We start from the raw sequence: 57,671 nt of genomic DNA on the forward strand, positions 1-57,671 counted from the left end.
TACAAAATTATTTTATTTTTTCATAATTAGCTCATTTTTTCCGCGTTAATTTCCCTGACTACACCAAAGTATGATAATATTTTCGGATATTTGCACCTTCGTATAACATTATGGTTACACCAAAACAATCCCGCTGGAAACGCCTGAACAAAAAGCTTCATGATAAATACCGCCTGGTAATCATGAATGATTCCACTTTTGAACGTAAAGTGTCTTTCCGGTTAACCAGAATGAATGTTTTCGTTGTGGTAGGCACTGCGGTAATATTACTTATCATTGCCACAACCTTTATCATTGCCTATACGCCTTTGCGAGAATACATCCCCGGCTATGGCGATGTCCGTGTGCAAAGAGATATTTACAAACTTCTTCTCAAGACTGATTCCATAGAGCAGGAAATCGCCCGCAGAAATCTTTATCTTGAAAATTTAAAATATATTATTGCAGGCAAAGATTTTCCAAATCCGGATTTGAAAAAGCCCTCCGATAGTGCGGGAAACCAATATATGGCGCTTGATTTTTCAATTACCCCGGAAGATTCTGAATTAAGAAAATATTTTGAAGCTGAAGATAAATATAATCTCACATTTAACGAAGATAAAGCGGCCAAAAATTCCATAAGCAGTTTTTTCTTTTTCACGCCCGTCAAAGGTATAATAATTAACGGTTTCAATCCGGCAAAACGCCATTTTGGAGTGGACATTCTTGCGCAAAAAAATGATGCTGTAAAGTCAACGCTAGACGGTACGGTGATATTTACAGGATGGATGCTTGAAACCGGTTATGTTATATCAATACAGCACAGCAACAATATCATTTCTGTTTACAAACACAATTCGGTACTGTTAAAAAAACCTGGTGATTATGTTAAAGCTGGAGAACCCATTGCCATTGTGGGAAATTCCGGGGAATTTACATCCGGGCCACATTTACATTTCGAACTATGGCATGGTGGCAGCCCCGCAAACCCGATAAATTATATGTCTTTTGAATAATAGCAAAACGTGAAAAAGAAAATTGCCATATTAGGCTCAACCGGCTCTATCGGAACGCAGGCTCTTGATATCATACGTTCGTTTCCGGAGCATTTTTCTACAGAAATTCTTTGTGCGGGCTCTAATGCCACACTATTAATACAGCAGGCCATTGAGTTTTCGCCAAATGCAGTGGTAATTGCTGATGAAACAAAATATCCTGAAGTTAAATCATCTCTCGAAAAATACGACATCAAAGTATTTTCAGGCGATAATTCCATTGAGCAAATCGTTGAATCTGAAAATATTGACTTGGTGTTGGCCGCCATGGTGGGTTTCAGCGGACTCAGACCGACCCTCAATGCCATACGGCACAAAAAAAACATCGCCCTGGCGAATAAGGAAACTTTGGTGGTGGCCGGTGATATCATTACGAAAACCGCTTACGAAAACGGGGTAAGTATTTTCCCGGTAGATTCAGAACATTCAGCAATATTTCAATGCCTTGCCGGAGAAGTAAATAATAAAATTGAAAAACTCATTTTAACAGCTTCCGGCGGACCATTTCGGGGGAAAAAACTCCATGAATTAAAAAACATTACTCCCGAAGATGCTTTATCACATCCTGTATGGCAAATGGGAAAGAAAGTTACTATTGACTCTGCAACACTTATGAACAAAGGGCTCGAAGTAATTGAAGCTCACTGGCTTTTTAACACAAACCCCGGACAAATTGAAGTGTTAATTCACCCGCAGTCTATAATTCATTCAATGGTACAGTTTGCTGACGGCTCCATTAAAGCACAGCTGAGTATACCTGATATGCGTCTTCCCATCTCCTATGCTTTTGGATACCCACAACGCCTGCAAACTGAAATTTCTCGTATTGATTGGAATATCATAAAAAATTTTACTTTTGAAAAACCTGACACACAAACTTTCCGAAATCTATCATTGGCTTATAATGCGTTGGAAAAAGGCGGTAATACCGCATGCATTATGAATGCCGCTAATGAAATTGCCGTCAACGCTTTTTTAAATAAACAAATCCGTTTTACGGACATCCCTGAAATAATAGAAACAGCCATGCAAAGGGGATATTATATTTCTGCCCCCACGCTGGAAGATTATTTCAATAGTGACAACGAAACAAGAAAAAATACAGAAGAATTAATTAAAAAAATAAATAAATGAGTGGTTTAATTATGGTGGCCCAACTGATACTTGGGCTTTCAATATTGGTTTTTATTCACGAGCTTGGGCATTTTCTTGCTGCCCGTGCTTTTGGCATCCGTGTGGAAAAGTTTTACCTGTTTTTCGATGCGTGGAATTTCAAATTTTTCAAGTTTAAAAAAGGCGATACGGAATATGGTATAGGCTGGCTTCCGTTGGGAGGATATGTTAAAATAGCCGGAATGGTTGATGAATCAATGGATAAAGAACAAATGAAACAACCAGCACAGCCATGGGAGTTTCGTTCCAAGCCCGCATGGCAAAGGCTCATTGTTATGATAGCCGGTGTGGTCATGAACTTGATTCTTGGTATGATAATTTTTACAGGTGTCATTTTACATTATGAAAAAGAGTACCTGCCGAATGAACAGGTTACAAACGGCATATATGCTTATCCTGCGGGAAGGGAAATTGGTTTTCAAACCGGAGATAAAATGCTGGCTATTAACGGCAAAAAAATTGAAAGATTTAAAGATGCTGTTTCTGCCAATGTTTTAATGGGCTCGGTAATTACCATTGATCGTAACGGGAACACTATGGAAATCACTGTACCCGATACTATGTACAAAAATTACAATAAAAAAACACGCGACTTTTTTATTGAAGCTCATAATTTTGAGTTTGCCATTGACAGTGTTCTTGATTCCATTCCTAATAAAGACGGAACCATCAGGGCCAGTTCTGCTTCTATAGCCGGCCTGCAAAAAGGAGACAAGGCGCTTATAATTGATTCAATACCAATTAATTGTTATGGCCAGTTTAGGGAACTTGTTTGGGACAGAAAGGGAGATTCTTTACAAATGCAGGTGTTAAGAAACACGGATACCTTATCCCTTTCGCTTTTTGTTGATTCAAGCGGGTATATAGGGATAACCAGCAAAATACCTTATAAAACCAAAGCATACGGTTTCGGTTCCGGTATTAAATACGGGGTAAGTGATGCGATGGGAAACCTTTGGGCTAACATTCGCGGCCTGGGTAAAATTTTTGCCGGAAAAGAAAGCGCCAGCGAATCCATACAAGGGCCCATCGGGATCATGAAAATTTATGGCGAAATCTGGGATTGGCACAGGTTCTGGCTTATTACCGGGTTAATCTCTGTTGTACTGGCATTTATGAATATTTTACCCATCCCAGCATTGGATGGCGGCCATGTAATATTTACCACATGGGAATTAATTTCACGCCGCAAAGTGCCTCAAAAAGTGCTGGAACGCGCACAGGTTGTGGGAATGGCAATTTTAATAGCTCTGATGGTGTTTGCTGTTTTTAACGATGTGTGGAAACATTTCATACGTTAGCCGGAACATGAATGACGTCAACGAAAAACTCAGCGGGCTAAAAACAATTTTACATAAAACACAGGAATATTGCGCATATCAAGAGCGCTGTAAACAGGATGTGCTAAATAAATTGTATTCGTGGGGCGTTGATAATACCAGAGCAAATAAAATAATTGAGGTATTAATAAATGACAATTTTATTAACGAAAGCCGTTTTGTATCTTCTTTTATCCGCGGAAAGTTTTATCACAACAAGTGGGGAAAAATTAAAATCACTTATGAGCTGCGTTTACGAAAAATCGACGAAACACTTATACAAAAAGGAATTAACGAAATCCCCGATACAGAATATTTTGCAGTAATTAAAACTTTGATACACAAGAAATCAAAAGAAATTAAAGAAAAAGATAAATTTCTAAAAAACCAGAAAATCGCCCGTTACCTTATTGCCCGCGGATTTGAACCGAATATTGTTTTTAGTTTGCTACATAACAAATGAAACATTTCTTATTAAGCATTACTGTATTAAAAAACTTCCTTTATTCTAAAATGCTTCGCAAAATATTGTTGTATGTGGCTGGAAGTATTTTATTACTGTTGGTTTTATTTTTTATTTTTCGCAATGTTGTTTTACACGCCGTGGTAGATAAAAAATGCAAACAATTTGAAGAAAAATATCAGGCGGAACTTATTATCGGAAAAGCAAAATTTACAGGATTCACGGGAGTTACTATCCGTGATATAAAAATTGTTCCTTACAATCGTAGTGTATTATTTGCAAGCAAAAAGGTTTACGCGCACTTTAGGTTGTTTCCTTTGATTATTGGGAATATTCATATAAATAAATTTACACTTGAAAACACATTAATTAACATTATCAGAAAAGGCAAAGTCAATAATTACGATTTTCTCTTTACCGGAACAAAAGACACTATACAACAACAAAGCGATAGTTCTTTTAATTATGCGGCAAGGTTTAATAAAATTTTCTCAGCTGTTTTTTCAAACATTCCCGACAAGATTGAAATCCGGAATTTTTTGGTTCGCATAACCGCCGATACCATAAGAGTTTCGTCTTTTTTACCGGCTTTCAGGATTGAGAACCGTCGCTTTCTTTCATCTGTATTCACATCAGAGGAAGGGAAAAACAGAATTTGTTTTGTCCGCGGCGAAATTAATAAAGCTTACAAACGCATGAATTTTATGGTATATTCCTTCCCTGGAGATAAAGTTCGTGTTCCTTACATACAATCAAAATATAATTTTCGTTGCGATTTTGATACGCTTTATGCAGGAGTTTTTGTGGATGGTAATAACTCAAAAATCAGTATTACTGCCGAAAACCTGATAAGCGGACTGGTTTTAAATCACAAGAAAATCGCACAACATGATGTGAAATTTAAAAAAATTTCTTTTAAACTTTGTATTAACTCTTTCAAAGATTTCCTGGAACTTGACAGCAGTTCTGTAATTGCATATCACCGGTTTTATTTTAATCCTTATATCCGAATTTCTCACAAACCTGTCGTTAAGGCATTGCTTAAAATCAATAAAGAATTTGTAGCTCAGGATTTATTCGAATCTTTGCCTTCCGGAATTTTTGAAAACTTTGAAGGAATTAAAACAACGGGAAAGCTCCGTTTATATGTTTATTTCGACCTTGATATGCGCCAGCCCGACTCGCTGAAGTTTGAGGCCTCTTTAACGGGAAAATATTTCAGGGTTATAAAATATGGCGCTACTGATTTTCGTAAAATAAACGGCACTTTCAGCCATACGGCCTATGTAAATGGCATGCCTGCCCGTACTTTCGATGTTGGCCCGGAAAATCCCTCCTATACTCCCCTCGAAGCCATATCTCCCTACTTGAAAGACGCCGTGCTGATATCCGAGAACGGCGGCTTTTTCTACGGTGACGGATTTAACGCTGCGGCATTCCGCGAATCCATCATTGCAAATATTCATGCCAGGCGTTTTGTGCGTGGAGGAAGCACTATAGATATGCAGCTAGTAAAAAATGTTTTTTTAAGCAAAAACAAAACCATTTCACGTAAAGCAGAAGAAATATTGATAGCGTGGCTTATCAATAATAATCACCTCTGCACAAAAGAGAAGATGTACGAGGTTTACCTGAACCTTATAGAATGGGGACCTGGAATTTACGGCATTTCAGAAGCATCAGATTATTATTTTCAAAAGAAACCTTCGCAACTTAGTGTTTCCGAAAGCATTTTTCTGGCTAGTATTATACCCAAACCTCGTTGGTTCAAGTCTTCTTTTGATGAAAATGGAAAACTTTTACAAAGGAACCAGGCATACTTCGATCTGATTGCCACAAAACTTATAGCCAAAGGTAGCGCCACGCCTCAGGATACGCTGGATATGATAAAAAAGGTTGAGATCAAAGGTGTAGCAAAAGCTTATATGGCTGGGGATACGGCCTGTTATAATACGGACACACTATTCTTCCCTATGATTTATAATTAAAATATCAACCACAGGATCAAGAAACTTTTTCGTAAAGAAGAATCTTTGCCTTAATAAATTTTAATAAATAATTATATCAAACGGCAGGCGCGCCTGAACACCTTTTTGTTTTTGCAGGTTTTTCAGGTATTCGTAATAAATATAATTTTCACCCAGTACCTCTTTCACCTTTACCTCGGAGTTTTCACCAAACATCTCTTCCAGTATCTGTGTAAACGGGTCCTTAAATTTGGGATAGCTCACCAATTTGTAATCCTCCATTTTTGCCAGCTTTGCGGCTTCTTTTATGGCATCTTCCAGGCTGCCAAGTTCATCCACCAGCCCGATGCGTTTTGCGTCCACACCGCTCCAAACCCTGCCCTGCCCAATGGTGTCAACATCTTCTGGTTTCATCTTGCGACCTTCGGCCACATGCCCCACAAACACCTTGTATATATTTTCTATCTGATTGGTCAGAACTTTTGTTTCATAGGGTTTTAGCGAGCGGCTTGTAGTAATGTAATCCGAATATTCGTTTGTTTTTACCACATCAAAAGTTATTCCGAGTTTGTTTTTAAAGAAATTCTCCATATTAGGGACTACTCCGAAAACACCAATGGAACCTGTTAAGGTGTTGGGTTGTGCATATATTTTTCCTGCGCCACAAGCGATATAATATCCTCCCGAGGCGGCCACATCGCCCATAGAAACCACCACCGGCTTTACTTTCTGTGTCAGCACCACTTCGCGCCATATCACTTCAGATGCCAGCGCGCTTCCCCCCGGAGAGTTAATCCTAAGAACCATGGCTTTTATAGCACTGTCGGTCCTAACATCGCGGATAGCCTGCGAGAGGCAATCCGAACCAATGTTTTTCTCATCGCCCTCGCCGGTACCAATAGACCCGATTGCGTACACAACCGCTATTTTCTTTTTACCTATAGCAAGTTTATCTTTGCTCTTCATTCCTTTAAAATATTTAGGCCCGGTAATAAAACTTATCTTGTCGTTTTCATTCAGCCCAAGTTTTGTTCGAATATACGAATGCAATTCGTCGCGGTAAAACAGGCTATCCGCCAGCTTGTATTTTACAGCGTCGGCGGCCGTCTGAATTTTCAGGCTGTCGGCTATCTGATTGAGCTCTTCCACAGTAAGCTTGCGTTGTGCTGCGATACCATCGACCATTTGCTGCCAAAGCACATCAAGCATTTTTTGATATTGTTCGCGGTTCGCGGCACTCATCTTATCCAGAATAAAAGGTTCTACAGCACTTTTGAACTTACCATGGCGGATAATCTGAGCCTGCACATCAAGCTTTTCCAGTGTGCCTTTAAAAAACATCAATTCTGCCGCCAATCCCTTGAACATCAGTTCCCCTTCGGGATTTAAGAAAATTTTATCAGCAACAGAGGCCAGATAATAAGCCCGCTGTGTATAATAATCTCCGTAGCTTACAATAAATTTCCCCGATTTTTTGAATTCCTGCAACATGATGCGTACCTCTTCAATAGTAGCTATACCTGAAGGAATATCGGTCATGTCTAAAAGTATCCCTTTTATATTATCGTCTGCGGCGGCTGTTTTTAGCATTTTTGATAAATTATCAAGCCCCTGGCTTTTTTGTGGTTTCATGCTGCCAAAATCAAAATCGCCGAACGGGTTATTTGAAGTCCTGTCGGGTATTGGTTTGTCAAGTTTCAGTGTAATTACAGAATTCTCCTTAATCGTTACAGGTTTCGATTTTGTTAGTGCCGCCATAGATGCAACCATGGCAATAAAAATGACAAACATGATAATTGACAAAAGCAGGTATCCTGCCATTGACGCAAACATAAATTTAAAAAACTGTTTCATAGCTGTATAAAATTAATTATGTTTAATTTATTTTCTTTGGTAAAAATAATATAAAAAACATGTATTTTGACAAGTATATTAAATAAAAGTTACAATTTGTAGGCTAATTTTTTAAAAAAACATATTTTTGATTAACATTTTTTGTTATGATTTGTTTTTCACTTGGAAGTAATTCCGGCGACAGGTTTGCATATCTTCGATCTGCAGTTGACAGACTGATTAAGGCTTTTGGCAGGCCTGCATCCGTGTCGTCGGTTTATGAAACGGAACCATGGGGGGTAAAAGGGCACAACAATTATCTGAATGCCGTAATATGCTTTGAAACAGAAATGACAGCCAGGAATATTCACAAACGTATTGCTGTCATTGAAAATATTTTTGGCAGAGTACGTATGCCGGGTAAGATTCATCCCAGAACTATTGATATTGACATACTCTTTTATAACGATGAAATTATTCATACTCCAACACTGACTATTCCGCATCCGCGTTTACACCTTCGCAAATTTGTGCTCATGCCTTTATCGGAAATATTGAATGATTTTATTCATCCCGAAACGGGTATCTCGGTCAGGGAAATGCTGGAAAAATGTGAAGACAAATGTTGTGTTGTTAAAACAGATTTTAATTTATTTTTGCACTGATGTATGATTTTATAGCCATAGAAGGAAATATCGGGGCGGGTAAAACTTCTTTGTCAACGAAAATTGCAAAACAGTTCAATGCAAGGCTTATTCTTGAGCAATTTGAAGATAATGCTTTTTTACCTAAGTTTTACCGCAACCCGAAAAAGTTTGCATTTCCTTTGGAACTTTCTTTTCTGGCATCTCGTTATCAACAGCTTAAAGACAAACTTTCACAACAGGAAATATTTTCGTCTTTCACCGTATCAGATTACTTTATTTACAAATCGCTGATATTTGCACGTAAGACCTTACAGGAAGATGAACTGGCGCTTTATACCAGGCTATTCGACATTATCAACGCATCACTCCCTAAGCCCGATCTGCTTGCATACCTTTATATGGAAGTTCCCCGTCTGAAAGACAATATTATTTCGCGGGGCCGTTCATACGAAAAAGACATCAAGCACGAATATCTTGAAAGAATACAATCTGGGTATTTTGATTTTATTCGCCAGCAGTCCGGCCAGAGAATACTTATCATTGATGTAAACAATGTAGATTTTGTTCATAGTGAAAGTGATTATCAAAAAACAGTAGATGCCATCATGCGGGATTATCCGTTAGGCGTACATCGAATTTCGCTTTAGATAACAAAAAAGTTCAAAAAAAAACTCCGGCATAAGTCGGAGTTTTTTTATTAGTTTGTTTGTGTATTATTTAATTGCATCCAGAAATGCAGGTTCTTTATGATATTTCAAAAACTCCCTGTCTTCCATGGCTTCTTTTCTGTATTTTGAATTCTTTTGTACAGCTTTGGTGAGGTGTTCATACATAACAGAAGTGTTTTTTGTACGGGCTGCGTTGATGGCTGCCAGATAATGAACGGCACCAGTCTGTGGTTTTGTACATTCTAATGTTTGTAGTGCGGCAGTATTATTACCTGAAAGCATTTGGGCTAGGGCCACATTATATTTGCATTTTTTAGTGCCATAGCTTGAAAGAGCCGCAGCATAATCTCCCTGTTTTGATTTCAATACTGCGTTGTTATAACTTACGTCGATACCTTTTTGTTGCGCTTTGTTAAAATAATCCTGCGCAGCTTCGTTTTCATTTTTCCAGCTTGATAAAACTCCAAGATTATAAAGTATCTGGCCATCATTCGGATTAAGCTGATTTGCTTTTTCCAGATATGTTTGTGCTTCATCAAGCTTATCGAGTTTCAAGGCACACATACCGGCATTGTTAAATGCTTTCCAGTCGTTGGGGTAAATAGTTGTGGCAGATTTGTAAATAGTATATTGTGTTTCAACATTATCAGTTAATGTGGCTGAGTACAAAAGTTCCTTGTTGTCAAGTTTTTCTGGTGTTGTTGTCGAAAGCATAATGATTTCTTCTTTGGATTTTTTTGGTTCATAACAGCTGATTGTAAACTCTGCCCTTCTGAGAACAGAAAGCATATTTTCCACTTCAGCATAAATAACAGTCATGTCCTTTATTGATTTTTCTCTTTCAGCTTTCGTAGCCTGACTTTGAATAACATTTGAAATAGTTTGCTTCTGCGGAATGTTAGAAGTGTTGAGAGCCTTCATGAAACCATCAAAATCTTCACCTTTTGAATTAACAGTAACCGGGAGTTGAGGTACTTCAATTTTCAGGGCCTTTTTTCCTTTTTCTGGTATTTCCGGGGCTACAGAATTATTTATCAGTTGTTTATCTTTAAGAACAATTTTTTTTATCTGTTCTTCGAACCATGTTTTGGCTGTTTTTCCTCTTTCGTCTGAAAGCTTCTTATTCAATGTCAATTCGCCTTCGGGAGATGCCCACGCGTTAATGTCTATGCTTTTTATTTTCCAATTTTGAACTAAAAATGCAAATAATGCATCTCTAATTGCAGCATTAGCCAAATCTTTATTTAATGAGAGAGACATATTCAGATTGGATTTGTTATATTCATAATAAAGATTGCCTTTTTTGGTAATAATGGTTTCCAGCTCATAGCCGTGTGCTGCTACCTCTAAATCTTCTTCGTGTTCAATACGGCTTGATGTATTTATAACGCCATCGGCAAGTTTATTGGTTCCTAAGGGGACATCAACCTTTTTGCCTTTTGTTGCCAAAGGTCCAATATATAATTCCGACATTTTCATATTATCGGTAAAATTAACCACGTCGGTATATGAAAAGCTGCCACCTTCTTTATATTTAATAACCTGCCCTTGACCTTTATTTTTTTCACCCTTGAGTGTAATGGATTTTAATGTTGCCAATGTTACGCCATCCATGCTTTTAATAACCGGGGTAATAGTCACCGAGGCTTTTTTGTTGAAATATTTTGGTGGAATGGTTCCGTTAACACCAACAGAAATTTTACCTCCATGAGATTCAAGGACTTCTGGTGTTACAGTGTAATTCACTGTGGGGTATTTTTTAATCATTTTGTTAAGTCCGCAACCCGTGAACATTACTACTGCAAGAACTAGTGCTGCAATTACTTTAATGTTAAAGTGTTTCATAAATTGTATTTTTAAATGTTAATGGTTTATTATACTTTTTTTATTATTTCGGTACAAATATAAAAAAAGATATTAAAGACCTTGCGTTTTTTTGTATTTTTTTGAGTTTAAATCTTTTTTTACTACTTTTTTATTTTTTTGTTACAAATTCCCATAAAACTATTCCAGCGCATACAGCAATATTAAACGAATGCTTGGTTCCAAATTGTGGAATATCTATACAGGCATCGCTCATTTTGACAATTTCCTCGTCAACACCATTAATTTCATTGCCAAAAACCAAAGCATATTTACGTGTTTTTTCCGGATTAAACCTATTCAAACTTATACTGTTGTTTGTTTGTTCGACAACGATGATGACAAATCCTTCTTCCTTTAAAAAATTAATAGCATTTAAAGTGTTCTGAAAATATTCCCATATAACTGATTCAGTAGCTCCGAGGGCTGTTTTTTGTATTTCGCGGTGAGGTGGTGTGGCGGTAATACCGCATAACATCAGTTTTTCAACTCTGAAAGCATCGCAGGTACGAAAAACAGAGCCTATGTTATTCATACTCCTGACATTATCCAAAATTACCACTATTGGAAACTTCTCAGAAAACTTAAATTCTTCGACACTTAATCTGCCTAATTCGGAGTTCTGTATTTTTCTCATCTAATACAATGTATTTCAACATTAAAAAACCCCATGTATAATAACATGAGGTTTTAAAATCATAATGTTTTGGGTTTCTTAATGGTTAAAAGTATATGAAATTCCTATTCCTATCACTTCTTTGAATTGTGTGCGAGGGCCTATAGTTTGTGATAATGGTGTGCTTTTTATCATAACATCATCATCATAGAGTAACTGTGTATTCAGGGTGGCAGAAAACCATTTGTTGACCTTGAAGCCCATCAGTACATTCCAGTTAACATCAATATTCCCGAAATCTTTCAGGTAATCCGAAAACAACTCCAAAGAAGTGTTCAGTGTTATGTTTTTAAATATTTCTTTATTGAAGACTGCGCGAATATAAGGGCCGAATTCTCCTTTCATGTGCTTGAACTTTGATGTATCAATTCCAAATGCTCCGGCGTTGGCCAAAGTTGGATTTGAAACAAATGTAAACCTGCCAGCTGCAGGTGACAAATACAACTGAAAATATTCGGCCGGAACATAGTTCATGCCGATACCGGCTACGAGGTACCCCGGAGATAAAAACTTAGATATTTCCACACTATCGTTAGGATAGTTATAACCATTGGCAAACTGAGTGCGGAAATTTACCAGTAAAGTTACATCCCAGTGTTTTGATACTGCGTAACCATAAGAAGTGGTATATTCAATTTTATCGTCGGTTTTTGTGAAAGCTGCTTCTTTGCCTGTTCCTAAAAACTGAAAACCGTAGGCGAGGTCAAGATTGTTTTTCCATGAATGCTTTTTCTTTTTGTAATCTGCTTTAAAATTTGCAAGAGCTCCGAGCCCAATCGAATTTTGACCGCCGGCAGCCCAGTTTGAAAATGCAGCTTGTGTGAAATTCAATGCGGCAGTTCCCAATATAGTCCACGCTTTTATTGAATCCCCCGCACTTCTGTCCATTGGATTGGCTACTTTTTTAATATCTTCCTGGGCATAAAGCAAAGCCCCAGATAAGAAAAATACAATAATTAATAATTTTTTCATGAAGTATTATTTTAAAAATCAGTTATTTATTTTTTAGAATATCACGAATCTCTGTGAGCAATGTTTCCTCTTTTGTGGGTGCCGGGGGTGCTGCAGGGGCTTCCTCTTTCTTTCTCTTCATTCTGTTGATGCCCTTAATTATCATAAAAATAGTAATAGCAATGATAAGAAAATCAATTACTGTCTGAATAAAATTGCCGTAGGCAAACACAGGAGCTCCTGCTTCTTTAGCCTTGGCGAGACTTTCATAGGCAACACCATCCATAGCATAATACAAGTCGGTAAAATTAACATTACCCAAAAGCTTTCCGAGAGGCGGCATAATGATGTCGTTCACGAGCGAACTGACAATTTTTCCAAAAGCAGCACCGATGATAATTCCAACGGCCATGTCAATCATATTGCCTTTTACGGCAAATTCTTTGAATTCTTTTACAATGCTCATAATTTTAAGGTTTTAAATTAGGTTTGCAAAATTAAAAAAATGTAAAATGAATTATTATATAAATTTATGTCAACATACTTTTTAACGATTTCTTTTTAAAAAGGTTTCTCTGATTATAAGGTATTTAAAACAAAAAGCCCCACCAAAAATTGGCAGGGCTTTTACAAAATATATCGTTTATGCGGCTTTTTCTGTAGCTTCTTTTTTGGCTATTTCTACAATCTCAAAAGATGTGGTGCGTATTTCCACAGTATTGTGTTTGGTGTCGTTTTTATCGGTGTATTGACGGGTTACAATTTTTCCGGTAACTTTAACAAAAGTGCCTTTTTTAATTTTGTCCAGCGCCAGTTCGGCAACCTTGTCCCACATCACAATATTATGCCATGTGGTTTCGCACACCCATTCTTCTTTGCTGTTTTTGTAATTGGAGCTTGTTGCCAATGAAAAACGCAGCATCTGCGCACCGTTTGTCAGAGTTTCTACTTCGGGATTCATGCCTGCAAATCCGCTTAATTCTACTTTGTTAATTTATCTTTCCATAATAATTAGTATTTAAGGTTAAACATGTTTCGTTACAATGAACGATTGATGATGCAAAGTAATATCTGCCCGAAATACTTATTCGGTTATTAAATATTTGTATTCGGATACAGTCGTTTGTAAACGGATAATTCATTATAAATAAATAGAAATTGTGGAAGCAGAGACTAAGAAGAACTATTTTTTTGTTCTTACTTGATTAATTGGTTTGAATCTTTTTTGTGCAACATCTGCACATTGACTTTGTTTATATAACCAGACGATTTTTGGTTTATTTATAATTACGTTAAAACCTCGCAATAAACTTTTATTGTAATAATTTTCATGCTCACAAGCATATTGCCTTGCCGAATTTTTGCTACTTTTGCACGTTTCTTACTACAAGCAATACTGTTATGCAAAACAAATACAAAGAATACAAACAGCTAAGTCTGACACAAATTGCTTCCGACATAGACCTGTACTGGGAAAAAAATGATATTTTTCATAAGAGCGTGGAAAACCGCAGAGGAAAAACTCCTTTTGTGTTTTATGAAGGGCCACCTTCTGCCAACGGGCAGCCGGGTATTCATCACGTGATGGCACGGACTATAAAAGATATTTTCTGCCGGTATAAAACCTTAAAGGGCTATTTGGTTGAACGTAAGGCGGGGTGGGATACTCACGGCCTGCCCATTGAAATTGCCGTTGAAAAAACGCTGGGAATCACTAAAGAAGATATTGGAAAGTCAATCACTGTTGAGGAATATAACAACCAATGCCGCAAAGAGGTAATGAAATACAAAGACCAGTGGGATGAACTAACAATAAAAATGGGCTATTGGGTTGATTTGGAAAATCCTTACATTACGTTTGATAACAAATATATCGAATCTGTCTGGTTTTTACTGAGTAAGCTTTACGAAAAAGGATTTTTATATAAAGGGTACGCCATACAGCCGTATTCACCAGCAGCCGGAACCGGATTAAGTTCACATGAATTAAACCTCCCGGGATGCTATAAAGACGTAAAAGACAATACGGTGGTAGCACAGTTTAAAGTCGTTGCAAACGAACATCCCGTGGTTGCTGTTTTGCAAAAAAACCTTCACGGAGAACTTTTTATTCTTGCCTGGACCACAACTCCGTGGACACTTCCTTCAAATACAGCGTTAGCTGTTGGCACTGATATTGAATACAATGTTGTTGAAAGTTACAATCAGTACACACACCTGCCCATTACCGTTATTCTGGCAAAAGAGCTGAAAGAGAAATATTTCCCGGAAAAAAATGCTGAATTGGTTATTGAAGATTACAAAGAAGGAGATAAAAATATTCCTTATAAAATTCGGGCAAGCTTTAAAGGTAAAGAACTTTCGGGTATACGCTATGAGCAACTCCTCCCCTACGCCCAGCCCAACGATGGCGATGCTTTTAAGGTGGTGGTCGGCGATTTTGTAACAACCGAAGACGGCACCGGAATTGTTCACATTGCCCCCAGCTTTGGCGCCGATGACTTTCGGACTGCAAAACAATACGGACTCGGTTCGCTGACCTTGGTTGACAAGCAGGGAAAATTTACAGAAGAAATGGGCGAATTTGCCGGAAGGTACGTTAAGCCGGAATATGACACTAACCCGGTAAACAAGGAAGAAAATAATGTTGATATTGACATCATAATCAAACTGAAAAAAGAAAACAGAGCGTTTAAATCGGAAAAATACGAACACTCCTATCCTCATTGCTGGAGAACCGATAAGCCCATATTATACTATCCTCTCGACTCTTGGTTTATCAAAACCACTGCTTGCAAAGACCGCATGATTGAACTGAACAAAACCATCAACTGGAAACCCGAAAGCACCGGCAGCGGTAGGTTTGGCAACTGGCTCGAAAATCTGGTGGACTGGAACCTTTCCCGCTCACGTTACTGGGGCGTCCCCTTGCCTATCTGGACCAGCGAAGACCGTAGCGAACAATTATGCATCGGTTCTGCAGAACAACTGAAAAAGGAAATTGAAAAATCGGTGACAGCAGGGTTTATGAAGGATTGCAATTATGATAAGTTTGTTCCGGGAGATTTTTCTACTGAAAACTACAACACCATTGACCTGCATCGCCCTTATGTTGATGAAATAATTCTTGTTTCTACCTCAGGTAAAAAAATGTTCCGCGAACCCGACCTGATTGATGTATGGTTTGATTCGGGCTCTATGCCTTATGCACAATGCCATTATCCATTTGAAAATCAGGAGTTTTTTAAAAACAATTATCCAGCTGATTTTATAGCCGAGGGAGTTGACCAGACACGTGGCTGGTTTTTTACCTTGCATGCTATTGCTACCACGCTTTTTGATTCGGTAGCTTATAAAAATGTGGTTTCCAACGGATTGGTGCTTGACAAAAACGGCAATAAAATGTCGAAACGCTTAGGTAATGCCGTTGACCCTTTTGAGGCCATCCATAAATACGGCCCTGATGCAACTCGCTGGTATATGATTACCAACTCGCAACCATGGGACAACCTGAAATTTGACTGGACGATAAAAAAAGATGCCTGTGGCGAAATAACTGAACAATATTCCGACAGCATTATAGAAGTGCAGCGGAAGTTTTTCAGCACACTTTATAACACCTATGCTTTTTTCGCTTTGTATGCAAATATTGATGGTTTCAAATATGCAGAAGACGAAATAGCGCTGGAAAAACGTCCCGAAATTGACTGGTGGATATTGTCAGAGTTGAACACATTGATTCTTAATGTTGACGAATGTTATAACGATTATGAACCCACGCGTGCTGGCCGGCTGATTCAGGAGTTTACTGAGGAATATCTGAGCAATTGGTATGTACGCCTTTGCCGCCGCCGTTTTTGGAAAGGCGAATACACCGAAGATAAAATAGCGGCATATCAAACATTATATACCTGTCTTGAAACTATTGCACAACTGGCCTCCCCTATTGCGCCGTTTTTTATGGAGCGTCTGTTTATTGATCTAAACAGCGTTACACAACGCAAATCTACAATTTCAGTTCATCTGGCCGATTTCCCCGAAGCAAACAAGGCCTTTATTGATAAAGCGCTGGAGGAAAGAATGCAACTGGCTCAAAAGGTGTCATCCATGGTGTTGTCGCTGCGCAAAAAGCATAACATCCGTGTTCGCCAGCCCCTGGGCAGGATAATGATTCCCGTGCCGGATAAAAACTTTGAAAAACAACTGCATTTGGTGCAGAACCTGATATTGTCAGAAGTCAACGTCAAAGAAATTGAATATCTTGACCCCACAGTAGGCAAGCTTGTTAAGAAGATTAAACCCGATTATAAGGCATGCGGGCCTAAGTTTGGCAAATTTATGAAGCAGATTGCCACCGCACTGGCTGGATTTACACAGGAACAGATAAATGAATTTGAAAATGCCAAAACCTATTCGCTGCAATTTGAGAACGAAACTGTTACTCTTGAAATCAGCGATGTGGAAATTATCACAGAAGATATTCCCGGCTGGGCAGTTGCTACCTACGACAACTTAACTGTGGCTCTTGATATCAGCATCAGCGAAACTTTAAAAGAAGAGGGTCTTGCCAGAGAACTGGTTAACCGGATTCAGAACCTGAGAAAAGACCTGAAGTTTGAGGTTACTGACAAAATCAGGGTTGAAATTGAAAGGCGCAATGGTTTGTTGTCCGCCGTAAAAAATAATTTTTCATATATTTGCAACGAAATTCTGGCCGTTTCTATAGATTTGAAAGACAATGTTTCAGAAAAGAAACAACTTGTGGAACTTACAGATGAAATCAGTACTTTTGTTGCTATAGAAAAGGCTTAATTTTTAACCACATTAAAAACACACCTATGAAAACAAAAGCGAAAGCGGTAGTTGCTAAAAAAAAGGTTGTTAAAAAAACTGTTGCTAAGAAAGCTGTAAAAAAAGCAGCACCTAAAGCAACAGAAAAAAAAGCAGAAAAAAAACCGCTTGCTAAGGCGGGAAATAAAAAAACCACTGTAAAAAAGGCCGTCACCAAAAAGCCGGTAATAAAAAAACCTGTGACAAAGAAAAAATTAATAGTTAAAAAAACTAACCCGGTCAAAAAAGCGGTCCCTGTTAAGAAGACAGTGAAAAAAATTGTGGTAAAAAAGGCCGTTGCTAAAAAACCTGTTATTAAAGTAGTTAGTGCTAAAAAAGCCTCTGTAAAAAAACCAACAGTTAAAAAAGTAGTTGTAAAAAAATTAAAACCAAAAGTTGCAACAATAAAAAAGGAAATTAAAAAAACCTTAATCACCAAGAAAAACAAAATTCAAAACAAAAAATTGGGGGGCAAAAAACCCGCTTTAAAAAAAGAAGTTGTTAAAAAAACAACTTTGATTAAGAAAACTTCGGATAAAAAAGTTGTTGTTAAAAAAGCGGCTCCCAAAAAGCCTGTAAGTTCAAAAAAAACAACAGGCAAAAAAGAAAAAACTGTTGCAAGGCCTGTAATCGGTAAAAAGATTAAGAAAGAAGTTCCCATAATTAAGACAAAAAAACCAGCCGCTTCAGTAAAAAACAAAAAAGAGGCAGACGCACCCAAAAAAGAAGTTAAATTGTCTGTTAAACATGAAGATACGCCACAAAAAACAAGATATTCTGATGCAGAGCTTCAAGAATTTAAAGAAATCATTCTAAAAAAACTTGAGGAAGCGAGACGTGATTATGAGATACTTTCTGAAGCGTTTTCTAATAATTCCGGCCAAGACATCAATGACACATCCCCAACATTCAAAATACTGGAGGAAGGCTCACAAGTACTTTCAAAAGAAGAAAACAGTCAGCTAGCCATGCGTCAGGCAAAATTTATTAAAAATCTTGAAAATGCTTTGGTGCGTATTGAAAATAAAACTTATGGAATTTGCAGAGTTACCGGCAAGCTTATTTCAAAGGAACGACTTAGAATCGTACCCCATGCTACTCTTAGTATGGAAGCAAAACTCCAACAGGGCAAACTAAGGTGAAAATCGGTAATTTTCAAAAAAAACTACTATTATCGTTATCTGTAGTTTTTGTTTTACTATTTATTGACCAGTTTCTAAAAATTTGGATTAAAACACATTTTTTTCTCGGAGAAACAATTTATGTTTTTGGGCTCAACTGGTTTCAAATTCATTTTGTTGAAAATTATGGCATGGCTTTCGGTATGGAGTTTGCCGGCAATTATGGTAAAATTTTTCTTAGCATATTCCGCCTCATTGCCATAGGTGGTATTTGTTGGTATCTCTATACTCTTATTAAAAAAAATGCAAGCATATTTTTTATTGTCACAATATCGTTAATACTTGCAGGTGCTGCAGGCAACTTATTCGATAGCGCCTTTTATGGCTTAATATTTAGCGAAAGTACTCCCTTTGATAAAGCAGTTATGTTTTCTCAAAATGGTGGATATGCTGATTTTCTATATGGAAGAGTCGTTGATATGTTTTATTTCCCTTTATTCACTATTAAGCTCCCAAACTGGTTTCCATTTTGGGGCGGACAGCCTTTTACTTTTTTTGAACCGGTTTGGAATATTGCCGACGGGGCTATTACTGTTGGGGTTTTTATCCTTATTATTTTTCAAAAACGACTTTTTAAGTCAATTCCGCAAAATAGAAAAGAAAAAAACACAACAGAACCTGCGAAATGATTTTATAGAAATCAATTTTTAGCAACCACAGGGAAGATACAAGTCGTCCCGGGGATTGATTAGCATTACGGGAAGCTTATACTTATTGTTAATTATTTTCTTCTCTTTAAGGCCAAATAATAAATCGTCAATTGCAATTTCTTTAGTTGCCATAACAACCAACATTTCGCCTTTATTATAAAAAGCATAATCTACGGCATATTTATCAATATCACATTTAATATCCGGTTCGTTTTTTATTTCATATACAACACCAAGGTTGTCATAAAGTTTTTTTACCAAAGCCATATTGCTTCTAAGTGCTGCGGCAAAATATGAGTCATTATAATGTCGGGTTAGTATGGTAATCTTTGTGTTGTTTAATGTGCTGATATGTCCAGCCCAGGCAGATTTTTCTTTGGATTCTCGATTAAAATCAAGAGTTAAAATGATATTGTTAAAAAAACTTTTATTGTTAAGCTCATCATGGACTGTTATTATGGGAATGCGTAAATTGCGATAATCTGTTGAAATGTCTCCCGGTGTAAAATAATGATAGGGCTTTTTTTTCGCATTTATGCCGAATACAACAGCAATTGCGTTGATTTGCTCATAAATTTTATTAATAACTTTATCTACTTCCTCTTTAAAAAAATAAACATTTGTTTGAATATTATGGGTTTCAATAATATTCATTGCAATAATTGTAAGTTTTTTTCTTACAACCTCTTCGGATAGTTTTTCTCCGGAATAAAACTTTGAAATTTTTTTATTTATGGTATGAAACAGGCATATCTCGCACTTAAACAGGCCGGCAAGCTCCGTGGCACACAATAAGGCGTTATCTGTTGCTTTCGAAAAATCATAAGGGACCAATATTTGTTGTTTCTGCTTGTTTTCTTCCGTCATAATGAGACAAAAATAAGAAAATGATTTTTCTTTGTACAAAAAGAATTCATTATAAAATGAAACAGCCCCTTGCGGGGCTATTTCATGAATTACGGGACTTTGAGGTTTTGTAAAGGGTTGGTACAAAGACCTCAAATAATTTAGGGTTTAACAATATAATGACGTATGAACTTAACAAAGGGTTGCCTTATATTATTTTTTTTAAAAAGATTTAATAAAATCCACTATTAATTTAAATAATTCGTTATATTTTGTCAGCGGCAGCCCTTCCGCTTTATCTGTCGGAGTATGGTATTCTTTATATTCATTGCCAAGGGTGTAAATAAAAAAGCTTTTTACACCTTTTTTGTAAAAAAAATAATGGTCGCTATTGGCGGCTTCCCCTCTTTCACTTACGGTTTTCAGATATCCGTGCTGTTCGTTGATTGATTTCAGTCGTTCAAATTCTTTTTTTATAACGCTGCCATTCACAACCTTAATGCCATTGCTACCAGTACCAATCATGTCAAGATTTAACATAAACTTTATATTTGATAATGGAAATAATGGATTTTTTGTATAATACTCCGAACCTAGTAATCCGGCCTCTTCTCCGGTAAAAAACATAAAAGCAATAGAGTATTTTCCTATATGAGCTGTATCTGCAAAAAACCTGGCAAGGTCGAGCACCATAGCTGTACCGCTGGCATTATCGTTCGCCCCGGGGAAATATGTTTTGTTTCCCATCATTCCCAAATGGTCAAAATGTGCCCCAACAATAATAAATGTGTCCGGATAAACTTTTCCGGGAAAATAACCCACCACATTTTGAATAGAGTAAGTTTCCTCAAACTTAGCATGAACCTTAATCTCTGCTTTTTTTATTTTTTTAGGCAGCGCTTTGTTACTGATGTTTATTATGGCCTGATGGTTTTGTTTTTGTGCCCTCGAAACACGCCAAATATTTTTATTATAATTTATTCTCATAACTACTTCGGCCTCAAGAAGTTTTTCGCTGTCATTTTTTTCAAACCCGGTATCAATAATTATTAATTTTTCCTTAAACTCTTTATTGTAAAAATTCTGAACGGTTCTTTGAGAACATAAGGTTTTGTTATTAAGAAAAGAATAAGCAACATAAGATGTGTCAACATTTGGAGCGTCTGGATCAACAGTATAATCCACACCAGGCATTAAAAGCTTGTCGTTGATCTTTAATTCTAAATCTCCGGGCAGTGTATTTATTGAAATCGTAAAAGGTTGAAAATAATCATCCCCAAAATGTTGGGTATTTAATTTTTTTAATTGTCTGGCAATGTAGTCGGCGGCTTTTTTTTCCCCATCATTAACATAACCCCTGCCATACATATCCTGCATGCATAGTGTGTCAATTATGCTTCTTACATAAATTATATCCTGTGAATAAACACTTCGAAATGAAAAAATAAAAACACAGAAAATTAAAAAAAAATTTTTCATCTTATAAAAATTTTCTGATAACGAGTTCTTCCAGTTTTTGATAGGTTTCAGAACCCTCTTCCCACCCCAAATTTGTTTTTATTTCTTCCAGGTAAACAGTAGTATCTTCAATACTTGTAAAAGAATTAATAGTGTCAATAGTTTTGTTATATAGTTGTAAATCTCCTCTAAACAACTCGTTAATAAATAAAAATTTATCGTTAATCCCTATGGCGCTCTTTAAATTCTGAATGGAAACTTTTCCTATTTTTTCTGCCACAGTTTTGTCTGTTTTTTCAGAAAATAATTTCTCGTTTAACGATGGTGAAGATTCTTTGTATTTGTCTGCCAGTGTTTCTTTATCCGACATGGAAAACAAATCTTCGCCTTTTCTTTTATCGGTCTTTGTTTTTTTATTTACTTCGTGGCGATGTGAAATGTTGCCTCTTTCTGTTGAATAATTTTTTGAATCTTCAGAAATATCCTTATCCGGCAATACTTTTTTCTCTTGAATGATTATTTCTTGGATGTTTTTTTTGTTGCTATCTTGTTTTATAATAACATTTCCTGATTCAATCTCTGGTGATATTTTTTTTTCAAATTCTGTGGGTTTTTTGTTCAATTTATCCAGGTCAACATAACGGTCATATAAATTTCTGATGTTTGCCAAAACAATATCCAGTTCTATCTGTGGAATTTTTTTTTCGTGCTGGCATATTGTTGTGTGTTGCTCTGCAAGAGCTTCAAGAATCAGCCTTATTTCATCTTTAATAAGATTTTTAGTCATATTTTATTTTTTTAAACAGTTAATTTTAATTTTGTATCAATTATGAGGTATAAAATTATAAAAAGTTGAACAATCCGGTAATGTTTGGAGAAAAAAACAACGAAACACATAAAAAAGGATACATTGAGGTTATTTGTGGCTCTATGTTTTCGGGCAAAACCGAAGAATTAATACGTCGTCTTAAACGAGCCAAATACGCAAAACAAATTGTAGAAATTTTTAAACCGGAAATTGACACAAGATATGATATTGAGCGTATAGTATCTCATAATGACAATTCTATTAATTCTACTCCCGTCCAGTCATCATCTCAAATATTATTATTATCAACAGATGTTGATGTTGTGGGTATTGATGAGGCTCAGTTTTTTGACCACGAAATTGTCAATGTCTGCAACATACTTGCCGAAAGGGGTGTCCGGATTATTGTTGCCGGCCTTGATATGGATTACCTTGGTAAGCCTTTTGGGCCAATGCCTGCATTAATGGCTACGGCGGAATATGTAACAAAAGTTCATGCTATTTGTGTCAGGTGCGGCAATCTTGCCTATGTTTCACATCGGAAAATACAAAACGACAAGCTTGTCTTTCTTGGAGAAAGCGATACATACGAACCCCTCTGTAGGAGTTGTTACCTAAATGCTATTCAAGCAGAAAAATAAAACTAATTATTTTACAAAAATTGTTTTGGTGGATGTTTCGCCGGGTTTTAGGCGGATAACTCCTCTGCCCAACACAGAATCGTTGGAGCCGGTATTTACTTTATATACCACAACATCAAGAATCCCTTCGTATTTAAAAACATGTTCAAATTTACCGGTTATGTCAGTTTTTCCGTCAATCCTAACATCTTGATATTGGGGAGCAATAATGACATCGGCATAAGGAAGAGTAACCAGTGTGTCGTTAAGATACTTGGCATATATTATGGCCGTACAATCTGTGTTTTCTTTTTTACAGCCTAAAACCACAAAAAAAACAACGCTCACCGTTGCCAACACGAATAAAAGGCGTTTTCGGGTAAATATTTTCATGATTAATTATTTATTTTTTCTATTTTTGTATAGTAATTTATTTACGCAAATAAAAACATTTTGTTCTAAATAAAGGCAAATTTAATAAAAAAATTTTATGAAAAACATTATATTTTACATTTTTATAGCATTATTGTTATCAGCAAGCAGTTTCGGGCAATCAGAAACACAAAGTGAACCTAAATTTTTAATTAAAACAAATTTAGGGGACATTACTGTAAAGTTATATAATGAAACACCCCTGCACCGTGACAATTTTGTTAAGCTTGTCCGGGAAGGGTTTTACAATGGTTCCATTTTTCATCGTGTTATTAATTCTTTTATGATTCAGGGCGGCGGCGCAGCAAATGGAACTGAAGATGTGGGATATACGATACCTGCAGAAATTGTTCCTAAATATTTTCATAAAAAGGGAGCTCTTGCTGCGGCCCGTATGCCCGACCAGGTCAACCCGCAAAAAGCGTCATCGGGTTCACAGTTTTATATCGTTCAGGGAAAGATTTATACGGATGCAGAACTTGACATTTTTGGGCAACGTTTAAATAGAAAATTTACGGCACAGGAACGCGAAACATATAAAACAATTGGCGGAACCCCTCATCTTGATGGCAATTATACTGTTTTTGGCGAAGTCATTGAGGGCTTTGAAATAATTAACAAAATTGCCGAAGTGAAAACTAAGGCTGGCGACAAGCCCATTGAAGACATTCAAATGACCATTACTGAAATTAAGTAAGCGGTATTCTTGAGCTATTATCATTCATAATTTTTTAAAAATGAAAACCGACATAAGTCGTTATATTGTTGAAATTGAAAATTTTAGTACGTATTCACCTGATGAATTGGAAAAATTCAGAGTTCGTTTTCTGGGGAAAAATGGAATTGTAAATCATTTATTTGAAGAATTTAAAAAAACCCCAAAAGAAAAAAAGCAAACAACAGGCAAACTTCTTAATCTGTTAAAACAAAAGGCAAATGAAAAATATGCCCTTCTTAAGGAAACACAAAATAAGTCTGCAACACAAGAAGAAAATGATATAGACCTTTCTTTAAATTCGTTTTCTGGTAGTTTTGGTTCAAGACACCCCATGTCAATAATCCGAAATGAAATTATACAAATATTTTCCAGAATAGGCTTTACTATAGCCGAGGGGCCAGAAATTGAAGATGATTGGCATAATTTCACTGCATTAAATTTTGAAGAAGGGCACCCCGCCCGGGAAATGCAAGATACTTTTTTTATTGAACAAAATCCCGATATTGTTCTCCGAACACATACTTCTTCTGTGCAGGTTCGATTAATGCAAACCCAAAAACCTCCACTTCGTGCACTAATGCCTGGTCGAGTTTACCGAAATGAAGCTATTTCTGCCAGGGCTCATTGTTTTTTTCATCAAGTTGAAGGACTATATGTGGATAAAAAAGTTTCTTTTGCGGACCTTAAACAAACGTTACTGTATTTTTCTAAAGAAATGTTTGGTGCTGACACCAAAATTAGGTTGCGTCCGTCCTACTTTCCCTTCACCGAACCATCCGCAGAAATGGATATTTCATGCACCATCTGCAAGGGCTCCGGTTGTCAGATGTGTAAAAAAACGGGTTGGGTTGAAATTTTGGGCTGCGGCATGGTTGACCCTAACGTATTGGAAAATTGCGGGATAGATAGTGCTAAATATTCTGGTTATGCTTTTGGAATGGGCATCGAACGTATAACCAATTTAAAATATACCATTAAAGACCTGAGATTGTTTTCAGAAAATGATATTCGTTTTTTGAAGCAATTCGAAAGCAATCCTTGAAATAGTAAGTGGGCTGTTTTATTCCATATATTGCGGAACTTCAAAATAAAATGTCGTTCCTGTATTGATTTCCGACTCAAACCATACTGTTCCCTTAAAGTTTTCAATTATTCCCTTAACTATCGCAAGCCCCAGGCCCATGCCTTCGGATTTGGTGGAAAAATATGGTGTAAAAATTTTCTGCTTCATCTCGTCAGATATTCCTTCCCCATTATCTTCTACAGACACCCTTACCCTACCCTCAAATAATTTAACATAAATTTCAATTTTCCCTTTTTCTTTATTGCCGATAGCCTGAAATGCATTTACCAGAAGGTTGTTCATCACACGCATCATTTGTCTTTTATCAACAAGCACAAAAACCTTTTTCTCATCCTTCTCATCGAAAAATATATTGATTTTCATATTATAATCGAACATGGATATTGAATCTTTGATTAATTTAATGATATCTACTTTTTCGTTATGAGGCTGGGGCATCTGGGCAAAATATGAAAATTCAGATGCAATAACAGACAGATTTTCAATTTGTTCAACAATGTTCTTGGTGAAGCGTTCCATTTTGTTGTCTAAATCGGGAGCTTTTTCTTTCCAGGCCTTTTCCAAATATTGAACACTAAGTTTCATCGGAGTAAGCGGGTTCTTAATTTCATGGGCTACCTGCATAGCCATAACTCTCCAGGCACCCTCTCTTTCTGAACGTGAGAGCATTTCTGCGCTTTTTTCTAATTCGTCTATCATCCTGTTATATTCTGTAACAAGGGATCCGATTTCATCATGTCCTGACCAGTAAATCTTTTCATTTTTACCTATTAGCTTCAAATGACTTATTTTGTCCCTTATCACATTTAATGGCCTTGTGATCCTTTCTGCTATTATTAAAGCAAGCAAAACAGAAATTGCAATGAGAAACACATAAATATTAATAAATGCCATCAAAAATGATGAAAGTTCTTTTTTTAATTCGTTTTCTTTTGCAAAATATGGTAAATTAATAAAGTATAATAGTTTGTTATCTCGGTTGTAATAAGGCATGTAGGCAGAATAATATTCCAGCTTGCCAATATTTTCCTTCTGAATAAAAAGCGTTTTCTTTTCTGAAGTAAGTTGAAAAAATGCAGTTGTATTCATTTTTCTGGAAATCAGTCCTTCTTCATAAACCTGTGGTCTTGACGAAGCAATTAGGGTCCCATTGGTATCAAAAAGATTAATATCTGTAAAAAACACATTAGAAAACTTAACAAGGGCATTAGAAATAAATAAAAGTTGCTCTTCGGACATGATACCATCAGGAATCTTGTGTTGAAGTTCTATTAATATGGACATGGTTTTTTCGCTCAGTAAATCCATATTTTTTTGCTCATTTAGATTTCTAATAAAATAATATGTAGAAAGTCCAATTACTATAAAAGAAATCATAATAATTGAAATTATGGATATCTGAAGTCTTTTTTTAAAGTTTATCTGAACAAGGTCTTTTCTAAAGGGGATATTTAGAATCAGAAAACAGAAAAATAAAATAAGGCTGAAAATTGTAAAAAGAATTGAAAACGGGGCTAAAGAGTCAGTGATGCTGCCATTTTTTTTACTAATTATTAAAACTGCTGCCGGGTCTGTTTGATAACACAGATGATTATAACCGTTTTTGTCGTACGTAAAAATTCCGTTTTTAAAATCTTTATTTTCAATTTTTAACTTAGTTGTATAATAATGTTTCCCATATGCATCAACTAAATTGTTATTATAATAACGTGCATAAGAATAGTCAGACAAATCGGCATTAATAAAGTGTTTTTTATCAATCAACAATTCCGGATATCCCAAGCCTTTAAGAATAAATTTTGAAGTAAGTTCAACAAAAACATGAATATCTGAAGTGTCTTTTCTAAATCGAAATTCTGATAAATAATGATTCCCGCTTGTACCATAATTCAGTAAAAATAAATTATCACAGGTAGATGTTTTTCCGTAACGGGTTTTTAACTCATTAAAAAAATCAATACAATTTGTTTTATTTAGTGCAGTTTCAACCATCAGGCTGTCGTTTTTACTACACATAGTTATCTGTATTTTATATTTACTCCAATAACCAGAAAAATATTTTTTTAAAATATAATCTTTCGATTGTGTTTCGCTTTCGGGATATTTTTTAATATAACTTTTTAAATTTTTATCTGTTGTTATATTTTTTATAACGTCTTTAAACATATTTTCCGCCAAAATATCTTCGCCCGAAGATAATTTCATGGCAAAAACTTTTCTTTTTTCCAGCTCTTTCCTTGTGTTACTATTTGATACAATATAGGTAGCGGTGCCGGAAAAAAGTATGAGATAAAACAGTATTTCATAATAATTTAAGTTCTTTTTTAGTATTTGTCTGATAAGCATAAATACAAGATAATAAACTGCAAAAACACTTAAAATCAATATTTTATATTGCCATGTTTCGGGAATTGCTGTGGCAAGAAGAATACTGGTAACAGTCAAAATGCCGGCGAAAACATAATAATTAAGCCCTATTTTTTGAATAATTCTTAACATTTGAACCGTCAACAATACACAGGAAAGAGCTATAAATGAAATTAATAGTAATCCTATCAAACTAAAGCCATTTAGAGAAAATATCTGATTTAAATTAAACGAAATGGTTGAGTCAACAACCATTTTATTTATTAGGCCAAAAGATTTCATAAAAATCAAACCTGAAAAAGCGATGAGCAAAACAACAATAAAGCTTCCGGGGATTTTTTTTATAATTATTTTTTGAGGCAGTAAATATGATTTTTTATATATTATATAAGAGGCGATAAGAAACAAACAAACATTTAAAATCAAATCGCCAAAAGAAGGTAAAAGCTCAGAAGAAGCATAATATACTGGGCTAAAAATTTTTGTTTGATAAAGGTCGTGTGGTACTTTAAAATAAAACAATATACCTCGGAAAATAAACATGTCCAACACAAATCCCAAATAATAATATTTTTCATAAACCGGGAAAAAAAGCGACACTTGCTTGTGTAAATAATATAAAATAAAAATTACAAAAACAAAAACAAGAAAATAAAACAAGAAAATAAATATTTCCTGATTTTCTGTTAATTGATTGTCTCCATCCATAACCAGTGAAAACATTACTCGGCCTTCTTTGTTTTTTACTATGAAGGCATTCTTAATACTATCTGATAAGTCAATTCTTTGATTGTTGTTAATTAGATCGGGGTTAATTTCATTCAGCAAATAATCATTTTCATATTTATATTCCGATTTAACAAGAATGGCAGCAATACAAACTTTTTGCTTTGTTTTTAAGGTTTTTAAAACATACCAACCATTTTCAACCCTGACAAGATTTTTGTTTTCAAAAAATTCTTCATTATAAGTTAATGGAATTGGAAAATAGTTGTCGGACCAAAAAATCAAACTATCCTTCTTATATACATAATAAGAAATATCTTTTTCTCTGGTTTTTGGTAATTCTTTTTTAAAGGCATCAAAATCATTCTGAAATGTATTTTGGTTAATAGCTATTAATTTGTTTAAGTATTTCTCGGCAATTTCTTCTTTTTTGTGTAGTTGTTTTTCAAATTTTTTCAAATTTTTTTCCTGGCTATTATTTCCTAAATAAAAATCGTTCTTTATTAATGAAACAATTAACAAACACAGAATAACAGATAAAGACAGAAAAATAAAATTTTTATTCATTATATTATTTTATTTGTCATAATCCATAAAAAACGGCTTAATTTAATGCGATATAGAAATGTTTTGAAACAAAATCATGTTCTAATACTATAATTGGTTTATATACTCCTATATGTCTTCTATTTCGCTTGTTTTTTTAAAAACAAAAATTAAGCTAGAATATTCATTTCTATTTTTCTTTGCCCACATATTTGATTTCAATCCATTTATTAAAGCATTAAAAATATTTTTTTTACCATTTTTATATTTTTCGCTTAACAGACTAATATAATATGCGTCAAATTTTAAAGGATAAATATCAATGATTTTAAAATTATGTTTTTGAAATAACCCAATCAATGATTTTTTAGAAAAATGATATAAATGTCTGGGTAAATCAAATCCTGCCCAATATTTTTGATATTTACAGGCATCATAACAATTAATATTGGGGACTGCAATAACGGCTATTCCATTATACTTTAATAAATTATACAATTGTTGAACTCTTTCATTAATATTGTGCACATGTTCAATTACATGCCACATTGTGATAACGTCAAAGGTTCCTTTTTCAATGACATCAAGCTTGGTTTCTGAAAATACATCTATTTTGTATTGTTTAATTGCATGGCTACGAGAGGCATCGTCTGGTTCTATTCCAAGAACAGTCCATTTTAATTTTTTAAAATAATTCAAAAATTCACCTGTAGCGCATCCAATATCCAGAATAGCTCCGCTTTGAACATATTTGTTTATCAGTTTGTATTTTGTCTTATGATTGAGTTTTCTTGCAAAATGATAAAGTTTGTTTGTAATACCTTTTTTAATATTGCTGTGCGATATGTATTCTTTTGTCTTATAATATTTTATTATTTCGTTCTTATCCGGCCTTGGGGTTACAAAAAGAAATTCACAATTGTCACATTTGATAATTGTATAATTTTCATGTGTATAAAAGTAATCTTTGCTTTTTAAATACTCTGAAAAAGATGTATTTCCACAAATTTCGCAACTTTTTATTATTTCCATTTTTCTTGTTTCACGTGAAACACTAATGACCAAGATATAAAATTAACACATTTATATCTGCGGGAGAAACACCGCTTATTCTTGATGCCTGTCCTATGTTTTGGGGTTTTTGTTTGTTCAGCTTTTCTCTTGCTTCGGCTGATAATGAAATCAAACTATTATAATCAAAAATTTTTTTCAGCGATATTTCTTCAAATTTTAATATTTTATTTGCTATCTCTTTTTCTTTTTTAATATATGACTCATATTTTACAATAATTTCTACTTCTTCCAAAATGTCTTTTTCTTTAATTTTTTTTTCATTAATAAATTCCGCAAACTTTTTACAATAATTAATTAAAAAATTAATATTTACCTGAGACCTTAATAAAAGATTAATAAGCTTTATTTTTTGAGATATGTCTGGCGATTTTATTTTTTTTAAATATATATTTATTTCTTCTGGTGCTATGGATTCGTTTTTAATGAAATCATATAATACATTAATTTTTTTCTCTTTATCCTTAAAAATATTAAGCCTATTGTGGTTGATTAACCCAAGCTCATAGCCATAGTTTGTTAGACGAATATCTGCATTCCCCTGTCTTAATAGTATCCTATACTCGGCCCTTGAGGTAAACATCCTATACGGCTCATCTATGGTTTTCGTAACAAGGTCGTCTATCAATACTCCAATGTATGATTCGCTTCTTTTTAAAATAAATTCATTTTTGTTGTGTAATTTATTATGAGCGTTAATGCCGGCCATCAGCCCTTGCGCTGCAGCTTCTTCATAACCGGTAGTACCATTTACTTGACCCGCAAAATACAGATTATTAATTTTTTTTGATTCGAGTGTTGCCGTTATCTGGTCAGGAGGAAAATAATCATATTCTATTGCATATCCAGGTCTGAAAATTTTTACTTTTTCAAAGCCTTCAATTTTTTTTAAAGCATTTAATTGAATTTCTTCAGGAAGAGAAGAAGAAAATCCGTTTAGATAATATTCGATAGTATTCCAACCTTCCGGCTCAAGAAAAAGCTGGTGTCTGTTTTTGTCTGAAAAACGAACAATTTTATCTTCAATGGATGGACAATACCTTGGTCCGCGCCCTTTGATAATTCCTTTAAACAATGGTGATTTATCAAATCCTGTTTGTAGAATACGATGGGCTTCGTCGTTTGTATATGCCAAAAAACAGCTTTTTTGTTTTTTTAAAAATTTGGTATTTGTAAAAGAAAATTTTCCCGGCTCTTCGTCTCCTCTTTGCTCTTCAAGTTTGTTAAAATTAACCGTTCTTCCGTCAATTCTAACCGGTGTTCCCGTTTTAAGCCTATTAGAAATAATTCCATATTTGTGAAGGGAATCGGATAATTTATCTGCTGAATTTTCCCCTATTCTTCCGCCATATAATTGTTTTTCTCCGACATGAATTATTCCTTTTAAAAAAGTTCCTGAAGTTAAAATTACTGCTCTTGAAAAAATTTTTAACCCTAATTTTGTTATAATTCCGCAAACTGAATTATTTTTAATTATTATATCAACAGCTTCGTCTTGCCTGAAATCTAAATTTTTTGTTTTTTCGAGAGTTTCTCTCCATTTTTCCGAAAAAAGCATTCTATCACATTGAGCTCTTGGGCTCCACATTGCCGAGCCTTTAGAACGGTTTAGCATTCTAAATTGTATCATTGACAAGTCTGTTACTATTCCCATTTTTCCGCCAAGGGCGTCTATTTCTCTCACAATTTGACCTTTTGCCACACCGCCAACAGATGGATTGCATGACATTTGGGCAATTAAATTCATGTTCATAGTAATCAACAACACAGAAGACCCCAAATTGGCTGAAGCTGAGGCCGCTTCACAACCTGCATGCCCGGCACCAACCACTATTATATCATATTGTTTGACAGACATTTTTTATTGTTTCACGTGGAACGGCCATATTTGTTTGATTTACAGATTTTTATATAATTCAAATACATTTTTATGTATTCTTCTTCTTTTTTGGTCATAATTTTTTTTGATTCCAGAGTTTTGTCTTTATAGCCCGCCAAATGCAATATTCCATGCGCCATAACACGAATTAATTCTGTTTGTGGTTCTTCTAAATATTTATTTGCATTTTCTTTTATTCTTTCATAACTGATAAATATATCTGCGCTAAAATATCCTTCTTCCGAATAATCAAAAGCAATTACATCTGTAAGAGTATTTTTTCTTAAAAATTTTTTATTAATGTTCAACAAATATTTATCATCACAAAAAATAAAATTTAATTCTCCGTTTTTATAAACAACATTTTCATTTTTTAATATGTTGTGTATCCAAACGCGAACACATTTTTTGTTTTTTAAAATATTGTCTTTGATGCCAATAGAAAAAAAATTAATAGCGAAAACAGGCATGCTGTTTATTTATTTTTCTCAAAAATGCCTTTTTTGACTTTGAGATATTTGTCAATAAGTTGTTTTCTATTTATAAATACTTCCTTATTGATTGAGGTAATATTAAAAGTTAATTGTATTTTTCGTCCTTTACTTAAAAACTTAACATCGTCAGCCAAAGCTTTAATTAGATATATACCCGTTCCTTTTTTCTCTGGATTTTTTTCAATATCTGTTGCGTCTGGTATTGAGTTAAAATCAAATCCCGTTCCTTCATCTTCTATTGTAAATAAAATTCCACTGGGAACTAATTCAAATTGCAGAGATACTGTTTTATTTGCATTGTTTTCGTTTCCGTGAATTATCGCATTTTCTACTGCTTCATTCACAGCAACCATAATATTGCCGAAATAGTTGTTATTCAGATTATAATAATCACAAACATTTTCAATAAAACGTTCTATTTCCGGCAACTCGTGAATATCAGATTTAATGTTTAAAGTATGTTTTTTCATCAATCTTCGAATTTATAAAAATACTCATTAGTTTTATACTTAAAAAACGGGGTTAAAGTTACAGGAATTGTTTTTAATAATTCAATATCATTTGATTTAATTTTATTATATTCAAAAAAATCTTTTGGATTTGTGTATATTTTTTCAATGGCCTCGTTTGATTTTCTTTTTTCATCAAGCTCTCTCTCTTTTTCTGCTTTTTCAGAATCAAGCAATCGTGTTAATATTTCCTGCTGTCGTTTTAAAGTTTCGTTGCTTAACATTTTGTTGACCAGGTCGGTTTCGGTTTGCTCCATTTTTTTCATCATTTCTGAGATATTCCCGTCATTTCCTGTGCCGTCTTTTTTTAATTCTTCTCCATATTGTTGTAACATTTTTCTTATGGCTTCCTGTTCGGCAGCAAGACGTGCCAGTTGTTCGCTGATTGATTTCTGGCCATCTTTTCCTCCCGGTTTTTGTCCACTTTGCATTTGATTTTTAAGGTCTTCTATTTGTTTGTTAAGCTGTTCTTGTAATTTTTTCATAGTTGCCGCTGAAGGATTGCCTTTTCCTTGTTTTTTGCATTTCATTCCGCCCTTTTTATTACACGAACTATTACATGATGATTCCATTTCCTGCCTTATTTGTTCGAGAGCTTCGGCTAATAATAGGGCAAGATTATTTACTGATGTCATAACATATTGCTGCCATTTTTGGACCTGAGGTGTATTTCTGTTGTGTAATGCCTCAAGCGTTTTATCAACATTGTCGTTAATTGAAGTAATTTCTCTATTAACTATGGGTTGTATGATAGCTTGTCTTTTGCTTAATGCCAGCAATGAATCTTCCACCATTTTTAAACCGTCTTTTAGCTCCTTTTGCTTATCCATAATAGAGATGTACTTCGGGTCGTATATTTTTGTGCTTCTGATTTTTTCTATAAGCCCCTCCTGACTGAAAGATATTTTTATAAGGTTTTTCAAAATCATTCTCAAGGCTCTTTCGTCTTCTGCAAGTTCTTCCTGTTCCATTTCCTGTTGCATTTGTTCCAATTCGTTTGCAAGGTTTTCCATTTGCTCGCCGGCACTTTGCTGACTTTTTGATGCATTTTTTCGTTTGTTGTTTTGTAATTCTTCTTTACTGTTGTTTAGTTCATTTTGTATTGAATTTTGCTGCTGGTCGGTGTTTTTAAGGTCTTTTGGTATTTCTAATTCTTTGTTCTGTTCTTCCAGACTTTTGATGTCTTTTCGAATGTTCTGATATGTCTCGTCTATTTTTTTCTGTTCTTCAATCAGCTTGTTTTTATCGTTGTTTTCGTTTTTTGTTTCGTCTGATAATTTTTTTTGCTCTTCTGCCAGCTGCTGAAGTTTTTCTATAGTTTCGGTAAGTTTTTTATCAAACTCCAGTGCTTTAAACAACTCCAAATTTCTGTCAAGGTCTTTTTCAAGGTCTTTATTGCTCATTTTAATTTTGTCAAGCATTTCATCAATCTTGCTTTTATCAAGCTTATCAAGTAATTCCTGCATTTTTTGAAATAAGTCCTTCATTTCGTCTGACATAATTTTGTCAAACAATTCTTCCAGTTGTTTTTGTTTTTCAAGTAATGTGCTGTCGGCTTTCTGAAATTGTTGTTCTCTTATGTTGTTTTGTTTAAATTGCTCTTTTAAATCTTCAACATTTTGATGTAATTGCTGTTGTTTTTGCAGAATGTCTTCTATTTGTTTTCTTTCCTGCCAGTTTAATGTTTTTTTATCAATTAATTTTTTATCAATTTCTTCAATTTGATTTTGAAGTTGTTTAATGTCTGAAAGGGCCTGCTCAATTTTATTTTTCACTTCTTCATTATCTTTCTCTGTCTGTTCTTGTATTTCCTGCTCTGTGGGAATTTTAAATACTTTTTTAGAAGAACGGGCCGCTTTGCTTCCGTTTATTGCATCATTATCCCAAACTTCGAAATAATATTCAATATTGTCTCCACCTTCGACATTCAGTGATGACACATCAAAAAAGTGATAAAATTCGCTTTGAGTAATAAATTTATTTACATTAATGGCTTGAAACATTTCTTTTTCATCCTCATCGCCTTCACTCTGTGTAACTTTTTTATATTTGAACAAAAGTGTAGAGAATCCATAATCATCTTTTATAATCCCCTTAAAATAAATTCTGCTAAAGAACAGTGAGTCTCTGTATTCTTCTACATCAACTGAGGGGTATGAATCGGGAACTACATTAATTGAATATGTAAGCGAATCAATGTTTTTAACATATTGATTTTGCGGAATAATGGTATAACTCTGCGTTTCATAAAAAGAATGACTATAGCTATACAAATCTTCTTTGGCCGGGTCGAGCACAAGGTTTTTGCCTGCAAGCTTTAGAAATAATTTTTTTGTATCTTTTGTTTTTATTTTCCAGCTTACACGGGTGCCACACGGAACCGAAACGTCGCCCGAGTTTTCAATTATTTCGTTCTTTTTCCCGGTATAAGAAGGATAGTTTAATTGTATTTCAAAGTCGAGAATGATGGGTTTGGGGATTACTTTGATTGAATAATTTTGAGAACGATAACCGTCAGCACTAAAATAAAATGTAATATCTTCCTGAATATTTTTAAAGGTATAATTAAATAATATGATATTTTCTTTATTTAATTTATACTCGTTTTCATTTCTAACCAAAAACACTTCGGCGGGTATGTCGTTTCCGGTAAGTTTTACCTGTAATTTATAATCCTGTTGCTGCAAAGCCACAAGTTTATCATTTAAAATCTGAAATTTAAATGGGGCTTCTTTTTCGTAAAAAACGGAATAATTCATATATCGTTTGGATGGCCCAAAAACAACAGAGGGAGATGCTATTAATATTGTAAAAAAAACAACCAAGGGGGGTAAAAGATATTTTAAATATTTCTTATTTATTTTAAAATCAATGGCGGTAGAAAATGGAATGGGAGATAATTTTTGTATCTTTTGTTCAATGCCTGCTTCTAAAAGCTCCGAGCTTACATAAGGGTTGGTGGATATTTTTATTAATTGAAGTGTGTTCAAAAGCTTATCTTTTATCTCTGAAAAATGCGTTCCTATAATGGATGCTGCCGTTTCGTATGAAATAATTTTCCCGAGGCGATAAAGTTTTAATATTGGAGTAAAAACAAACACATATAAAACTATTACACTGGTAAGGATATAAGAATAAAATAATATTGTGCGAACCAAAGAATTAAAATACGCAAAATACTCAAGAACCACAAGTATAAGAAAATAAGTTAGCAATAAAGCGCCACACCATATAAGTCCTTTTAAAAGTTGATTTATATAATACTTACGAATAAATTCGTCAAGTTTTTGTATTAGTGTGGAATGATTTACGCTCATATTAGCAATTCAATTCATCATAAAAACGTAAGTTGTTTTTCATTATTTTTCCTTATTTATGCAAAGTTACAAAATTTGAGTATTGTTTTTCTATCCATAACATATATAAATAATCAAATCTAATTATTCAATAAAATTCCCTGTGATATTTTTTGGGTAATAAATAAACATCTAAATTTGTAAAAAATTAATAAAAACAAATTATGACCAAAAAAACAAATAAAGCGGTAATCAAGGAAGATGTTGTTGTTAAGTTTGTTGGAGATTCTGGGGACGGGATGCAACTAGCCGGCAATCTTTTTTCAGACACCGCTGCCCTAGAAGGGAATGACCTGGCAAATTTTCCTGATTATCCGGCAGAAATCAGGGGGCCACACAATACCATAGCCGGAGTTTCGGGCTTTCAGGTACATATCGGGAGAAGAGTATTCAGTTCGGGTGACATGTGTGATGTTCTTGTGGCAATGAATCCTGCATCTTTGAAATCAAATCTTAAGTGGGCAAAAAAAGGAGGAACGCTTATTATTGACAAAGACGCTTTTGATGTTAAAGCTCTTGAAAAATCAGGATATAAAAACAATCCTCTTGAAGACAATAGTCTTAAAGATTATAATCTTATTAAGGCTCCCATAACCACATTAACCAAAGAAGCATTAAAAGAACTTAATCTTGATTCTAAAACGGCTGAAAAATCAAGAAATATATTTGCCTTGGGAATGATGTATTATCTTTTTAACTGGAAACAGGACATCGCATTTGATTTTTTTGCAAAAAAATTCAAAAAAAATCCCCAGTTAATAGAATCAAATAAGCTTGCATTAAAAACGGGTTATAATTATGCGGAAACCATAGAGGCCATCAGTGTAACATACGATGTTCCTGCTGCAGCTCTTGAGAAGGGGAGATACCGTAATATATCCGGAAATATTGCAACAACCTGGGGATTTTTGGCGGCTTCAGAACGTTCCGGGAGACCCATATTTCTCGGCTCATATCCTATTACTCCGGCAACAGAAATATTGATGGAGATGGCAAAGCACAAATCTCTTGGAGCAAAAGTGTTTCAGGCAGAAGATGAGATTGCGGGTATATGTTCTGCTATCGGCGCTAGTTTTGCCGGTTCACTCGCTTTAACAACAACCTCGGGCCCCGGTTTATCATTAAAAAGTGAAGCCATTGGTCTTGCCGTGATGACAGAACTACCCCTGGTAATTGTTAATGTACAACGTGGCGGTCCTTCTACCGGCTTACCCACAAAATCTGAACAATCCGACCTTTTACAAGCTTTATACGGAAGAAACGGTGAATGCCCTGTATTTGTTATGGCTGCTTATTCTCCTTCAGATTGTTTTATTTCCGCTTATGAGGCTGCAAAACTTTCCATGGAGCATATGACTCCCACCATTTTGCTTACCGATGGTTATATTGGCCAGGGTTCAGAATTATTTAGAATCCCAAAAGTCAGCGAACTTCCCCCCATAAATCCTCCTATTGCAAAAGCAAATGATCCCGATTATAAACCTTTTAAAAGAGATTCAAAAACACTTGTTCGTCAATGGGCGCTTCCCGGGACAGAAGGCTTAAGACATAGGGTGGGGGGCCTTGAAAAAGAAAATATTTCCGGAAATGTAAGTATGGATGCTGCCAATCACCAACTGATGGTTGAGCTTCGCCAGAAAAAAATTATGAAAATTGCAGATTTCATTCCGGAGCAAAAAATTCATGGCAATCAAGAAGGAGATCTTCTTGTGATTAGCTGGGGCGGAACATATGGTGCCGTTCATACTGCTGTTGAAGAATTGCTGAAAAAAGAAATTAAGGTTGGCCACGCTCACTTCAAATATATCATGCCATTACCTAAAAATACAGAAAAAATTCTTGGTAAGTTCAAACATATTGTGGTTTGCGAATTAAATACAGGACAATTTGCTAATTATTTACGCATGCAATTTCCCCAGTATAGGTATGGTCAATATAATAAAATACAGGGACTGCCTTTTACTGTTTCGGAATTGACAGAACATTTTAATAAAATATTAAAGGAGATATAACCCATGGAAGAAAATTTAACTGTTGACAGAACGAGAGTCCCTCTCAGTAAAGAAGATTTTGTTAGTGACCAGCTGGTAAAATGGTGTCCGGGATGTGGCGACCATGCTATATTAGCTTCAGTTGCTAATGTTTTTCCAAAAATAGGTTACCGAAAAGAAAATTTTTGCCTGATTTCCGGAATCGGATGTTCTTCGCGTTTTCCTTATTATGTGAATACCTATGGATTCCATGGTATCCACGGAAGAGCCAATGCAATAGCCACCGGAGTTAAGGTTTCCAATCCCCATCTCAGTGTTTGGGTTGCCACCGGAGACGGTGATTCCATGGCTATAGGAGGAAATCACCTCATACACATTATCAGGAGAAACGTTGACTTAAATATAATGCTGTTTAACAACCAGATATACGGTCTTACCAAGGGGCAATATTCGCCGACCTCTCCTATGGGAAGTGTAACTAAAACATCACCCCAGGGAACAATTGAACATCCTTTTAATCCCGGAGAACTTGTTATGGGGGCCCAGGGAACATTTTTTGCCAGAGCTGTTGACACCAACCCAAAACTTATGACAGAAATTATGTTTGAAGCGGCAAAACATGATGGTACATCTGTTGTGGAAATATTGCAAAATTGCATTATTTTTAATGAGGGCGCTCATAATGTTATTACCTCTAAAGATTTAAGAGAAGAGCACCAGCTGATACTTAGAAATGGGGAGCCCATGATATTTGGAAAAAATAAAGATAAGGGCATTGTTTTAAAACAACAGGGTTTAGAAGTTGTAACGTTGGGACAAAATGGGGCTGCAGAAAAGGAAGTTTTAATTCATGACCAATATTCACAGGACCCCGGCATACATCTTATGCTTGCCAAAATGGCTCCGCCTTATTTCCCCATTGCCCTGGGCGTTATACGTTCGGCTATTTTTCCAACCTACGATGACCTTGTTGAAGAACAAATAAAAAGGTCAAAAGAGGTAGCGGCTATTAAAACGGTTGACGATTTGCTGAACAGCGGCGATACTTGGGAAATAAAATAATTCACTAGTATTACGCTTGTTTTATTGTTTCGTCCTGGTGATATTCTAATTCTGTCAGGAATGTATTGATTTCTTTTATCTTTTTTAAATCTACGGGAATCACTGTTTGTATATTCTTTATTTTTTTTATGGAAGAAATTAATTGTTTTTTATCAAACAACCTTGATGCATTTTTAACAATAAATAAATAATCTATGGATATTTCCTCTAATAAAACTTTTTTTTCTTGTTTGTTTGATAATAAAAAATAGTTTGTTCCACTGCTCGAATCAATATAGGAAAAATAAGAAAAACCTTCTTTCTTTTTATTTTTTAATATCAGGTTAAAATCTTTATAACGGGTTAATTGTATAGTGTGCGTATTATTAATTAACCAACATATTTTATAATCTTTTAACGGAGAGCTGATTCCGATAATCTGATATTCTTCTGTTAAATCATAAAGTAGAGTTGATAATTTTTTTACCATTATTGGTTATTATTTTTTTCTTTCCACCATTTATTAAAAGAAGTTTGTTTAATTTTAGGAATATCCCTTCTGGACCCCCAGCTTCTGCTAAAGAAAACCCGAAGTGCCGTATTTTTTAATTTTGCACCCGGTTTGTCCATCATCCAGCGGTTTGTCATAATTTTCTTCCAACCATACATAACCAGTTTGTCTGTTTTTCCGGTCAAATTCAAGTCAACACTGTCTCTTCTATTATACAAAAGCAGCCTGTGTAATTTTATTGCTGCGGGGCAAACCTCTGTACACTTTCCACACAGAGAAGATGAAAAGCTTAAGTGTTTATAGTCTTTCATCCCTAAAAGGTGCGGGGTAATAACCGAGCCAATTGGCCCGCTGTAAACGGCACCATAAGTATGCCCCCCAATATTTCTGTATATGGGGCATGCGTTTAAACACGCGCCGCATCTTATACACGTCAGGGCAACTTTTTGTTTTTTACTGTTTAAAAGATTGGTTCTTCCATTATCAAGCAATACAACATACATCTCTTCGGGACCATCTGTTTCTATTTCTTTTTTGGGTGATGTTATAATTGAATTATAAACAGTAATATTTTGTCCGGTACCGTGACTTGCCAATACGGGCCACAGAAGACCCAGGTCTTTCATTGAAGGAATGATTTTATCAATGCCCGCAATTGCAATATGAATTTTGGGGAAGGAAACCGACATCAGAGCATTTCCTTCATTTTCGGTTATAGCTATACCGCCTATATCCGTGATGATAAAATTAACTCCGGATATTCCAATATCTGCATGTATAAATTTTTCTCTTAACAGTTGTCTTACAAATTTTGTAATTTCCTCCGGTGTACTGTTGGCGGGGGTATTGAATTTTTTATTAAACAGTTCCGCTATATTTTCTTTTGATTTATGCATAGCCGGAGTAATAATATGGTACGGTTTTTCTCCGGCTATTTGTACTATATATTCTCCCAAATCTGTTTCTACAGGATCTATATTATTTTTTTCAAGTTCGTGGTTTAACTCTATTTCTTCAGTAGCCATTGATTTGGATTTGACAATATGTTTTGCTTCGGCTTTTTTGCAAATTTTTAATATTTCTGATATCGCTTCTTTTGCTTCAGACGCCCATATTACTTTTCCCCCGTTACGTGTAAAATTGTACTCAAATTCTTTCAGTTGATTTTCCATATCATTTATGGAACGATGCTTTAAAAAGGATACCCTTTGCCTGGCTACATTTAATTTTTCAAATTGTTCCCTTCCTTTGATAACTGCCGTGTTGTACTTGGATATATTATAATTTATTATTCTCCTGTGATTTTTATCAAAAGCTTTTATTTCAGATTTTTTTATAAAATCTTTTTGTTTTTCGCTCATTTCTATAGAATTATATTTTTAATTTTTTCAATCCTTCTTTGATGCCTGCCACCCTCAAAGCTTTCTTTTAAAAACATTTTGGAAATTTTTTTAGCTTCTTCCACATCAATAAATCTTGCAGGCAGAGATAAAATATTAGCATCATTATGTTTCCTTGCAAAATGCGCTATTTCTTCTGTCCAGCAGATGGCAGCCCTGACATTTATATATTTATTTGCAGTCATAGCCATCCCGTTGCCGCTACCACAGATAATAATACCAAATAAATATTTTCCATCGTTTATATCTTTAGATAAAATGTGTGCAATATCGGGATAATCCATACTTTCACTGGTGTTGGTTCCGTAATCTTTAAGGATATAATTTTCTTTTTCAAGAAAAATTTTTATATTTTCTTTTAAATCAAAACCAGCATGGTCACATCCAATAGCAATTATATTTTTATTAACCCGGGTATTGTTCATAATAAATTGTATTATTTTTTAGTTTTTAAAATAAAATCTATTTTGCTTATTTAACAATGTATTTATATTTTATTTTATGTTTTATATTATCAACATATTTTCTGTTTATAAAACTTTAAATTTGTTGAAAAAATATTTTTTTATTTTTTTGTTTATAAATCCTTATTTTTTGAATATTTTTAAACAATATTTTACTATAAAATTACACTTTTTTTATTAACATTTTCAATTATCAACATTATGTTTATAACTTAAAAAGTTTTTAATAATCAATAAATTACTATTATTTTATTGTTTAAAAGTTTTTAATAATATACTTTAAATAAAAACAAAAATTTTTTTAATATATTTTTTATAACCATACTAACAAAACTATTTAATAATGATATTCTTTAAAAAATTTTATTATTATTATTAATTAAAAAAAATATAAAAATAAAACATTGTAATATTGTACAAAAAAAATAAAAAATGAACTTAGAAGAAAAAATATTACAACTGAAAAAGCAAAAAAACGCAGTAATATTAGCTCATTTTTATCAGATATCCAAAATTCAGGATATTGCTGATTTCGTTGAAGACAGCTTGGGCTTATCACAAAAGGCTGCAAAAACAAAAGCTGACATCATTGTTTTTGCTGGAGTAAGATTTATGGCAGAAACAGCAAAAATATTAAATCCAAAAAAGAAAGTTATTATTCCTGACATAAATGCTGGATGCTCATTAGAAGAATCTTGCAAATTTTCAGATTTGTTAAAATTTAGAAAAGAAAACCCGGAATATAAAATCATAACCTATATCAACTCATCAGCTGAAGTAAAAACCATTTCAGATATAATATGCACATCGGGAAATGCGGAAAAAATAGTAAATTCATTTGATAAAAATGAAAAAATAATGTTTGTTCCCGATAAAAACCTTGGTAGATATATAAATAATAAAACAGGAAGAAACATGTTGCTATGGAACGGTACCTGTAAAATACATGATTTGTTAAAAGCAGAAAATGTATTAAAGCTAAAACAGCAACATAGTGAAGCAAAAATAATTGCACACCCGGAATGCAATGCGGCTATTTTGAAAATAGCAGATTTTGTAGGCTCCACAGCAGCTATGCTAAAATACATACAGGAAGATGATAATGAGAGTTACATTGTGGCAACAGAATCGGGTATTATTCATCAAATGAAAAAAAAATGCAAAGAAAAAAAATTCATTCATGTTGCTCTTGATAATACCTGTAGTTGCAATGATTGCGAATACATGAAATTAAATACTCTTGAAAAATTGTATCTTTCTTTGAAAGAAGAAAAACACGAAATAGAACTTGATAAAAAGATTATTTCACAAGCAAAGAAACCCATTAAAAAAATGCTTGAAATATCATAAAAAGTATGTTAAAATACTGCACTATATTTTTACTTCTTTTTTCAAATTGTCTTTTTGCTCAGGACAGTATAAATAATAATGGTTATAATAAGTTTTTTTATAAAAACGGAAGTATAAAAAGTCAAGGACTAATTATACAAGGTAAACCAGAGGGGTACTGGAAAAATTATTATGAAAACGGCATTCTTAAATCAGAAGGAAACAGAAAAAATTTTGAAATAGACAGCATATGGATATTTTATAATGAAAAAGGGGACACCCTTGTTAAAATCAATTACAGTCAGGGAAAAAAAAATGGAATAAGAACAACATATACGGGAGACGAAATCATTGAAGAAAACTTTGAAAACGATATAAAAAAGGGGTTTTCATATAAATATTATCCCGGAAGAAATTTAAAATATAAAGTGAACTATATAGATGGGAGAGAAGAGGGTACTGCTTTTGAGTACTCAACAGATGGAAACATTATAACGATAATTGAGTATAGAAAGGGTTATGTAATAAACAGCGAAAACATAAATCGTTATCGGGAAGGGTTGAAACATGGTGTATGGAAGGAGTTTTATGAAAATGGACAGGTTAAAACCGAACAAAATTACAGTTATGGGAAAAAAGACGGATTTTATAAAGAATTTGACACAAAAGGGAATTTAATCAAGATAGTAAAATTTAAAGATGATTACGAAATACCGGATGCACCGGAGCTTTTAAAATATGATATTAAAACAGAATATTACAGAAACGGAAAGGTAAAAATTGTTCAAAGTTTTAAAGATGACATTCCGGAAGGAATAAGAAGAGAATACTCTCAGGAAGGAGAAATTACAAAATCTTATATTTTTAAAAATGGTGTTGTTATAGGTATGGGTATTGTTGATGAATCGGGCTATAAACAAGGTCCGTGGAAGGAATATTTTGACAACGGCCAGGTTGAAGGAGAAGGAATTTATGCCAACAGCCTGAAACAGGGGCAATGGAATTATTATTTCAGAAGCGGAAAAATAGAACAAAAAGGTACATATAATAAAAACGGAAAACCCGAAGGAAGGTGGATATGGTATTATGAATCGGGAAATGTAAGAAGGGAAGAATATTATAAAAATGGCTTGTATGACGGGAAACACCTGGAGTTAAGCGATTCAGAAAAAGTCATAGTTTCAGGGGAATATGTAGAGGGAGAAGAAGAAGGCCCCTGGATTTATGAAGTGGGCGACCAAAAAGAAGAAGGTTCTTATGTGACCGGAAAAAGAGAAGGCCCGTGGACTTATTATACAGGAGAAATGATTAATTTTGCAGGAAATTACACTGAAGGAAATCCCGATGGTTTACACACTTATTATTGGGAAAACGGAAATATAAAACAGCAGGGAAAATACATCATGGGAAAAAAGGAAGGAGATTGGGATATGTATGATTTAGATGGTATTAAAATAATAACCATAAGGTATGAAGATGGAGTAGAGATAAGTTATGATGGAAATAAAATAGAAAAAGATGTTGAAAAATGAAAAATTTGTATTAATTTTATAGTTTCTTTAATTGTAAAAATTATGATAAAATCAAGAATTTTAATAGTTGAAGACGAAGTAATTGTTTCAAAATATATTGAAGCTTGTTTATCAAACTTGGGTTATGAAATTGCCGCCGTCATCACGTCCGGGGAAGAAGCGGTGCAGAACACAGAAATCATCAACCCGGACCTGATATTGATGGATGTACGTTTAAGCGGAAAAATGAATGGCACCGAAGCTGCCGCGCAAATCAGCCAGAAAATGGATGTGCCCATTGTTTTTTTAACTGCCTATACCGATGAAAAAACCATTGATATGGCAAAGGATTCGGACCCTTACGGCTATCTGGTAAAGCCTTTTTACGAAAAGGAACTACAAACCACTCTGGAAATGGCATTACACAAACATGAAAAGTTCAGGCTGCTGAAAAAGGAAAGAGATTTGTTTTATTCCATTATTGAAAATAAAAATACAACTGACAGTATTTTTATTAGAACCAACAACCGACTGAAACGGGTAAAATATGATGAGATATGCTATGTAGAGGCGTTGCGGGATTATATTACCATCAATACTTCTGCAGAAAATTTCACTGTGAGGATAAACATGAAGGAGATACAGAAAATTCTCCCGGAAAAAGATTTTGTAAGGATACACAAATCTTTTATAGTGCGCATGGACAAAATTTTCTCAATAAAGTACACAAGTTTAATTATTGAAGGTTCGATGAAAGAACTTCCAGTTGGAAATTTTTACCGCAAGGATTTATACGGCAGGCTGAATATGTTATAAACTAGAAAATTAAAAAGTATTTAATAAATTTATAAAAAATGAAAACTGACAACAAATGACTTAATTTGTTGTCAGTTTTTTTTGTAATAAAAATGGCTTTTTACCAAGATAAAGATAAGACAAAATAACAGTACAAAGGCGACAGCACATACACTACAAACCCTTCACCACATGTGCACATCCGGATTAGATTACAAATGAATTTATCTAATCACAATCAGTTGGAATCAGAATAATTTTATAACAATTTGTACATTTGACTGATGATCTTCGAGAGTGTCATAACATTATTTTATATTCTGCTCTTTTGCATTTTTATTTCCAGATGGAAATTCTTCAGTTTTGAAGGACTGACCAAACCGGAGCTGACGTTGATATTTTTTATCAAAATAATTGCAGGACTTTTACTGATAATAATTTATTCAAGGTATTATATCATCCGGGGTGATGCCGATATTTTTAAATATTTCGACGACAGCGAAAAGATTTATAATGTTCTTTTTATTAACCCTATTCATTATTTACGCCTGGTCTTTGGAATAAATGCCGATAGCGAACAGTTGCAAAAATACATGGAAGGGACTTATGTATGGGCATTACAGACCAGCGATTATCAGCATTTTATTGCATCGGAAAAAATCGACCTGTTTAATTCGCATCGACTGATTACCCGTGTTAATGCCGTGATACGGCTTTTTTCATCAGGTTGTTTTGGTGTTCATACTGTTTTTATGTGCTTTTTCTCGCTTACAGGCTTGACGGCGCTGTATAAAAGTGTCTTTCCTTTTCTCAAAAAAAAGAAAAAACTGCTTATCCTGTGTGTTTTTTTCATGCCTTCCTTGCTGCTCTGGTCTTCGGGCGTTTTGAAAGAAGGGTTTCTTTTCGCAGGCATCGGACTGGCAGTATATAGTTTTTTTAAAATCACACACAGGCAACATTCGCTGTCAAATATTATTTTGTTTGTGTTTTCATTGTTGCTTATTTTATTTGTTAAGTACTATCTTTTAGCGGCCCTGCTGCCGGCTATGACTTCCTATTTCCTTGCATACAGGTTCAAACGATTGAAAACTATTTATGCCTACCTGCCGGTTTATGGACTTATTTTTATTATCGTTGCCCTGACACCATACATAAAAGGTGTTCCCAGCCCTCTCAAAGTTTTGTCCGATAAACAAGCCGATTTCATCCGCGATGCTAGTGGAGGAACCTATTGCGTAAGGGACAATGCCGGGAAGGAAGAATTTCTTTTTTTTCCACCAGGCACAAAACTTATAAAAGCAACCACAGATTCTGTTAACAGCGATTTTAAGGTAGCGCCCGGTACCATTGCTTACAAATACAAAGACGGCAAATTAACGGGGGAAAAAGAAATTATTGGATTCGAAAAAAGCGCTTCTGATTACTTTTGGGCGATATCGTCCATGCCTGTAGCTGGAAGTTTAATCAAATTAAAAAAACTGGAGCCCAATATTTTATCATTTTTCTCTTTGCTGCCTTCAGCAATTTTCAATGTTTTTTGCAGGCCACATGTATTTGAGATTTCATCCATAATGATGGCGCCTGCAGCGATCGAAAATTTTTTTATTTTGTTGTTTATCATTTTGTGCATCTTGCGTTTTGGCATTAACCGACAAAATTATAATTTACTGCTTTTCTTCACTTTATGTGTTTTAACCTGGTTTATTATTGTTGGAATCACTACTCCGGTTTTAGGGAATATTGTGCGTTACAAGTCGCCACTAATACCATTTCTGATGGTTTCCGGACTGTTGGTTTATAAGCCGGGAAAGTTTTTATAAACAACTGTTTAATTTTTTAATATATTTACCGTTCTTTTTTATTAAAAACAGGCATCAATGGAATTATTAGGCATTTTTGATGTACTCGTCCGTTATGCTGAAAGGCTCCTGAAAAGCGATGCTCTTGCGGGAAAAGAAGAAGGCGAATGGGTTAAATACAGCACCAACAACTATCAAACCGGACATTGAACACCCTACAAAACCTATAGTTAAAGAATGAAAAATTGAAGAAACAGACTTTAAATTCAACCAAATATAGAGTAATCGGACTTATTTTGTTGATAATTGCAATATTGCCTTATCTGTATATAAGTATGTATTGCAATCCTATAGCCGATGACTTTACTTATGCGTTTAAAATCAAAAATCATAATTTCTTTTCAGTACTCTTAAATGAATATTTGAACTGGAATGGCAGATATATTTCAAACATTTTTGTTATACTTAACCCAATTGCTTTTGATAGTTTTTTGGGATATAAGTTTGTACCTATATTCTTGATTTTTTTAACAGTTTATTCGATTTATTATTTTATTCGAAAACTAACGAATGAAAAACTGACAAAATATGAAACGTTAGTTTTTGCACTAGTTTTAACTCTATTGTATTTATATCAAATGCCAATAATATCTGAGGGGATATACTGGTATACTGGCGCTGTGACTTATCAATTGGGAAACATCTTTTTACTTTTCTATTTAGGAATTCTTTCGCAATTCATTTATGAAAAATATATATTCCACAATAGAATTATACATTTAATAATTTTAATTCTATCGATGTTTCTAACTGTGGGATTTAATGAAATATTAATGATTATCATTGTACTTCTTTCGTTATGTATATACCTTGTTTATTTATTAAATAGGATAAAAAAAAGAAAGTTGGTTTTCTATTTACTTATAGCATCAATATGCTTCGGTAGTATCGTTTATTTTGCTCCAGGGAACTTAACAAGAGAGGCATTTTTTCCTGATAATCACAACCTGATTAATTCGTTTATTCAATCAATAGCACAAAGCATTAGGTTCTTTTTTGATTGGATTTCATCAGCTCCCATAATTTTTATTTCTATATTATATTTTAAGCTTAACAGAACGCTTTCAGAAAATATTCCATTATTTAATAAATCATTTTACTTGTCACCTGTTTTCTCATTCAGCCTGTTATTTTTTATTATTTTCATAGGTGCTTTTCCTGCATATTGGTCAACAGGGATATTAGGGCAACACCGTACTATAAATACTTCATATTTTTTATTTCTCCTTATTTGGTTTATAAATTTAACAGTGGTTTATAACCAAAACCTGATATCATTTGAGCAAATTAATAAGAAAGTACAACTGGTATTTCTTGTTATAATATGGTGCTCGTTGGTATTTACCAAAAACGGCTACAATTTATTTCAGGACATTAGAACTGGAGATCATAAAAAGTATAATGACCAAATGGTTAAACGATATTCAATAATTGAAGAAAGTAGCGATACTATATATTTTGAACCAATAAAAAATAGACCCGCAACTTTGTTTGTTTTAGATATAACTGATAATCCTAAAAATTGGCAGAATTTAGGATATGCTATATTCTTCAATAAGCCAGAAAAGAGTATTATACTCAAAAGTAAAGATTAGAAAAAGAAGCTTAAAAAAGTTTTAATAAAAAAAGGTTAACAACGATAAATATACGTAATGCGGGGTGATTTAGTAAATTTGAACTTTAAAGCATTTCAATAAACAACGTAGCGGTTTGATAGTGGAGCGCCTTTAAATTCCGCACAACGCATATTCGAACCTTTATACATTAACAAAAACAAAATCAATTTGTTTTTTTGAAAGTAGAATTTTCTTCACCTTAATTTTTACCTTGTCGCCCAGGCGGTAACGCCTGCCAGAGTAGCGACCGATTACCACATAATTTTCTTCATCAATAAAATATACATCGTCATCCATATCGCGTATGGAAACCATGCCTTCGCATTTATTTTCGATGATTTCAACATAAATTCCCCATTTGCTGATGCCGCTGATATGTCCCTCAAATACCTGTCCCAGCTTGTCCGACATATATTCGGCCATTTTATATTTTATAGATGCACGTTCGGCGTCGGTGGCCATTTTTTCCATGTCGGAAGCATATTTGCATTTGCCTTCGTATTCTTCTTTATTTACCGGGGGTTTTCCATTCAAATAACGTTCCAGCAGACGGTGGACCATCAGGTCGGGGTAGCGGCGTATGGGCGAAGTAAAATGTGTGTAATGTTTAAATGCCAGCCCGTAGTGGCCTATATTTTCTGTGGAATAAACCGCCTTGGCCATGGTGCGTATGGCAAGCTGGTTAATCATGTTTTCTTCTCCCTTTCCTTTGATATTTTCAAAAATTTTGTTGAAAGAATCGGCCAGGGTTTTTGTGGTTTTGCTGTTGATTTTGTAACCGAGTTTAGAGACAAACTGAGAAAAAACGTCCAGCTTTTCGGGCAAAGGTTTGTCGTGAATGCGGTACACAAATGTTTTGGGTTGTTTGCCGTTATTGGGTTTTCCGATAAGTTCGGCCACCCTGCGGTTTGCCAGCAGCATAAAATCTTCAATAAGCTTGTTGGAATCTTTTTGCTGTTTGATAAAAACTTCAGTAGGCTTTCCTTTTTCATCATATCTGAATCCGATTTCTTCGGTATCAAACGCAAAAGAACCGCTTTTTAAGCGTTTTTCACGCAACAGGGATGCCAGACGGTTCAGGGTTTGAATTTCTTCTGAAAACAGTCCGGAACCCGTTTCAATAATCTGTTGTACTTCTTCATAATTGAAGCGGTGGTTAGAGTTGATGATAGTTTTGCCAAACCATTCATGGATAATTTCCGCATCCTTATTCATTTCTAACACAGCTGAAAAACATAATTTATCTTCGTTGGCCCGGAGAGAGCAGACATTATTGGACAAGACTTCGGGCAGCATAGGAACCACTCGATCGGCCAGATATACAGACGTACCGCGCCGGTAAGCTTCTTTATCAATCAAAGAGTTTTCTTTAACATAATAAGAAACATCGGCAATGTGTACACCGACTTGCCAATTTCCGTTTTCAAACGTTTTTAAAGAAATAGCATCATCAAAATCTTTGGCATCTTCGGGGTCAATGGTAATGGTGAAAACATTACGGAAATCGTGCCGTCTGCTAATTTCTTCGGCTGTGATTTTTACAGGCAGCATTTCTGCTTCGCGCTCCACATTTCCCGGAAACGACAAAGGGAAACCAAATTCCGCAATGATGGATTGCATTTCAACGTTGTTTTCTCCTGATTTGCCCAGCACTTCAATTACTTCGCCAAATGGGTTTTTGGAATTTTCGGGCCATTCATTGATTTTTACCAATACCTTTTCGCCATTTTTAGCATTTTTAATTTTATTGTTTGGTATGTAAATGTCAACAGCAACGCTTTGGTTGTCGGGTATGAGAAAAGAATAGTATTTTGTTACCTGCAGGACACCCACAAATTGATCTTTTGAACGTTTGATGATTTCTACGATTTGACCTTCAGGTTTTTTTCCCTGGCGGCCGGGCAATATCAGCACTTTTACTGTATCGCCGTTCATAGCGCGGTTGGTGTTATTGGGGGCAATAAAAATATCCGGACCCGGGTCATCCGTAATGATATATGCTTTGCCTGTTGATTTCATATCCACCGTGCCGGTGAAATAGGTTTTTTTAGGAAAATATGTACTGAATTTTTCGGGGTTGAGTTTGTATTTTCCTCTTTTTTCTTCTATCAGGCTTTTGTTTCGCATCAAGCTTTCGATTTGCTTCCTGATGATGTCACGATCGGCTTTGTCTTTTGTGCCTAAGGATTTTGAGATTTGCTTGTAATTAAGCCCGGTGTAAGGATTTTTAAAAAAAATGTTCAGAATTATGTCTGCAACTGTATTTGTGTTTTTTGAACTTCTGCGGGAAGAGTTTTTGCCCATGTTTTTTTTGGTAAAAATACATTTTTATGGCATGTTGCCGGAAAGATATTTTGCCCGTGATTATCAGCGGACGATTTTATACCTTTGCGGGCAATTTAAATATGTTTTTAGGATACAACTATATTGATGTCTTGGTAAACGTGGTTCTGGCGCTTATCATGCTGGGTATCGGGCTTTCACTGACGGTACGGGATTTTAAGAACCTGTTTGTGCGCCCCAAACCGCTGGTGATAGCACTTGCCGTGCAATTGTTTCTGATACCGCTTATTGCATTTATCATTGCGGCATTTTCAAATATTTCGCCGGAAGCTAAAGTTGGAATGGTAGTAGTTACACTTTGTGCCAGTGGGGCATCTTCTAATTTAATCACTCATCTTTTTAAAGGAAATGTTGCTCTGGCAATATCCATGACCACCATTAACAGTTTTATCACACTGCTCAGCATTCCGCTGATGGCAAATCTTGCTTTATTGTTGTTTTTGGGAGTGGAAAGAGAAATACATCTGTCGGTGGTTAAAACAGTTGTGCAGATATTTATTGTTGCTTTGATTCCTGCAGGCATAGGCGTTTTTATAAGGCGGAAAAAAGAAAATATTGCCATAGGCTTGGAGAAACCATTAAAAATAATTCTGCCGCTTCTACTGGGATTTGTTTTTACCATAAAAATATTTTTTGGGAAGGCAACGGGTGGTACAGGAATTACGGTTTCTGAAACTACAACCCTGATGCTCCCGTTGATGCTGCTGAATTTTTTAGCGATGTCAGCGGGTTTTTTTGTTGCCCGCTTATTTAAATTGAAATTTCAGGACCAGTTTACTATTTCAATAGAAGTGGGACTGCATAATACGGCACTTGCGTTGCTTATTACAGGAACTATTCTTAAAAGCCCCGAGATGGAAAAACCCGCTGTAGTTTATGCTATGTTTTCGTTTTTTACGGCCATTATTTTTGTGTTAATAGTAAAAAAGTTTTTCAGCAACAAACCTTAAAATAAAATCCGGATTTTGATATTTTTTTAGAGGCCGCAAAAATACTTTTACTTAACTTGTGCTTGATTTATTGACTATCTTTGCATTTTAAAACAATTTTATGATAACGAACGAACAAGTAAGGGAATTGGAAAAGCGTCTGGAAGACCTGAGGAGGTTTCTTTGACATTGATAAAAAGCTAAGCCAAATAGCTGAAGAAGAACAGATTGCTCAAAAGCCCGAATTCTGGGACGACCCGAAAAAAGCAGAAACATTACTGAAAAACATACAGGAAAAAAAATCTTGGACGGAAGCTTATGCGAAAGCTAAAACTTCTTATGAAGATGTTGTTGTTATGTGGGAATTTTTCATTACTGGAGAAGCCGGCGAGCAAGAACTGTTGCAGTCGTATCAAAATGCACTAATCGGCATAGAAAAATTAGAGTTCAGGAAAATGTTGCGCGGGGAAGAAGATAAGCTAAGCGCTATTATCAATATTAATCCCGGTGCGGGCGGAACAGAAAGTCAGGATTGGGCGCAAATGCTGATGCGTATGTACCTTAGATGGGGAGAGCGCAATAATTATAAAGTGAATATTATCAGCGTGCAGGAAGGAGATACCGCCGGCATCAAGTCGGCATCTATTGAGTTTGAAGGGGAATTTGCTTTTGGTTATCTGAAAGGAGAAAATGGAGTTCATCGCTTAGTGCGTTTATCACCATTTGACGCCAACAACCGCAGGCATACTTCTTTTGCATCCGTTTATGCTTACCCAGTGATTGACGACAATATTGTAATTGATATCAATCCTGCGGATATTGTTTTTGACACTTTTCGCTCCAGCGGCCCGGGCGGACAAAATGTTAACAAAGTGGAAACAGCCGTACGGCTGAAACATACTCCCTCAGGAATTATTGTTGAATGCCAGGAAACCCGTTCACAAATGCAGAACAGGGAAAAAGCCATGCGCATGCTGAAGTCGCAACTTTATGAAATTGAACTGAGAAAGAAACAGGAAAAAATTGATGAAATAGAAAGCAACAAAAAAAGAATAGAGTGGGGGTCACAAATACGAAGCTATGTGATGCACCCATATAAAATGGTGAAAGACTTGCGTACGGGTGTTGAAACATCAGATGTTCAAAAAGTGATGGACGGAGATTTGGAAGAGTTTATTAAAGCATTTTTGATTCAATATGGATAAAAATGTAAAAGCGTTATGTGGCGAAAAAGTTCACGTTTATCATCAAATATTTACAATTTTTTTTATGATAATTAAAAACATATTATTTTTTTCTTAGTTTAGCTAGAATTTTTTATAAAAAATAAGCCTTATTACGCTTTTCATAATTTTATTCCAAATTCCGCATTAAGAATTTTCTAATGCGTAGCATTAGGAATAATTAAGTATAATTAACTGTTTTTAAATAATTTATAATGTGAATTTTTAATGCGGAATCGACAAAGTAAATGTAATCCCGGCATTTAAAAATTGCAAGGAACATTTACTAAGTAGGGGTTACCCAGATTCAGCGCACAATCCTGCGCGCAACTCAATAGTTCACTAAGTTTTTATTGCGTAATATAGGATTAATGAAATCGGGCTTACAGAAAACACAACCCTTTATCAGAACCCCGCAAAAGAAAATGTTACTGTTAAAACCGGGTTGATACCATCCTCAGAAATAAATTTACAGATTTATGATTTGCTGGGAAACAAAGTTATAAAGGAACTTTACGGACAGGAAAACAGAGAAAACAATATTGTATTAGATTTATCTGTATTGCAGAGGGGCATTTATTTTCTGAAAATCAGCATCAGCGGAAAAAGCATTACCAGAAAAATTGTGTTGAGCTAACATTTGTTTCTTCAGAACAATTTTTACGAAAATTAATTTTTTGTGAATAGGTTATTCGTAATATGTCTTGTCGTTGATTTTTTTGTCAATGACGGTAGTTTGTAATCCGGCTTTTTTGGCTTTTTCCCAATATTCAACTGCTTGTTCCGGCAAATTGTTTTTGTATAAAATATCGCCATAATGGTCTAAAATAGTAGCGCTTTCTGAATTACTTCCGGCTAGGGCTTTTTCAATCCACGCTTTGGCTTCTTCATATTTTTTAAGGCGGAACAATACCCAGGCGTAAGTATCCTGATAACTAGCATTTTCAGGATAAAGAGAAATTAGACGTTTGCTTAATTGTTCTGCCCTCATCAGGTTGGTATTTTGCAGGGCGAGATAAAAACTGTAATTATTAAGGAGATATGCATTATTTGGTTCGATGCTCAGGGCTTTTTCAAAAGATTCAAAACTCAGATCAAAATTTTTGTTTTTATAATAACATTCCGATATGATAGTATAATACTTAATCAGCTGTTTATCGTCGTCGGCGATAAAGTTTTTTCCGGTCGTCAGAGAATTAATTGCTGAAGAAAAGTTTCCCTGGCGCATTTCAGCAAGCCCGTTGTAAAGATATGTTTCGGCTTGTTCCGGAAAAAGTTCCATAGCTTTTTTGCTTTCGGAAGCTAAAGCCGTGTAATCTTCGAGCAGGAATTCTATTATAAAAAGTTGTTGCCACACAACATATTTGTTGTTATCATACTCTACCACTTTACGAAAAGCATCACGGGCGCCCGAAAGGTTTTTTCCCCGAAAAAGAATGTCGCCTAAAACAGAATATGCCTTAGGTTCTTCAGGGGATGAGTCAACAACGATTTGAGCCAGCGAGGGAAGAGCTTGCTGGTAAGGGTCGTTGGGGTCTATCTCAAGGTTCATTATTGATAAAAGAATTTTAACCTTGCTGTCAATGTCTAAATCCTTGCTGGAAAAAGCCGTTTTCAGTTCTCCGATAGATTGTTCGTGCAAATTTTGTATTCTGTAATAATCAGCCAGCGAAAGATGTACGTAAGGGTCTTCAGGATTAGTTTTTTTTATCGCTTCATATATACTCAGGGCCTTAAGCGGCATATTGTTGGACATATATAATTCAGCCAGCAGGCCTTGGTATTGAATTTCTTCCGGAAATGCCTCAACAAGCGATTCTATTTCGCTGAAAGCTTTTGATTTTTTGCCGAGCTGCATGTATAATTTTTCTTTTTGCAAAGTGGTTTCGGCCTGCCTGCCGAATTTGTTTTCGGTAATATCATAGATTTTAATGGCCTCATTGTAATTGCCCTTGACAATCAATAAATCTGCCCAATCCAGATAGAGCTCCTGTTTATCAGGAAATTTGTCTGTTAATTTTTTATAGGTTTTGTCGGCATTATCATAATCCCTGAGAGCAATAAATGTTTGGGCCACAAGAAGAGAATACCACACATTATCGGGTTTCTTTTTGGCGGCATTTTTTATCAACACCAGAGCATCATCGTATTTGCCATCATTAAAGAGCAGAGATGCCATTTCGTACATGGCGGCATCGTTGTTGGGATTTTGTTTTATACATTGAGCAAAAAGGCCCAGGGCTTTGTCGAAATTGTTCAGATATTTTTCTTTTAACCCATCCAGAAATAATGCAGAATTTTGTAATAATTCTTCTTTACTAAGCTCTTTGGATGTATGACCTTGCTTGCTCTCATTTGTACCCCGAATATTCCAGGAAGGATTAGGTGTTTTGCAGGCGCAGAACATCCACAACAAAACGATGCAACACGGAAATAAAAAATTTATTTGATTGACAGAGATTTTCATCCCACTGAAGTATAATCGCCTATATTTAATTCGTATAAGTTTCCTTTGTAATCAACGTAATTTCCTATCATGGAATTATCCAAGTTTGCATCTTTTATGCAGGAATTTTCTTGAATAATACTGTTTGTAATTATGGAATTTTGTATTTGGGTGCCATTACCAACAGAAACATAAGGCCCTATTACCGAATTAGAAATAACTACATTTTCACCAATGAAACAGGGGGGGGTGATAATGGAATTGGAAAATTTTGCTTTGTCTGAAATCAGTTCGGTATTTTTCAAAATTTCCAGAAGGCGCTGGTTGGTATAAACAGTGGCATTTTTATTTCCGCAGTCAAGCCATTCGTCAACATTTTCGACATAAAAATGCATGCCGGCTTTCAGCAAATTTACTAGTGCGTCTGTGAGTTGATACTCGCCGGATTTAATAATATTATTGGCTATAAGGGATTGCAGTTCGGTGCGAAGCTTTTCGCCCTCTTTGAAATAATAAATCCCGATAATGGCCAGGTCAGAAACGAATTCATTGGGTTTTTCGACAAAGCCGCTTATAAGATGTTCTTTGTTTAAAGTTACCACACCAAAATCGCCGGGATTTTTAACACGATGTGCCCAGATAATACTATCTTTTTGTTTGTCAATCTGAAAGTTTGCCCGAAACAGAGTGTCTGCAAAAGCAATGATAATGTTTCCGCACATCATTTCCTTGGCACATAAGATAGCATGGGCTGTTCCCAGCGCTTCGTTCTGGTAATAGATACTCCCCTTAACTCCTAGGGAGCTGCATATATCAAGCAGCTTTTGTTCGTTATCAGCGCCAAAATTTCCGGTAACAAAAGCAATTTCTTCGGGTGTTTCATTAATAGAACCGATAAGGCTTTCAACAAGATGGCGTACTATAGGCTTGCCTGCAACGGGTATCAAAGGCTTGGGTATGGTGAGCGTATGTGGCCTCATGCGCTTGCCAATACCGGCCATGGGAATAATTATTTTCATAAAAGACCGTTTTTAATAAACGAGTTACTTTTTCATGCATCGCAAAAGTACTAAATAAAACGCTATGAATCTATTTGATTTCGGCGGCTTTTTCTTTTAAACAATATCATGTTGGTAGTTTTTTTATACAACACATATCTCCCTAAGAATTTTATATATTTTTACCCCGACAAATTTATGTTTCCGACATGTCAGTAGCTAAAAGGGCGGCATTGATTGCAATTATTTTTTTGACAGCCACATGCCTGTTGTTTTTTTCTTTTGCCCAAAACCAGTCAGCTAAAGATAAATTGCTGGATAAAAAGAAAAAAATAGAAAGCGAAATAGAGTATTATAAAAGTTTGCTTAATGAAACAAAAAAATCAAAGGAACTTTCCGTCAACCAAATAGTATTACTAAAAAATCAGATTGAAAAACGAGAATTGCTTATTGAAGATATTAACGGAGAAATAGCCTTGCTTAATGTTGAGATAGATGCCAATTATAAAGAAATCAAGCGCTCTAACGAACAGTTGAATTCTATGAGAACAGAATATGCCGGAATGATTTACCATGCCTATAAAAACAGAAATACTTATAACAGGATGATGTATATTTTTGCCTCGGAAGATTTTAATCAGGCATACCGCCGTCTGAAATATTACCAGCAATATAACGAGTATCTTCAGAGGCAGGTGGCGCTTATAAACAGTACCAAAAAAATTATTATTCAAAAAAATACAGAGCTTGAAAAACAAAAAAATTCAAAAAAAGAACTTTTAAGTGCTAGCGAGCTCGAAAAACAGAAACTCGACAAAGAGAGAGCTCAAAAAGATACTGACCTGAAAAAGTTAAAGAAAAAAGAGTCAGATTTGCGTAAAAAACTCAAACAAAAAGAAAAAGAAGCTGCCACTTTAAAGAAAAAAATTGAAGCAGCCATTGCGGAGGAAATAAAAAAATCTGCATCAAAATCCAATAAAACCGTAAACGAAAACACCACAGTAAAAAATGTCCTTACACCTGAGGAAAAACTTGTGTCGGATAAT

At 34.8% G+C, this 57,671-nt stretch carries 46 protein-coding genes (1 of these 46 only partly in view); 24 read left to right on the forward strand and 22 right to left on the reverse strand.

What is annotated here, in order from left to right:
• The first annotated feature begins 110 nt into the window (after positions 1 to 110).
• The 5 genes from M0R16_05700 to M0R16_05720 are packed head-to-tail and all read left to right on the forward strand — an operon-like array spanning position 111 to position 5,977.
• A complete protein-coding gene (locus tag M0R16_05700; protein ID MCK9612379.1) occupies positions 111 to 995 on the forward strand; it encodes a M23 family metallopeptidase in 885 nt (294 codons plus the stop codon).
• 9 nt (positions 996 to 1,004) lie between these two features.
• Positions 1,005 to 2,168, forward strand: coding sequence for a 1-deoxy-D-xylulose-5-phosphate reductoisomerase (locus M0R16_05705; GenBank protein ID MCK9612380.1), 1,164 nt, complete (start codon positions 1,005 to 1,007; stop codon positions 2,166 to 2,168).
• Positions 2,165 to 3,508, forward strand: coding sequence for an RIP metalloprotease RseP (rseP, locus tag M0R16_05710; GenBank protein MCK9612381.1), 1,344 nt, complete (start codon positions 2,165 to 2,167; stop codon positions 3,506 to 3,508). Before M0R16_05705 ends, rseP begins: the two co-directional genes overlap by 4 nt.
• On the forward strand, positions 3,483 to 3,989 hold the full coding sequence (locus M0R16_05715) for a RecX family transcriptional regulator (GenBank protein ID MCK9612382.1): 507 nt from the start codon (positions 3,483 to 3,485) through the stop codon (positions 3,987 to 3,989). The genes rseP and M0R16_05715 overlap by 26 nt, the downstream gene beginning before the upstream one ends.
• Positions 3,986 to 5,977, forward strand: coding sequence for a transglycosylase domain-containing protein (locus M0R16_05720; GenBank protein MCK9612383.1), 1,992 nt, complete (start codon positions 3,986 to 3,988; stop codon positions 5,975 to 5,977). The genes M0R16_05715 and M0R16_05720 overlap by 4 nt, the downstream gene beginning before the upstream one ends.
• Before the next feature lie 60 nt (positions 5,978 to 6,037).
• Here M0R16_05720 and sppA read toward each other — a convergent pair whose 3' ends face one another.
• Positions 6,038 to 7,810 (reverse strand): signal peptide peptidase SppA, encoded by a 1,773-nt coding sequence (gene sppA, locus M0R16_05725; GenBank protein ID MCK9612384.1) that lies wholly within the window; start codon positions 7,808 to 7,810, stop codon positions 6,038 to 6,040.
• 146 nt (positions 7,811 to 7,956) lie between these two features.
• On the opposite strand from sppA, the gene folK reads away from it, so the two are divergent.
• Together folK and M0R16_05735 are read left to right on the forward strand one after the other, a co-directional pair.
• Positions 7,957 to 8,454, forward strand: a complete 498-nt coding sequence (gene folK / locus M0R16_05730) for a 2-amino-4-hydroxy-6-hydroxymethyldihydropteridine diphosphokinase (protein MCK9612385.1) — start codon at positions 7,957 to 7,959, stop codon at positions 8,452 to 8,454.
• The gene (locus tag M0R16_05735) at positions 8,454 to 9,083 is read left to right on the forward strand and encodes a deoxynucleoside kinase (protein ID MCK9612386.1); all 630 of its coding nucleotides are present in this window, start codon (positions 8,454 to 8,456) and stop codon (positions 9,081 to 9,083) included. Before folK ends, M0R16_05735 begins: the two co-directional genes overlap by 1 nt.
• A 66-nt stretch (positions 9,084 to 9,149) precedes the next feature.
• Here the strand turns inward: M0R16_05735 and M0R16_05740 are convergent, their stop codons facing one another.
• The 5 genes from M0R16_05740 to M0R16_05760 all read right to left on the reverse strand — a co-directional run bounded on the left by M0R16_05740 (position 9,150) and on the right by M0R16_05760 (position 13,555).
• Entirely contained in the window at positions 9,150 to 10,949 is a 1,800-nt protein-coding gene (locus tag M0R16_05740) for a tetratricopeptide repeat protein (protein ID MCK9612387.1), read from the reverse strand.
• A 130-nt stretch (positions 10,950 to 11,079) separates the two neighbouring features.
• On the reverse strand, positions 11,080 to 11,604 hold the full coding sequence (locus tag M0R16_05745) for an RNA methyltransferase (GenBank protein ID MCK9612388.1): 525 nt from the start codon (positions 11,602 to 11,604) through the stop codon (positions 11,080 to 11,082).
• A gap of 78 nt (positions 11,605 to 11,682) precedes the next feature.
• A complete protein-coding gene (locus M0R16_05750; GenBank protein MCK9612389.1) occupies positions 11,683 to 12,615 on the reverse strand; it encodes a DUF3078 domain-containing protein in 933 nt (310 codons plus the stop codon).
• A 22-nt stretch (positions 12,616 to 12,637) separates the two neighbouring features.
• Entirely contained in the window at positions 12,638 to 13,054 is a 417-nt protein-coding gene (gene mscL, locus M0R16_05755; protein ID MCK9612390.1) for a large-conductance mechanosensitive channel protein MscL, read from the reverse strand.
• A gap of 183 nt (positions 13,055 to 13,237) precedes the next feature.
• Entirely contained in the window at positions 13,238 to 13,555 is a 318-nt protein-coding gene (locus tag M0R16_05760; protein ID MCK9612391.1) for a single-stranded DNA-binding protein, read from the reverse strand.
• 440 nt (positions 13,556 to 13,995) lie between these two features.
• Here M0R16_05760 and ileS point away from each other — a divergent pair, with 440 nt between their 5' ends.
• The 3 genes from ileS to M0R16_05775 all read left to right on the forward strand — a co-directional run bounded on the left by ileS (position 13,996) and on the right by M0R16_05775 (position 19,234).
• Positions 13,996 to 17,406, forward strand: coding sequence for an isoleucine--tRNA ligase (ileS, locus tag M0R16_05765; protein MCK9612392.1), 3,411 nt, complete (start codon positions 13,996 to 13,998; stop codon positions 17,404 to 17,406).
• A 752-nt stretch (positions 17,407 to 18,158) separates the two neighbouring features.
• Positions 18,159 to 18,566, forward strand: a complete 408-nt coding sequence (locus M0R16_05770) for a TraR/DksA C4-type zinc finger protein (GenBank protein MCK9612393.1) — start codon at positions 18,159 to 18,161, stop codon at positions 18,564 to 18,566.
• The gene (locus M0R16_05775) at positions 18,563 to 19,234 is read left to right on the forward strand and encodes a lipoprotein signal peptidase (GenBank protein ID MCK9612394.1); all 672 of its coding nucleotides are present in this window, start codon (positions 18,563 to 18,565) and stop codon (positions 19,232 to 19,234) included. The genes M0R16_05770 and M0R16_05775 overlap by 4 nt, the downstream gene beginning before the upstream one ends.
• 18 nt (positions 19,235 to 19,252) lie before the next feature.
• Here the strand turns inward: M0R16_05775 and M0R16_05780 are convergent, their stop codons facing one another.
• The 3 genes from M0R16_05780 to M0R16_05790 form a co-directional block, all read right to left on the reverse strand.
• Positions 19,253 to 20,122: a universal stress protein gene (locus M0R16_05780; protein ID MCK9612395.1), complete on the reverse strand. Its 870-nt coding sequence runs from the start codon at positions 20,120 to 20,122 to the stop codon at positions 19,253 to 19,255.
• A gap of 201 nt (positions 20,123 to 20,323) precedes the next feature.
• A complete protein-coding gene (locus M0R16_05785; GenBank protein MCK9612396.1) occupies positions 20,324 to 21,580 on the reverse strand; it encodes a M28 family peptidase in 1,257 nt (418 codons plus the stop codon).
• A 1-nt stretch (position 21,581) separates the two neighbouring features.
• Entirely contained in the window at positions 21,582 to 22,346 is a 765-nt protein-coding gene (locus tag M0R16_05790; protein ID MCK9612397.1) for a hypothetical protein, read from the reverse strand.
• Between the two features lie 80 nt (positions 22,347 to 22,426).
• Here M0R16_05790 and M0R16_05795 point away from each other — a divergent pair, with 80 nt between their 5' ends.
• A complete protein-coding gene (locus M0R16_05795; protein MCK9612398.1) occupies positions 22,427 to 23,008 on the forward strand; it encodes a thymidine kinase in 582 nt (193 codons plus the stop codon).
• Between the two features lie 6 nt (positions 23,009 to 23,014).
• Here M0R16_05795 and M0R16_05800 read toward each other — a convergent pair whose 3' ends face one another.
• A complete protein-coding gene (locus tag M0R16_05800) occupies positions 23,015 to 23,380 on the reverse strand; it encodes a hypothetical protein (protein MCK9612399.1) in 366 nt (121 codons plus the stop codon).
• Positions 23,381 to 23,477: 97 nt separating this feature from the next.
• Here M0R16_05800 and M0R16_05805 point away from each other — a divergent pair, with 97 nt between their 5' ends.
• Both M0R16_05805 and pheS read left to right on the forward strand, forming a co-directional pair.
• Positions 23,478 to 24,116: a peptidylprolyl isomerase gene (locus M0R16_05805; GenBank protein ID MCK9612400.1), complete on the forward strand. Its 639-nt coding sequence runs from the start codon at positions 23,478 to 23,480 to the stop codon at positions 24,114 to 24,116.
• 40 nt (positions 24,117 to 24,156) lie between these two features.
• On the forward strand, positions 24,157 to 25,179 hold the full coding sequence (gene pheS / locus M0R16_05810; GenBank protein MCK9612401.1) for a phenylalanine--tRNA ligase subunit alpha: 1,023 nt from the start codon (positions 24,157 to 24,159) through the stop codon (positions 25,177 to 25,179).
• 18 nt (positions 25,180 to 25,197) lie between these two features.
• Here pheS and M0R16_05815 read toward each other — a convergent pair whose 3' ends face one another.
• From M0R16_05815 to M0R16_05840, 6 genes are all read right to left on the reverse strand, one after another.
• On the reverse strand, positions 25,198 to 28,773 hold the full coding sequence (locus M0R16_05815) for a HAMP domain-containing histidine kinase (GenBank protein MCK9612402.1): 3,576 nt from the start codon (positions 28,771 to 28,773) through the stop codon (positions 25,198 to 25,200).
• Between the two features lie 216 nt (positions 28,774 to 28,989).
• Entirely contained in the window at positions 28,990 to 29,892 is a 903-nt protein-coding gene (locus M0R16_05820; protein MCK9612403.1) for a class I SAM-dependent methyltransferase, read from the reverse strand.
• Positions 29,893 to 29,914: 22 nt separating this feature from the next.
• Positions 29,915 to 31,789, reverse strand: a complete 1,875-nt coding sequence (gene mnmG, locus M0R16_05825) for a tRNA uridine-5-carboxymethylaminomethyl(34) synthesis enzyme MnmG (protein MCK9612404.1) — start codon at positions 31,787 to 31,789, stop codon at positions 29,915 to 29,917.
• 11 nt (positions 31,790 to 31,800) lie between these two features.
• Positions 31,801 to 32,280 (reverse strand): rRNA maturation RNase YbeY, encoded by a 480-nt coding sequence (ybeY, locus tag M0R16_05830; GenBank protein ID MCK9612405.1) that lies wholly within the window; start codon positions 32,278 to 32,280, stop codon positions 31,801 to 31,803.
• A 5-nt stretch (positions 32,281 to 32,285) separates the two neighbouring features.
• On the reverse strand, positions 32,286 to 32,774 hold the full coding sequence (locus M0R16_05835) for an ATP-binding protein (protein ID MCK9612406.1): 489 nt from the start codon (positions 32,772 to 32,774) through the stop codon (positions 32,286 to 32,288).
• Entirely contained in the window at positions 32,774 to 36,130 is a 3,357-nt protein-coding gene (locus M0R16_05840; GenBank protein MCK9612407.1) for a hypothetical protein, read from the reverse strand. The genes M0R16_05835 and M0R16_05840 overlap by 1 nt, the downstream gene beginning before the upstream one ends.
• Before the next feature lie 203 nt (positions 36,131 to 36,333).
• On the opposite strand from M0R16_05840, the gene M0R16_05845 reads away from it, so the two are divergent.
• Together M0R16_05845 and M0R16_05850 are read left to right on the forward strand one after the other, a co-directional pair.
• Positions 36,334 to 38,181: a 2-oxoacid:acceptor oxidoreductase subunit alpha gene (locus M0R16_05845; protein MCK9612408.1), complete on the forward strand. Its 1,848-nt coding sequence runs from the start codon at positions 36,334 to 36,336 to the stop codon at positions 38,179 to 38,181.
• Between the two features lie 3 nt (positions 38,182 to 38,184).
• Entirely contained in the window at positions 38,185 to 39,222 is a 1,038-nt protein-coding gene (locus tag M0R16_05850; protein ID MCK9612409.1) for a 2-oxoacid:ferredoxin oxidoreductase subunit beta, read from the forward strand.
• Positions 39,223 to 39,232: 10 nt separating this feature from the next.
• On the opposite strand, the gene M0R16_05855 is transcribed toward M0R16_05850, so the two are convergent.
• Genes M0R16_05855 through rpiB form a run of 3 tightly spaced genes read right to left on the reverse strand, consistent with a single transcriptional unit; the run spans position 39,233 to position 41,537 of the window.
• A complete protein-coding gene (locus M0R16_05855) occupies positions 39,233 to 39,691 on the reverse strand; it encodes an IPExxxVDY family protein (GenBank protein ID MCK9612410.1) in 459 nt (152 codons plus the stop codon).
• Positions 39,691 to 41,073 (reverse strand): lactate utilization protein, encoded by a 1,383-nt coding sequence (locus M0R16_05860; GenBank protein MCK9612411.1) that lies wholly within the window; start codon positions 41,071 to 41,073, stop codon positions 39,691 to 39,693. Before M0R16_05860 ends, M0R16_05855 begins: the two co-directional genes overlap by 1 nt.
• Before the next feature lie 2 nt (positions 41,074 to 41,075).
• The gene (rpiB, locus tag M0R16_05865) at positions 41,076 to 41,537 is read right to left on the reverse strand and encodes a ribose 5-phosphate isomerase B (GenBank protein MCK9612412.1); all 462 of its coding nucleotides are present in this window, start codon (positions 41,535 to 41,537) and stop codon (positions 41,076 to 41,078) included.
• Between the two features lie 471 nt (positions 41,538 to 42,008).
• On the opposite strand from rpiB, the gene nadA reads away from it, so the two are divergent.
• From nadA to M0R16_05890, 5 genes are all read left to right on the forward strand, one after another.
• Entirely contained in the window at positions 42,009 to 42,926 is a 918-nt protein-coding gene (gene nadA / locus M0R16_05870; GenBank protein MCK9612413.1) for a quinolinate synthase NadA, read from the forward strand.
• A gap of 5 nt (positions 42,927 to 42,931) precedes the next feature.
• Positions 42,932 to 44,437: a hypothetical protein gene (locus M0R16_05875; GenBank protein MCK9612414.1), complete on the forward strand. Its 1,506-nt coding sequence runs from the start codon at positions 42,932 to 42,934 to the stop codon at positions 44,435 to 44,437.
• 42 nt (positions 44,438 to 44,479) lie between these two features.
• Complete coding sequence (locus tag M0R16_05880) at positions 44,480 to 45,232, forward strand: response regulator (GenBank protein ID MCK9612415.1); 753 nt, start codon at positions 44,480 to 44,482, stop codon at positions 45,230 to 45,232.
• Positions 45,233 to 45,495: 263 nt separating this feature from the next.
• On the forward strand, positions 45,496 to 47,031 hold the full coding sequence (locus tag M0R16_05885) for a hypothetical protein (GenBank protein ID MCK9612416.1): 1,536 nt from the start codon (positions 45,496 to 45,498) through the stop codon (positions 47,029 to 47,031).
• A gap of 224 nt (positions 47,032 to 47,255) precedes the next feature.
• The gene (locus tag M0R16_05890) at positions 47,256 to 48,665 is read left to right on the forward strand and encodes a hypothetical protein (protein MCK9612417.1); all 1,410 of its coding nucleotides are present in this window, start codon (positions 47,256 to 47,258) and stop codon (positions 48,663 to 48,665) included.
• A 162-nt stretch (positions 48,666 to 48,827) separates the two neighbouring features.
• Here the strand turns inward: M0R16_05890 and rnr are convergent, their stop codons facing one another.
• Positions 48,828 to 50,990: a ribonuclease R gene (gene rnr / locus M0R16_05895; protein MCK9612418.1), complete on the reverse strand. Its 2,163-nt coding sequence runs from the start codon at positions 50,988 to 50,990 to the stop codon at positions 48,828 to 48,830.
• A gap of 26 nt (positions 50,991 to 51,016) precedes the next feature.
• Here rnr and M0R16_05900 point away from each other — a divergent pair, with 26 nt between their 5' ends.
• The 3 genes from M0R16_05900 to M0R16_05910 all read left to right on the forward strand — a co-directional run bounded on the left by M0R16_05900 (position 51,017) and on the right by M0R16_05910 (position 53,818).
• Positions 51,017 to 51,979, forward strand: a complete 963-nt coding sequence (locus M0R16_05900; GenBank protein MCK9612419.1) for a hypothetical protein — start codon at positions 51,017 to 51,019, stop codon at positions 51,977 to 51,979.
• Between the two features lie 100 nt (positions 51,980 to 52,079).
• Positions 52,080 to 53,163 (forward strand): peptide chain release factor 2 gene (gene prfB, locus M0R16_05905; GenBank protein ID MCK9612420.1). Its coding sequence is split into 2 segments (ribosomal slippage): positions 52,080 to 52,142 and positions 52,144 to 53,163, totalling 1,083 coding nucleotides; the frame shifts between segments, so codons are not numbered across the junction.
• Positions 53,164 to 53,626: 463 nt separating this feature from the next.
• The gene (locus M0R16_05910; protein ID MCK9612421.1) at positions 53,627 to 53,818 is read left to right on the forward strand and encodes a T9SS type A sorting domain-containing protein; all 192 of its coding nucleotides are present in this window, start codon (positions 53,627 to 53,629) and stop codon (positions 53,816 to 53,818) included.
• A gap of 51 nt (positions 53,819 to 53,869) precedes the next feature.
• On the opposite strand, the gene M0R16_05915 is transcribed toward M0R16_05910, so the two are convergent.
• Complete coding sequence (locus tag M0R16_05915) at positions 53,870 to 55,648, reverse strand: tetratricopeptide repeat protein (GenBank protein ID MCK9612422.1); 1,779 nt, start codon at positions 55,646 to 55,648, stop codon at positions 53,870 to 53,872.
• Positions 55,645 to 56,646, reverse strand: coding sequence for a sugar phosphate nucleotidyltransferase (locus M0R16_05920; protein ID MCK9612423.1), 1,002 nt, complete (start codon positions 56,644 to 56,646; stop codon positions 55,645 to 55,647). Before M0R16_05920 ends, M0R16_05915 begins: the two co-directional genes overlap by 4 nt.
• A 188-nt stretch (positions 56,647 to 56,834) precedes the next feature.
• Here M0R16_05920 and M0R16_05925 point away from each other — a divergent pair, with 188 nt between their 5' ends.
• Positions 56,835 to 57,671, forward strand: the 5' portion of a protein-coding gene (locus M0R16_05925) for a peptidoglycan DD-metalloendopeptidase family protein (GenBank protein MCK9612424.1). It continues 408 nt past the right edge of the window; the window shows 837 of its 1,245 coding nt (coding positions 1-837); the start codon lies at positions 56,835 to 56,837; its stop codon lies off the right edge, out of view.

This window comes from Bacteroidales bacterium, assembly GCA_023228145.1.
Classification (GTDB): Bacteria; Bacteroidota; Bacteroidia; order Bacteroidales; family CAIWKO01; genus CAIWKO01.

What these genes read in the sequence shown, in the direction of transcription:
- M0R16_05700 (MCK9612379.1), top strand. Translation starts at nt 111, where the DNA reads ATGGTTACACCAAAACAATCCCGCTGGAAACGCCTGAACAAAAAGCTT.
- rseP (MCK9612381.1), top strand. Translation starts at nt 2,165, where the DNA reads ATGAGTGGTTTAATTATGGTGGCCCAACTGATACTTGGGCTTTCAATA.
- M0R16_05715 (MCK9612382.1), top strand. Translation starts at nt 3,483, where the DNA reads ATGTGTGGAAACATTTCATACGTTAGCCGGAACATGAATGACGTCAAC.
- M0R16_05720 (MCK9612383.1), top strand. Translation starts at nt 3,986, where the DNA reads ATGAAACATTTCTTATTAAGCATTACTGTATTAAAAAACTTCCTTTAT.
- sppA (MCK9612384.1), bottom strand. Translation starts at nt 7,810, where the DNA reads ATGAAACAGTTTTTTAAATTTATGTTTGCGTCAATGGCAGGATACCTG.
- folK (MCK9612385.1), top strand. Translation starts at nt 7,957, where the DNA reads ATGATTTGTTTTTCACTTGGAAGTAATTCCGGCGACAGGTTTGCATAT.
- M0R16_05735 (MCK9612386.1), top strand. Translation starts at nt 8,454, where the DNA reads ATGTATGATTTTATAGCCATAGAAGGAAATATCGGGGCGGGTAAAACT.
- M0R16_05740 (MCK9612387.1), bottom strand. Translation starts at nt 10,949, where the DNA reads ATGAAACACTTTAACATTAAAGTAATTGCAGCACTAGTTCTTGCAGTA.
- M0R16_05745 (MCK9612388.1), bottom strand. Translation starts at nt 11,604, where the DNA reads ATGAGAAAAATACAGAACTCCGAATTAGGCAGATTAAGTGTCGAAGAA.
- M0R16_05750 (MCK9612389.1), bottom strand. Translation starts at nt 12,615, where the DNA reads ATGAAAAAATTATTAATTATTGTATTTTTCTTATCTGGGGCTTTGCTT.
- M0R16_05760 (MCK9612391.1), bottom strand. Translation starts at nt 13,555, where the DNA reads ATGAATCCCGAAGTAGAAACTCTGACAAACGGTGCGCAGATGCTGCGT.
- ileS (MCK9612392.1), top strand. Translation starts at nt 13,996, where the DNA reads ATGCAAAACAAATACAAAGAATACAAACAGCTAAGTCTGACACAAATT.
- M0R16_05780 (MCK9612395.1), bottom strand. Translation starts at nt 20,122, where the DNA reads ATGACGGAAGAAAACAAGCAGAAACAACAAATATTGGTCCCTTATGAT.
- M0R16_05785 (MCK9612396.1), bottom strand. Translation starts at nt 21,580, where the DNA reads ATGAAAAATTTTTTTTTAATTTTCTGTGTTTTTATTTTTTCATTTCGA.
- M0R16_05790 (MCK9612397.1), bottom strand. Translation starts at nt 22,346, where the DNA reads ATGACTAAAAATCTTATTAAAGATGAAATAAGGCTGATTCTTGAAGCT.
- M0R16_05795 (MCK9612398.1), top strand. Translation starts at nt 22,427, where the DNA reads ATGTTTGGAGAAAAAAACAACGAAACACATAAAAAAGGATACATTGAG.
- M0R16_05800 (MCK9612399.1), bottom strand. Translation starts at nt 23,380, where the DNA reads ATGAAAATATTTACCCGAAAACGCCTTTTATTCGTGTTGGCAACGGTG.
- M0R16_05805 (MCK9612400.1), top strand. Translation starts at nt 23,478, where the DNA reads ATGAAAAACATTATATTTTACATTTTTATAGCATTATTGTTATCAGCA.
- pheS (MCK9612401.1), top strand. Translation starts at nt 24,157, where the DNA reads ATGAAAACCGACATAAGTCGTTATATTGTTGAAATTGAAAATTTTAGT.
- M0R16_05820 (MCK9612403.1), bottom strand. Translation starts at nt 29,892, where the DNA reads ATGGAAATAATAAAAAGTTGCGAAATTTGTGGAAATACATCTTTTTCA.
- mnmG (MCK9612404.1), bottom strand. Translation starts at nt 31,789, where the DNA reads ATGTCTGTCAAACAATATGATATAATAGTGGTTGGTGCCGGGCATGCA.
- ybeY (MCK9612405.1), bottom strand. Translation starts at nt 32,280, where the DNA reads ATGCCTGTTTTCGCTATTAATTTTTTTTCTATTGGCATCAAAGACAAT.
- M0R16_05835 (MCK9612406.1), bottom strand. Translation starts at nt 32,774, where the DNA reads ATGAAAAAACATACTTTAAACATTAAATCTGATATTCACGAGTTGCCG.
- M0R16_05840 (MCK9612407.1), bottom strand. Translation starts at nt 36,130, where the DNA reads ATGAGCGTAAATCATTCCACACTAATACAAAAACTTGACGAATTTATT.
- M0R16_05845 (MCK9612408.1), top strand. Translation starts at nt 36,334, where the DNA reads ATGACCAAAAAAACAAATAAAGCGGTAATCAAGGAAGATGTTGTTGTT.
- M0R16_05850 (MCK9612409.1), top strand. Translation starts at nt 38,185, where the DNA reads ATGGAAGAAAATTTAACTGTTGACAGAACGAGAGTCCCTCTCAGTAAA.
- M0R16_05855 (MCK9612410.1), bottom strand. Translation starts at nt 39,691, where the DNA reads ATGGTAAAAAAATTATCAACTCTACTTTATGATTTAACAGAAGAATAT.
- M0R16_05860 (MCK9612411.1), bottom strand. Translation starts at nt 41,073, where the DNA reads ATGAGCGAAAAACAAAAAGATTTTATAAAAAAATCTGAAATAAAAGCT.
- rpiB (MCK9612412.1), bottom strand. Translation starts at nt 41,537, where the DNA reads ATGAACAATACCCGGGTTAATAAAAATATAATTGCTATTGGATGTGAC.
- nadA (MCK9612413.1), top strand. Translation starts at nt 42,009, where the DNA reads ATGAACTTAGAAGAAAAAATATTACAACTGAAAAAGCAAAAAAACGCA.
- M0R16_05875 (MCK9612414.1), top strand. Translation starts at nt 42,932, where the DNA reads ATGTTAAAATACTGCACTATATTTTTACTTCTTTTTTCAAATTGTCTT.
- M0R16_05880 (MCK9612415.1), top strand. Translation starts at nt 44,480, where the DNA reads ATGATAAAATCAAGAATTTTAATAGTTGAAGACGAAGTAATTGTTTCA.
- M0R16_05885 (MCK9612416.1), top strand. Translation starts at nt 45,496, where the DNA reads ATGATCTTCGAGAGTGTCATAACATTATTTTATATTCTGCTCTTTTGC.
- rnr (MCK9612418.1), bottom strand. Translation starts at nt 50,990, where the DNA reads ATGGGCAAAAACTCTTCCCGCAGAAGTTCAAAAAACACAAATACAGTT.
- M0R16_05900 (MCK9612419.1), top strand. Translation starts at nt 51,017, where the DNA reads ATGGCATGTTGCCGGAAAGATATTTTGCCCGTGATTATCAGCGGACGA.
- M0R16_05915 (MCK9612422.1), bottom strand. Translation starts at nt 55,648, where the DNA reads ATGAAAATCTCTGTCAATCAAATAAATTTTTTATTTCCGTGTTGCATC.
- M0R16_05920 (MCK9612423.1), bottom strand. Translation starts at nt 56,646, where the DNA reads ATGAAAATAATTATTCCCATGGCCGGTATTGGCAAGCGCATGAGGCCA.